General features: G+C 45.9%; 56 protein-coding genes and 1 pseudogene. 48 read left to right on the top strand and 9 right to left on the bottom strand.

The genetic code is table 11. The features are described 5' to 3' along the window. From prfB to ung, 3 genes are all read left to right on the top strand, one after another. A partial coding sequence (gene prfB / locus UXZ23_RS15410) for a peptide chain release factor 2 (RefSeq protein ID WP_320821425.1) occupies positions 1-693 on the top strand: 693 nt, incomplete at its 5' end. A 67-nt stretch (positions 694-760) separates the two neighbouring features. Beyond that, positions 761-2,284: a lysine--tRNA ligase gene (gene lysS, locus UXZ23_RS15405; RefSeq protein WP_320821424.1), complete on the top strand. Its 1,524-nt coding sequence runs from the start codon at positions 761-763 to the stop codon at positions 2,282-2,284. Between the two features lie 388 nt (positions 2,285-2,672). Beyond that, positions 2,673-3,356 carry a uracil-DNA glycosylase gene (ung, locus tag UXZ23_RS15400; protein WP_320821423.1) on the top strand — a complete coding sequence of 228 codons (684 nt, stop codon included), beginning with the start codon at positions 2,673-2,675 and terminating at the stop codon, positions 3,354-3,356. Here ung and UXZ23_RS15395 read toward each other — a convergent pair. Further along, entirely contained in the window at positions 3,341-5,377 is a 2,037-nt protein-coding gene (locus UXZ23_RS15395; protein ID WP_320821422.1) for a methyltransferase domain-containing protein, read from the bottom strand. The genes ung and UXZ23_RS15395 overlap by 16 nt on opposite strands. Before the next feature lie 277 nt (positions 5,378-5,654). Between UXZ23_RS15395 and fliS the strand changes: the two genes are divergently transcribed. The 30 genes and pseudogenes from fliS (at position 5,655) to flhB (ending at position 35,190) form a co-directional block, all read left to right on the top strand. Then, positions 5,655-6,116, top strand: a complete 462-nt coding sequence (gene fliS / locus UXZ23_RS15390; RefSeq protein ID WP_320821421.1) for a flagellar export chaperone FliS — start codon at positions 5,655-5,657, stop codon at positions 6,114-6,116. 250 nt (positions 6,117-6,366) lie between these two features. Beyond that, a pseudogene (locus UXZ23_RS15385) lies at positions 6,367-7,821 on the top strand (sigma-54 dependent transcriptional regulator). Between the two features lie 459 nt (positions 7,822-8,280). Beyond that, positions 8,281-9,492 (top strand): sensor histidine kinase, encoded by a 1,212-nt coding sequence (locus tag UXZ23_RS15380; protein WP_320821420.1) that lies wholly within the window; start codon positions 8,281-8,283, stop codon positions 9,490-9,492. Positions 9,493-9,523: 31 nt separating this feature from the next. Beyond that, complete coding sequence (locus UXZ23_RS15375) at positions 9,524-10,882, top strand: sigma-54 dependent transcriptional regulator (RefSeq protein WP_320821419.1); 1,359 nt, start codon at positions 9,524-9,526, stop codon at positions 10,880-10,882. Between the two features lie 150 nt (positions 10,883-11,032). Continuing rightward, on the top strand, positions 11,033-11,470 hold the full coding sequence (gene fliE, locus UXZ23_RS15370; protein WP_320821418.1) for a flagellar hook-basal body complex protein FliE: 438 nt from the start codon (positions 11,033-11,035) through the stop codon (positions 11,468-11,470). Between the two features lie 11 nt (positions 11,471-11,481). Beyond that, positions 11,482-13,200, top strand: coding sequence for a flagellar basal-body MS-ring/collar protein FliF (gene fliF / locus UXZ23_RS15365; RefSeq protein ID WP_320821417.1), 1,719 nt, complete (start codon positions 11,482-11,484; stop codon positions 13,198-13,200). A gap of 7 nt (positions 13,201-13,207) precedes the next feature. After that, positions 13,208-14,218, top strand: coding sequence for a flagellar motor switch protein FliG (gene fliG, locus UXZ23_RS15360; protein WP_320821427.1), 1,011 nt, complete (start codon positions 13,208-13,210; stop codon positions 14,216-14,218). A 1-nt stretch (position 14,219) separates the two neighbouring features. Continuing rightward, positions 14,220-15,281, top strand: a complete 1,062-nt coding sequence (locus tag UXZ23_RS15355; RefSeq protein WP_320821416.1) for a FliH/SctL family protein — start codon at positions 14,220-14,222, stop codon at positions 15,279-15,281. After that, positions 15,268-16,599, top strand: a complete 1,332-nt coding sequence (fliI, locus tag UXZ23_RS15350; RefSeq protein ID WP_320821415.1) for a flagellar protein export ATPase FliI — start codon at positions 15,268-15,270, stop codon at positions 16,597-16,599. The genes UXZ23_RS15355 and fliI overlap by 14 nt, the downstream gene beginning before the upstream one ends. After that, positions 16,596-17,057 (top strand): flagellar export protein FliJ, encoded by a 462-nt coding sequence (fliJ, locus tag UXZ23_RS15345; protein ID WP_320821414.1) that lies wholly within the window; start codon positions 16,596-16,598, stop codon positions 17,055-17,057. The genes fliI and fliJ overlap by 4 nt, the downstream gene beginning before the upstream one ends. A gap of 84 nt (positions 17,058-17,141) precedes the next feature. Further along, on the top strand, positions 17,142-17,429 hold the full coding sequence (locus UXZ23_RS15340) for an STAS domain-containing protein (RefSeq protein ID WP_320821413.1): 288 nt from the start codon (positions 17,142-17,144) through the stop codon (positions 17,427-17,429). Positions 17,430-17,453: 24 nt separating this feature from the next. Beyond that, complete coding sequence (locus tag UXZ23_RS15335; protein WP_320821412.1) at positions 17,454-17,816, top strand: response regulator; 363 nt, start codon at positions 17,454-17,456, stop codon at positions 17,814-17,816. 6 nt (positions 17,817-17,822) lie between these two features. Further along, positions 17,823-19,907 (top strand): chemotaxis protein CheA, encoded by a 2,085-nt coding sequence (locus UXZ23_RS15330; protein WP_320821411.1) that lies wholly within the window; start codon positions 17,823-17,825, stop codon positions 19,905-19,907. Positions 19,908-19,918: 11 nt separating this feature from the next. Then, a complete protein-coding gene (locus UXZ23_RS15325; RefSeq protein WP_320821410.1) occupies positions 19,919-20,428 on the top strand; it encodes a chemotaxis protein CheW in 510 nt (169 codons plus the stop codon). Positions 20,429-20,521: 93 nt separating this feature from the next. Next, the gene (locus UXZ23_RS15320) at positions 20,522-22,906 is read left to right on the top strand and encodes a methyl-accepting chemotaxis protein (protein ID WP_320821409.1); all 2,385 of its coding nucleotides are present in this window, start codon (positions 20,522-20,524) and stop codon (positions 22,904-22,906) included. 57 nt (positions 22,907-22,963) lie between these two features. Next, positions 22,964-23,761, top strand: coding sequence for a protein-glutamate O-methyltransferase (locus UXZ23_RS15315; protein WP_320821408.1), 798 nt, complete (start codon positions 22,964-22,966; stop codon positions 23,759-23,761). Between the two features lie 8 nt (positions 23,762-23,769). Then, positions 23,770-24,423 (top strand): chemoreceptor glutamine deamidase CheD, encoded by a 654-nt coding sequence (cheD, locus tag UXZ23_RS15310; RefSeq protein WP_320821407.1) that lies wholly within the window; start codon positions 23,770-23,772, stop codon positions 24,421-24,423. A gap of 8 nt (positions 24,424-24,431) precedes the next feature. Then, a complete protein-coding gene (locus UXZ23_RS15305) occupies positions 24,432-25,484 on the top strand; it encodes a chemotaxis response regulator protein-glutamate methylesterase (protein ID WP_320821406.1) in 1,053 nt (350 codons plus the stop codon). A gap of 62 nt (positions 25,485-25,546) precedes the next feature. Next, positions 25,547-25,852, top strand: a complete 306-nt coding sequence (locus tag UXZ23_RS15300) for an STAS domain-containing protein (protein ID WP_320821405.1) — start codon at positions 25,547-25,549, stop codon at positions 25,850-25,852. Positions 25,853-25,864: 12 nt separating this feature from the next. Next, a complete protein-coding gene (locus UXZ23_RS15295; RefSeq protein ID WP_320821404.1) occupies positions 25,865-27,580 on the top strand; it encodes a SpoIIE family protein phosphatase in 1,716 nt (571 codons plus the stop codon). A 25-nt stretch (positions 27,581-27,605) separates the two neighbouring features. Beyond that, positions 27,606-27,941 (top strand): Hpt domain-containing protein, encoded by a 336-nt coding sequence (locus UXZ23_RS15290; protein WP_320821403.1) that lies wholly within the window; start codon positions 27,606-27,608, stop codon positions 27,939-27,941. 65 nt (positions 27,942-28,006) lie between these two features. Further along, on the top strand, positions 28,007-29,359 hold the full coding sequence (locus UXZ23_RS15285) for a flagellar hook-length control protein FliK (RefSeq protein ID WP_320821402.1): 1,353 nt from the start codon (positions 28,007-28,009) through the stop codon (positions 29,357-29,359). Between the two features lie 251 nt (positions 29,360-29,610). Continuing rightward, positions 29,611-30,144, top strand: a complete 534-nt coding sequence (gene fliL / locus UXZ23_RS15280) for a flagellar basal body-associated FliL family protein (protein WP_320821401.1) — start codon at positions 29,611-29,613, stop codon at positions 30,142-30,144. Between the two features lie 8 nt (positions 30,145-30,152). Beyond that, positions 30,153-31,121 (top strand): flagellar motor switch protein FliM, encoded by a 969-nt coding sequence (fliM, locus tag UXZ23_RS15275; RefSeq protein WP_320821400.1) that lies wholly within the window; start codon positions 30,153-30,155, stop codon positions 31,119-31,121. 12 nt (positions 31,122-31,133) lie between these two features. Further along, positions 31,134-31,676, top strand: a complete 543-nt coding sequence (fliN, locus tag UXZ23_RS15270; RefSeq protein ID WP_320821399.1) for a flagellar motor switch protein FliN — start codon at positions 31,134-31,136, stop codon at positions 31,674-31,676. Between the two features lie 22 nt (positions 31,677-31,698). Beyond that, the gene (gene fliO, locus UXZ23_RS15265) at positions 31,699-32,169 is read left to right on the top strand and encodes a flagellar biosynthetic protein FliO (protein ID WP_320821398.1); all 471 of its coding nucleotides are present in this window, start codon (positions 31,699-31,701) and stop codon (positions 32,167-32,169) included. Next, positions 32,166-32,966: a flagellar type III secretion system pore protein FliP gene (fliP, locus tag UXZ23_RS15260; protein WP_320821397.1), complete on the top strand. Its 801-nt coding sequence runs from the start codon at positions 32,166-32,168 to the stop codon at positions 32,964-32,966. The genes fliO and fliP overlap by 4 nt, the downstream gene beginning before the upstream one ends. A gap of 8 nt (positions 32,967-32,974) precedes the next feature. Then, complete coding sequence (gene fliQ / locus UXZ23_RS15255; protein WP_320821396.1) at positions 32,975-33,244, top strand: flagellar biosynthesis protein FliQ; 270 nt, start codon at positions 32,975-32,977, stop codon at positions 33,242-33,244. 13 nt (positions 33,245-33,257) lie between these two features. Continuing rightward, complete coding sequence (fliR, locus tag UXZ23_RS15250) at positions 33,258-34,034, top strand: flagellar biosynthetic protein FliR (protein ID WP_320821395.1); 777 nt, start codon at positions 33,258-33,260, stop codon at positions 34,032-34,034. 10 nt (positions 34,035-34,044) lie between these two features. Next, the gene (gene flhB / locus UXZ23_RS15245) at positions 34,045-35,190 is read left to right on the top strand and encodes a flagellar biosynthesis protein FlhB (RefSeq protein ID WP_320821394.1); all 1,146 of its coding nucleotides are present in this window, start codon (positions 34,045-34,047) and stop codon (positions 35,188-35,190) included. 49 nt (positions 35,191-35,239) lie between these two features. On the opposite strand, the gene UXZ23_RS15240 is transcribed toward flhB, so the two are convergent. Beyond that, on the bottom strand, positions 35,240-35,569 hold the full coding sequence (locus UXZ23_RS15240) for a hypothetical protein (protein WP_320821393.1): 330 nt from the start codon (positions 35,567-35,569) through the stop codon (positions 35,240-35,242). Here UXZ23_RS15240 and flhA point away from each other — a divergent pair. The 14 genes from flhA (at position 35,490) to UXZ23_RS15170 (ending at position 48,881) form a co-directional block, all read left to right on the top strand. Then, positions 35,490-37,694 carry a flagellar biosynthesis protein FlhA gene (flhA, locus tag UXZ23_RS15235; RefSeq protein ID WP_414491480.1) on the top strand — a complete coding sequence of 735 codons (2,205 nt, stop codon included), beginning with the start codon at positions 35,490-35,492 and terminating at the stop codon, positions 37,692-37,694. The two genes, UXZ23_RS15240 and flhA, sit on opposite strands and share 80 nt — an antisense overlap. A 12-nt stretch (positions 37,695-37,706) precedes the next feature. Beyond that, complete coding sequence (gene flhF / locus UXZ23_RS15230) at positions 37,707-39,086, top strand: flagellar biosynthesis protein FlhF (protein ID WP_320821391.1); 1,380 nt, start codon at positions 37,707-37,709, stop codon at positions 39,084-39,086. Positions 39,087-39,092: 6 nt separating this feature from the next. Beyond that, entirely contained in the window at positions 39,093-39,911 is an 819-nt protein-coding gene (locus tag UXZ23_RS15225) for a MinD/ParA family protein (protein WP_320821390.1), read from the top strand. Between the two features lie 3 nt (positions 39,912-39,914). Further along, complete coding sequence (locus UXZ23_RS15220) at positions 39,915-40,649, top strand: RNA polymerase sigma factor FliA (protein WP_320821389.1); 735 nt, start codon at positions 39,915-39,917, stop codon at positions 40,647-40,649. A gap of 106 nt (positions 40,650-40,755) precedes the next feature. After that, positions 40,756-41,142: a chemotaxis response regulator CheY gene (gene cheY, locus UXZ23_RS15215; protein WP_025265072.1), complete on the top strand. Its 387-nt coding sequence runs from the start codon at positions 40,756-40,758 to the stop codon at positions 41,140-41,142. Between the two features lie 16 nt (positions 41,143-41,158). Further along, a complete protein-coding gene (locus tag UXZ23_RS15210) occupies positions 41,159-41,935 on the top strand; it encodes a protein phosphatase CheZ (RefSeq protein ID WP_320821388.1) in 777 nt (258 codons plus the stop codon). A 12-nt stretch (positions 41,936-41,947) separates the two neighbouring features. Further along, positions 41,948-44,194: a chemotaxis protein CheA gene (locus UXZ23_RS15205; RefSeq protein WP_320821387.1), complete on the top strand. Its 2,247-nt coding sequence runs from the start codon at positions 41,948-41,950 to the stop codon at positions 44,192-44,194. Between the two features lie 12 nt (positions 44,195-44,206). Beyond that, entirely contained in the window at positions 44,207-45,226 is a 1,020-nt protein-coding gene (locus tag UXZ23_RS15200; RefSeq protein ID WP_320821386.1) for a chemotaxis response regulator protein-glutamate methylesterase, read from the top strand. A 211-nt stretch (positions 45,227-45,437) separates the two neighbouring features. Next, on the top strand, positions 45,438-46,220 hold the full coding sequence (locus UXZ23_RS15195; RefSeq protein ID WP_320821385.1) for a ParA family protein: 783 nt from the start codon (positions 45,438-45,440) through the stop codon (positions 46,218-46,220). Further along, complete coding sequence (locus tag UXZ23_RS15190) at positions 46,213-46,569, top strand: hypothetical protein (RefSeq protein ID WP_320821384.1); 357 nt, start codon at positions 46,213-46,215, stop codon at positions 46,567-46,569. Before UXZ23_RS15195 ends, UXZ23_RS15190 begins: the two co-directional genes overlap by 8 nt. Further along, a complete protein-coding gene (locus UXZ23_RS15185) occupies positions 46,559-47,419 on the top strand; it encodes a chemotaxis protein CheW (protein ID WP_320821383.1) in 861 nt (286 codons plus the stop codon). The genes UXZ23_RS15190 and UXZ23_RS15185 overlap by 11 nt, the downstream gene beginning before the upstream one ends. A 176-nt stretch (positions 47,420-47,595) precedes the next feature. Continuing rightward, on the top strand, positions 47,596-48,078 hold the full coding sequence (locus tag UXZ23_RS15180; protein ID WP_320821382.1) for a chemotaxis protein CheW: 483 nt from the start codon (positions 47,596-47,598) through the stop codon (positions 48,076-48,078). Between the two features lie 81 nt (positions 48,079-48,159). Continuing rightward, positions 48,160-48,468: a DUF2802 domain-containing protein gene (locus UXZ23_RS15175; protein WP_320821381.1), complete on the top strand. Its 309-nt coding sequence runs from the start codon at positions 48,160-48,162 to the stop codon at positions 48,466-48,468. Between the two features lie 173 nt (positions 48,469-48,641). Next, positions 48,642-48,881, top strand: a complete 240-nt coding sequence (locus UXZ23_RS15170) for a hypothetical protein (protein ID WP_320821380.1) — start codon at positions 48,642-48,644, stop codon at positions 48,879-48,881. Between the two features lie 14 nt (positions 48,882-48,895). Here the strand turns inward: UXZ23_RS15170 and UXZ23_RS15165 are convergent, their stop codons facing one another. The 3 genes from UXZ23_RS15165 to UXZ23_RS15155 form a co-directional block, all read right to left on the bottom strand. After that, positions 48,896-49,270 carry an MAPEG family protein gene (locus tag UXZ23_RS15165; RefSeq protein WP_320821379.1) on the bottom strand — a complete coding sequence of 125 codons (375 nt, stop codon included), beginning with the start codon at positions 49,268-49,270 and terminating at the stop codon, positions 48,896-48,898. Positions 49,271-49,278: 8 nt separating this feature from the next. After that, positions 49,279-49,623, bottom strand: a complete 345-nt coding sequence (locus UXZ23_RS15160; protein ID WP_320821378.1) for a hypothetical protein — start codon at positions 49,621-49,623, stop codon at positions 49,279-49,281. 136 nt (positions 49,624-49,759) lie between these two features. Further along, positions 49,760-50,236 carry a DUF962 domain-containing protein gene (locus UXZ23_RS15155; protein ID WP_320821377.1) on the bottom strand — a complete coding sequence of 159 codons (477 nt, stop codon included), beginning with the start codon at positions 50,234-50,236 and terminating at the stop codon, positions 49,760-49,762. Positions 50,237-50,341: 105 nt separating this feature from the next. Between UXZ23_RS15155 and UXZ23_RS15150 the strand changes: the two genes are divergently transcribed. Beyond that, positions 50,342-51,355 (top strand): AraC family transcriptional regulator, encoded by a 1,014-nt coding sequence (locus tag UXZ23_RS15150; RefSeq protein WP_320821376.1) that lies wholly within the window; start codon positions 50,342-50,344, stop codon positions 51,353-51,355. A gap of 6 nt (positions 51,356-51,361) precedes the next feature. Here the strand turns inward: UXZ23_RS15150 and bcp are convergent, their stop codons facing one another. From bcp to nrdA, 4 genes are all read right to left on the bottom strand, one after another. Beyond that, positions 51,362-51,835 carry a thioredoxin-dependent thiol peroxidase gene (gene bcp / locus UXZ23_RS15145; RefSeq protein ID WP_320821375.1) on the bottom strand — a complete coding sequence of 158 codons (474 nt, stop codon included), beginning with the start codon at positions 51,833-51,835 and terminating at the stop codon, positions 51,362-51,364. An 84-nt stretch (positions 51,836-51,919) separates the two neighbouring features. Continuing rightward, positions 51,920-52,441, bottom strand: coding sequence for a class I ribonucleotide reductase maintenance protein YfaE (gene yfaE / locus UXZ23_RS15650; protein WP_414491479.1), 522 nt, complete (start codon positions 52,439-52,441; stop codon positions 51,920-51,922). Next, positions 52,441-53,571 (bottom strand): class Ia ribonucleoside-diphosphate reductase subunit beta, encoded by a 1,131-nt coding sequence (nrdB, locus tag UXZ23_RS15135; RefSeq protein WP_320821374.1) that lies wholly within the window; start codon positions 53,569-53,571, stop codon positions 52,441-52,443. Before nrdB ends, yfaE begins: the two co-directional genes overlap by 1 nt. A 105-nt stretch (positions 53,572-53,676) precedes the next feature. Continuing rightward, on the bottom strand, positions 53,677-55,113 hold a 1,437-nt coding region (nrdA, locus tag UXZ23_RS15130; protein WP_320821373.1), incomplete at its 5' end, for a class 1a ribonucleoside-diphosphate reductase subunit alpha.

Here is a 55,113-nt window from a genome sequence, read left to right as displayed (position 1 = left end):
TCTGGCGGCACTGAGGCTCAAGATTGGGCCAACATGATGTTGCGTATGTACCTTCGCTGGATTGAAGCTCACGGTTTTAAGGGTGAGTTGATGGAAGTTTCCGAAGGTGAAGTCGCTGGCATTAAAGGCGCAACCATTCGTGTTGAAGGCGAGTATGCTTATGGCTGGTTGCGCACCGAGACTGGCGTACACCGTTTGGTGCGTAAGAGCCCGTTTGACTCAGGTAACCGTCGTCATACATCGTTTTCTTCGGTGTTTGTGTCTCCCGAAGTAGATGACGATATTGATATCGAAATCAATCCGGCGGACTTACGCATCGACGTATATCGTGCATCGGGAGCTGGTGGTCAGCACGTTAACCGTACGGAATCTGCGGTACGTATTACTCACCTTCCGACCAATATTGTGACTCAGTGTCAGAATGATCGCTCGCAGCACAAGAACAAAGATCAAGCGATGAAGCAGTTGAAAGCCAAGCTGTATGAGCATGAGATGCAAAAACGCAATGTTGAAGCCCAAGCGCTTGAAGATAGTAAGTCGGATATTGGCTGGGGCAGTCAAATTCGTTCTTATGTATTGGACGATGCACGTATTAAAGATTTACGTACCGGCGTTGAAACACGCAATACAACAGCGGTATTAGACGGCGATTTAGACCAGTTTATTGAAGCGAGTTTGAAGAAGGGTATTTGATCCTCTCACCTGCGAAAACTGCGTTAAAACCAAATTTCAAGATTTACCCGACAGAGAAGGGTGTAACATGACCGATCAGATTCAAACCGTTCAGGATGAAAACAAACTCATTGCCGAGCGTCGCGCTAAATTAGAAAAGTTGCGTGTAGACAACGCTGCGAATGGTCATCCAAATGATTTTCGTCGTAAAGATTTAGCGGCTGCGTTGAAAGCCGGGCATGGCGAAAAAGATAAAGAAACCCTACAAGGTCTTGGTATTGAAGTTGCTGTTGCTGGCCGTGTCATGCGTCGTGGAGGCCCATTCGTGGGTATTAACGACAGTACAGGTAGCCTGCAAATATACGTGGGTAAGGCTCTGCAAAAAGAAAGCGAAGCATGGCAGCTGCTGGATATGGGCGACATTGTTGGCGCTAAAGGTACGTTGCAATTATCGGGTAAAGGTGAACTTTATTGCGAAGTGACCGAGCTTGAAAACTTCCGTATCCTGACTAAATCACTGCGCCCGTTGCCGGATAAATTCCATGGTCTTGCCGACCAAGAAATGAAATACCGTCAGCGTTATGTTGATTTAATTATTAACGAAGAAACGCGTCGTACCTTCTTAATTCGCTCTAAATTGATCGAAAGTATGCGCTTTTATTTGTCGCAAAAAGGTTTCTTAGAAGTCGAAACCCCAATGCTGCAAACCATTCCGGGTGGTGCTTCGGCGAAGCCATTTGAAACGCATCACAATGCGTTGGATATTGATATGTTCTTGCGTATCGCACCGGAGCTGTATTTAAAGCGTTTGGTTGTTGGTGGCTTTGATAAAGTATTCGAAATTAACCGTAACTTCCGTAACGAAGGTTTGAGCACACGTCACAATCCTGAATTCACTATGATCGAGTTTTATCAGGCTTATGCCGATTATAACGATCTAATGGATTTGACTGAAGACATGCTGCGTTTCTTAGCGCAAACCGTTTTGGGCACGACGATTTTGCCGTATGGCGAAGCGGAATACGATTTTGGTAAGCCATTTACTCGCATCACCATGGTTGATGCCATTATTAAGTACAATCCAAATATGGATCCAGCGGTGCTTAACGATGCAGCCAATAATATGGACACGTTAAAAGAATACGCAAAAAGCGTTGGTGTACCGGTATCTGCCAAGCAATCTGCTTGGGGCCCTGGTAAATACATTTGCGAGATTTTCGAAGCAACGGCTGAAGAAAAACTCGACCAGCCAACCTTTATTACCGAATACCCATGGGAAGTATCACCGCTGGCACGTCGCAACGATGCCAACCCATTTGTGACTGACCGTTTCGAATTCTTTATTGGTGGCCGTGAATTGGCTAACGGCTTCTCAGAATTAAACGATGCTGAAGACCAAGCCGCGCGTTTCCGTAAGCAAGTGGAAGAGAAAGACGCCGGTGATGACGAAGCCATGCATTACGACGATGACTACGTTCGTGCGTTGGAATACGGCTTGCCACCGACGGCTGGCCAAGGTATCGGTATCGACCGTTTGGTTATGTTGTTTACCAATAGCCATACCATTAAAGACGTGATCTTGTTCCCGCATATGAAGCCATTGGCGGAGTAGTTTGATAGCGGCTTAGGCCGCTGTTTTGGTGTCTCTGGCCTAATCGTGGTTATTTATTGCGGCAAGCTTAGAGGCACGAGACGACATGCTTTAAACAGAATGTATCGACGGTGTTGTAGGAGCGATTCAGCGAACGTTTTTTGTTCGTAGTCGCGATGGAGTGTGATTTTCAGACCGCATTCGGCACTGCTCGCTTCGCTCCCTGAGTACCTCCTACAATTTCCAGAGTACCTCCTACAATTTCCTGAGTACCTTCTATTGTTCAAATAGAGATGAATACCTGTAGGAGCGATTCAACGAACGCTTTTTGTTCGTAGTCGCGATGGAGTGTGATTTTCAGACCGTCAGTAATGTTATTATCCCTTTCATTTTTCTTAGGATGCACTTCATGCCTAATTTCCAACAAAGCCCTCTCGATCCATCTTGGCAGCGTGTTTTAGGCGCGGAGTTCGATAAACCTTACATGCAAAAACTAGCGGCGTTTTTGGCGGCTGAAAAATCCGCTGGTAAGGTGATTTTCCCATCTGGGCCACTGATTTTTAATGCCTTTAATCACACGCCATTTGAGCAGGTACGGGTGGTGATTATTGGTCAAGATCCTTATCACGGTGACGGTCAGGCTCATGGTTTGAGCTTTTCTGTTCCTGAGGGTATTAAACCGCCACCATCTTTGCTGAACATTTTCAAAGAAATTGAGAGCGATCTCGGTGTTACTATGTCTGGGGGAGGGGATTTAACGTCGTGGGCAAATCAAGGTGTATTGTTGCTGAACGCCATGTTGACGGTGGAACAGGCTAGCGCGGGGTCACATCAAAAGAAAGGCTGGGAGACCTTTACCGACACTGCTATCGCCGCACTGAATGCCGAGCGTGAGGGTTTAGTATTTTTACTCTGGGGCAGTTACGCGCAGAAGAAGGGCAAGGCGATTGATCAGACCAAACACTTAGTACTGCAATCGGCACATCCATCGCCTTTGTCTGTGTATCGTGGATTTTATGGTAGTAAACCTTTCTCGCAAATTAATCAGTATCTGACCGCCCGCGGTCAGACACCGATTCAATGGCAGTTTTGAGGTTTTCTGACGTAGAACTGATACATACCGGCAAAAATAGCCGGTTCTTTCTGTTCTAATTCGTCCCAGTCTTCAATTGTCATCGTGTCTGGTGTTTTACCCAGATGTTGCTGAGATAAAGCGCGGGCGTTGCTGGGTGGCACAATGCCGACCCATTCGAGCCCTGCGTTTCTTACCAGATCATCTATTTCAGTTAAATTGAATACGTGTTCTTGTTCGTGGAATAGCAAGTCACGGCATGCGCTAAGACTATAGAAATCATCGGATTGCAGAATATTATTCCAATCACCTTCAACATTACCTTGCAGCAGGGCTTCACGTACCAGTCGGATTTCTTCATTGCCGCGCGGTAATTGGTCTTTCAATTGATGACGCAGTGCTGCAATATTTAATCGGGCTGTACGACTGTATAGTGCTATTTTCATCAAGCCGCCGGCCTTCAGCTGGCGTGCTAAAGCGTAAAGTCCTGCTTCGGGATTTTCCATGTGATGTAGGACGCCAGAGCATTCAATAATATCGAATGATTGTCCTAAGCGTTCGCTGACTAAAATATCACCTTGAATAAAATCAATGTCTTTTAAGTTACGCAGATGTGCTTGATATCGGCCATATGATAACGCTGTGCGGCTTAAATCCATCGCGGTTACATTGAGTTTTTCGAAATAGCGCGAAAGACGTAATGCATGACGCCCCGTACCACAGCCCGCAACCAGCACATTGAGTGTTTTATGGATGCTGGGTAGGTCATTTAATTTATACGGAAATAGTGCTTTTAATGATGCATAGTAATTCGCTGGTTGGTTGTAGCCCAACGCTGTCCAACGAGGGTACGGATGCTCATCATACTGGGCTTGTACTCGGGTCGATACCGTGTTGCTGCTAACACCTAAATTAGGAATGGTTAACCCTTGTTGGTGCATGGCAAACGTATCGCTCACGCTGGCTTTTATTAGCGGTTGCATTAAGGCTGGCCATTGCCATTCACGCTCGGCTAAATGTTCAAATGTGCTGGTGTTGGCGGCGGGTTTATACATTAAAATTAGCAGTATAATTGGATAGCAGTCATCAATACCTAAGGTATTTATGGCGAGCATTTTTTCGCTAACGATGCATAGCTGTTTAGTTAAGTTCTCTTCTGTGTGGTTGATGTACCAGACCGACTCATTTAAAAAACATTGATACGCTAATGCACATACTAGTGGCAGATATTCATTACGAATAGCCAATTGACGGCTACAACTAATCAGTAATGTTTGACGCAAAGTCATTAGCAGTCTCTCAATGAGAGGATCGCTGAAATAAAACTTGGTTAAGCAAGTTAATAACAGTGGATCGCGGGCAATTTCGTCGAGTTCTAAAGGACATCCAGCTTCGGATAAACGTAATTTGTGCTTAATTAACGACGTCGCTAGCGGGCGCAAATTGCTGTAGTCGACGTCAGGGAATTCGAGATAGCGTAGCAGATCTTGCTCTAGTTCCGCTGAATAGAAATCGGCAACGATGTTGTTGGCTGCTTCAAATAATTTATTGCGAATTTGTGGGTCGTTAGCCTGAGTTTTGGCCAATTCTCGATATTGTTGAAATGCTTCAAGATAATCTCCTTGAAGCAATTTAACGTGGGCTAAGAAGGTCGCCGATTTAGTATTTACACGAGAAATTCGGCAAGCACGACTAAAAAATTCTTCTGCTTGGTCGAGTTCTCCGCGAGCCAAGGCAATATGACCAGCACTGTAAAGTAAGCTGGTACTTTTAGGTTTTAGGCTTAATCCTAAATGCGCCCAGTGCTCTGCGCGGTCAAGGTGCTGGCGTTGCAATTCAATACGTGCCAGCAAGTTGATACCCGGAAGGTAATTGGGTGCTAGTTGATAAGCTTTTATCGCTAAATCATTAGCTCTTGCCATCATGGTTTCGTTGCCACGACGCACGGCGTCGCTATAACAGCGGCTTGCAGTGTCCATCAGTATCCGGTGGTCTCCCGGAGGGCTGACCGCTGCGCGTGTAGTTCGTTGTGGGTTGGCCATAATCGGCACCTCAATTTCGAGTGTGTATGGCCTATCAGCAGAATTTGTGCCACTTTTTAATCTGTTGATTTATATGGTTTTTTTAACCTAATAATAAAAAGACAGGCAATGCAGCACCGCCTTGCCGGGCAAGGTGTTGCCGCTTTGGTGTAGTCTTGTGGGTCTCGAGAATATGTCGAGAGCGGTTGGGATGTTGAAACTTCCTGACAAAAAAAAGTTAAAGAAATTGATTCGGTGGCCGCAAACATAATCAGGCCCATACGATTCAGGAGACGCCATGATGTATAAGTCAGGTGCCAAGCAATACCAGCAAGTGAATGTGACATCGGAAGTGTTGGATGCGGATCCGCACCGGTTAATTCAATTGCTGATGGAAGCAGCTCTTACCCGCATGGCGCAATCGAAAGGTGCTATTGAGCGCAAGGATATGGAAGAAAAGGCCAAGTTACTTGGTCGGGTTGGAGAAATTATTCAAACTCTACAGTCGAGTTTGGATCATCAAGGCGGCGGTGACATTGCCAGTAATCTTGATCGCCTCTACGACTACATGATTCGCCGCCTACTGGAGGCTACCCGTCATAATAACGTTGATATGATCGATGAGGTGATGGGGCTTATGTTAGAGGTTAAAACCGGCTGGGATGGGATTCGTGAGGAGTATTTGCGCGGTGCTCATGGTCGTCAAACTCCGGTAGATAGTTCCGATTCTGGGCGCCTCGGCAGCACTATTTCAGCCTAATACCTGTACTGTAATTATTATCCCTTTCATACAAATCCCTGATTTATCAGGGATTTTTTCTTGTCATTTGACGACACATTCAGATATAAATGGCGCCTGTGAAGTTTATAGCAGTAATAACAATTATTTAACGTCAGAAGTTTGACTTACTGCGATTTTACTACTTAACTGAAGAATACTAAGTCAATCAAATGACGTTTCAGAGTATGAAATCCATACCTGTCATCATAGGAAGGAAAGGCTGAGCGCCATGTGGAGAGAAATAAAAGTACTGTTGATAGATGACAATGCGCAACGTCGCCATGATCTAAAAGTAATCTTAGATTTTCTTGGCGAAGAAGCCATTGTGGCGCAAACGAATGACTGGCGCCGTGAAGTTGAAGGCCATGTCGAGGATAGTACGGACATCAGTGCTGTCATTTTAGGTGACAGTGCCACAACCCCTATGGCTGATGTGGTGGAAGCGATTCTGTCTTGGGATAAAGGCATGCCGATCTTGTTTATGGGATCAGATTCGCCTGAGTCTATGCCAGAAAATCTGCGTCGTGCTCTGTTAGCAGCCATCGAAATGCCGCCGAGCTATAACAAGCTGCTCGATAGTTTGCACCGCTGTCAGGTCTACCGCGAGCAATACACCCACAATCGCAGTCGTGGCGAACGCCGCGAGGTTCAGTTATTCCGCAGTTTGGTCGGTACCAGCCGTCAGGTTCAGCATGTGCGCGAGCTGATTATGCAGGTTGCTGATAAAGACGTCAGTGTGATGATTCAAGGTGAGTCGGGTACGGGTAAAGAAGTGGTTGCGCGCAATCTGCATTACCATTCGCATCGCCGCAATAAGCCGTTTGTACCCGTTAACTGCGGTGCTATTCCGGCATAATTATTAGAAAGTGAACTGTTCGGGCATGAGAAGGGGGCTTTTACCGGTGCTATTAATAGCCGTCCTGGCCGTTTTGAAATGGCGGAAGGCGGAACGCTTTTTTTAGACGAAATCGGCGATATGCCCCTTAATATGCAGGTTAAGATCCTGCGAGTTCTGCAAGAACATACATTTGAGCGCGTCGGTAGTAACAAAACCATTAATGCTAACGTACGTATCATAGCTGCAACGCATAAAAACCTCGAAACCATGATCGAGGATGGTAGCTTCCGCGAAGATTTGTATTACCGCCTAAACGTATTCCCTATCGACATGCCATCTTTGCGCGAGCGTGTTGAAGATTTACCTTTGCTATTGAATGAGTTGATCTCTCGTCTTGAAAACGAAAAGCGCGGTTCAATTCGTTTTAACTCGGCTGCCATTATGTCGTTATGCCGCCACGATTGGCATGGCAACGTACGCGAACTTGCCAACTTGGTAGAGCGTTTGGCTATTCTGCATCCGTATGGTGTTGTAGGCGTTAATGAATTACCGAAGAAATTCCGTCATGTAGATGACGGTGATGAAAGCCTTGCGTTACCTGTGGTCGCTGATGTGACTCAAAGTGAAGGCTTAGCGGGTGTTGATAGCCCTGCATTGCTGCCGGTGAATGGCTTAGATTTACGTGAATACCTGCAAGATCTGGAGTGTTCGTTAATCCAGCAAGCGTTAGATGACTCCAATGGTGTTGTCGCTCGCGCTGCCGAGAAATTGAATATTCGCCGCACGACCTTGGTCGAGAAAATGCGCAAGTACGATTTGCAGCGTAAAGAAAAAGATACAGCGTAAGAAGCTAGGTACCGCTTAAATAGATAGATACTGCAAAAATAAACGGGGCTTCGGCCCCGTTTTTAGTTCGAAACCATTGGCGCTTCTCGCTACTCGCTTACGCATGTAGGAGCGACTCAACGAACGCTTTTTGTTGGTAGTCGCGAAGGGTGTCGGCACTGCTCGCTTCGCTCCCTGAGTACCTCCTACCGATTCAATTCATCTACCGATTTCAATTCATCTACCGATTTCAATTCATCTGCAGGTTCTAGTTTAGGGTGCCGTCTCGTAGGAGCGACTCAACGAACGCTTTTTGTTCGTAGTCGCGATACCGCTATTGCAGAAACAACGCCATTCCGCCTGCTTTCCGTCTCAATTTTTATATAAAAAAGCCAATTAACTGTCATGCGGGCACGCTAATTGCTCTAACCCTATAAAGTGTGTTTTTGACGTCGGATTACCGGCGCTCTTGAGGGTGTTATGGCAAATGCAGCATTGAGTCATCAGGAGACGAATGTCGTCCCTGTTGCTCCACAAATGGACCCGGCTGAGCTAAAGCGCGCATTTCATATGTTTAATGAGATGTCGCAGCAGCTAACGGATTCCTATGCATTTCTCGAAAATAAGGTTGAGCAACTCAGCGGTGAACTCGCCACAGTGTCAGCTCAGCGGATGCAGGAACTAGCGGAAAAAGAACGCTTAGCTGATCGTCTTGAAAGCCTATTGCAGATGCTGCCTGCGGGTGTTTTGTTGCTCGATGAAAATGGCTTCGTCGTGCAGAGTAATGCTGGTGCAAATGAATTACTACTCGCTGCTTCTGGCGCTGATACTTTGGTTGGGCAGCGCTGGCGCGTGATTATCCAACGTTGTTTTAAACCGCGCCGCGACGATGGCCACGAAATTTCATTGGTGGATGGTCGCCGCGTTAGCTTACGTACAACGGCGATGGTTAACGAACGTGGTCAGTTAATTTTATTAACCGATATGACGGAAACCCGTGCCCTACAAGCCCAGTTGAGCCAGCATGAGCGCTTATCCGCCATGGGTAAAATGGTCGCGTCATTAGCTCATCAAATTCGCACGCCGCTCGCCGCTGCGACCTTGTATGCAGGGCATCTAGCCTCCAACGATTTACCCGCTCCCCATCGCTTAAAGTTCGCAGGCAAGCTGCAAGAGCGTTTGCATCATCTGGAAAGCCAAGTGCGCGATATGTTGATTTTTGCACGGGGTGAAGCGCCATTGAATGATGAGGTGACGTTTGCCGAATTAATGGCGGGCGTTACTGCGGCGATGGAAGTTCCTCTTAGCCAATATCGCGCTGAGTGTATTGTCGATAACCGCATTGAAGGCACATCTTTTATCTGCAACCGCGATGCCTTAATCAGCAGCATGATGAATTTAATTAATAATGCGTTGGAATCTTGTGAACACCCGATTCGCATCCGAATTGTATTAACAGAAGCTCAAGATGGACGCGCTCGTATTCAAATTATGGATAACGGCCCCGGCTTAGAACCGCAGCAAAAAGCCCGCATGATGGAGCCATTTTTCACCACGAAGAGCAATGGTACTGGGTTGGGTTTGGCAGTTGTTCAAGCGGTGGTGCGTGCGCACCACGGTGATTTTTTGTTGGCGGATAGCCCGATGGGCGGTGTTTCAGCAGAACTATTTTTACCGCTAGTGGGTAACTAATTAGCGGTCGATTTTACTGGAGGAAATGATCATGCGTTTACTGGTTGTAGAAGATGATCCGCGCTTGCGCGAAGCGATTGTCGATACCTTAATGTTAAAGGGTTATGAAGTTTTTGAAGCTCCGAATGGCATTGAGGCAATGGCAATTCTACGCAGCCATACATTGGATTTGGTGCTGTCGGATATCAATATGCCAGGGATGGATGGCTTAGAATTGCTGGATCAGATAAAGGCTCAGCATCCTTGGTTGCCGGTATTATTGATGACGGCTTATGGCGATGTTGGTCAGGCGGTTAAGGCAATGCAACGCGGGGCGAACGACTATCTGATGAAGCCGTTTGAATTACGTGAATTGGACGCCTTGTTAAAGCCCTTTACTCAAGATGTGTCGGTTGAAGTCGATGAGTCTGAACCGGTATGCGAAGCCGCGTCTTCGCAGCAATTGTTTCAGATGGCCCAGCGTGTGGCGCAAACCGATTCGACAGTATTGATCAGTGGTGAGAGCGGTACAGGTAAAGAAGTGCTTGCTCGTTATATTCATCAGCAATCGAGTCGTAAGCATCAACCTTTTATTGCTATTAACTGTGCAGCTATTCCAGAAAATATGTTGGAAGCTATGCTATTTGGTTATGAAAAAGGCGCATTTACCGGAGCGTACAATGCTATGCCGGGTAAATTTGAACAGGCTGAAGGTGGCACGTTATTGCTGGATGAAATTACCGAAATGGATTTAAGCCTGCAAGCCAAGTTGCTACGCGTTATTCAAGAGCGGCAGGTCGAACGTTTAGGTGGTAAGAAAACGCTGGATTTGGACGTACGTATTTTAGCGACGACGAACCGAGATTTAGCGGACTACGTGGCGGAAGGCAATTTCCGTGAAGATTTATATTATCGCCTTAGCGTATTCCCATTGAATTGGTTACCGCTGCGTGAGCGTCGTGAAGATATCATTCCTTTAGCTAAACGCTTACTGACTCACCATGCCGGTAAAATGAAGCGTCCAGTGCCAAAAATGTTGCCAGAAGCTGAACAGAAAGTACTCGCACATAGCTGGCCGGGTAACGTTCGTGAATTAGATAATACCATTCAGCGAGCCTTGATTATGCAAACGGGGCCGCAACTACACCCGAACGATTTGATTCTGACTCCGGTGCCGAAAAACCGTCAGCATGAGATGCCTGCCAGCGTCGTTTTACCGGCGGAGGAGGGCGAGTTGGGTAGCGATTTACGTACTCGAGAAGTAGAACTTATTGTCAAGGCACTAAAAGAAGAGCCTAGTCGCAAGGGCGCTGCTGATCGTTTGGGTATTAGCCCAAGAACCCTGCGTTACAAGGTTGCGCGCTTGCGCGATGAAGGTGTTGATGTCGAATCTATGGTGTCTTCTTTTTAAACTTTCCTCCTTTCCCTCCCTTCGCCCTTAATTCTGGCAAGCAAGTTGCAACGTCAGAATAAAGGGCATGAAAACTGCCGAAAAGTGTCAAAAAATAATGATACGCCATCATGAACTCACAGCAGTCAGGGTGGCAACGAGGGGTGCAGTATGATTGATCGTGTCGATGTCAGTTCCGTTTTAATGCAGATGCGTCAGGTAAAAGATACGCTGCGCACGCAGCTCGAACAGTCTATTAATTCAGCACCGGCCAGTCGTGGGGTTGAAGGCCTGCTGCGCTCCGACTCAGTGGCTCGTCCACAAAGTATCGGTGATGTGAATCGCGTTAATGCCGATAGCATGAAAGTCAGTGGCGATAATACGGTTCCTGATTTTCAGACTATGTTTAAAAACGCGATTGATAACGTCAACGAAAATCAAAAAGTCGCTGGAAGCTTGGCCACCCGTTTTGAGCAGGGGGACGCATCCATTGACTTACCAGAAGTCATGATTGCGTTACAAAAATCCAGCGTGTCTTTTCAAGCGATGACCCAGGTTCGTAATAAACTGGTCGAAGCGTATAAAGACGTCATGAATATGCCGGTTTAATGGGTTGATGTATGGATAATGTACCAGCACAAGCGATGGCAGGAGTAGGCGCTGAAAGTACTAGCGGCACGGAAGCAGCGACAACCTCAGCATCTACAGAAACTCGCAGTGATTCTCATCCGCTCATGGCGGGTTTCGGAAAATTAAATATTGTCCGCCAAGCCGCCGTTATCGGTGGTATCGCATTAGTGATTGCCTTGGTGGTGGCTATTTTTATTTGGTCACGCGAACCCACTTTCAAACCGCTTATTCACCGCATGCAAGATCACAATGCTCAAGACATTGTCGAGGTATTGCAGCGCGAAGATATTCCTTTTCAAATTGATCCAGTAACGCAGATATTAATGGTGCAAGCCAGTGATCTGCATGAAGCGCGCATGAAGCTTGCGGCAGCGAGCTTAATTGATGACAAAACAGTTGGACTAGAAGTATTAGAAAAAGATAGTACGTTAGGTACGAGTCAGTTTATTGAAAATGCGCGTTATCGCCGCGGTCTTGAGGGTGAGTTGGCGCGTACAATTGCCAGTGTCAAAAGTGTTCGTAATGCTCGTGTGCATTTAGCACTGCCAAAACAATCTGTTTTCGTGCGCGATCAACGTAAACCGAGAGCATCGGTGTTTTTAGAGTTATATCCGGGTAGTGATTTATCGCGCGATCAGGTTGAAGCCATTATGAATTTGGTGGCGTCGTCGGTAAGTGAAATGGATCGCGCAGACGTCTCTATTGTTGATCAAAAGGGTAATTTACTGTCCAAAGTTGCGCCAGAAGATACCGGTGAGATGATGGCAACCCGACAGCTTGAATATTCAGAGAAGGTTGAAGAAACCCTTACTCAGGCGGTTAATAATATTCTTAAGCCTGTGTTAGGTGAGGCTAATTATAAAGCAGAAGTATCTGCCGATATTGATTTTACTATTCAGGAACAAAGCGAAGAGTTATTTAATCCAGATTTAATTGCGTTACGCAGTGAGCAATTGGTTGATGAATCAAATGGTGGAAAAGATGCTGGCGGAATTCCAGGCGCATTGTCGAATCAACCTCCTGCCGCGGCCACGGCACCAGAGCAAGCATTAGGCACAGGTGCTGGTAATGCAGGCGTAACAGGTAAGCGTCGCTCAGAAGCTACGCGCAATTATGAAGTGGATCGGACGTTGAGCTACAAACAAAGTCAGGTTGGTCGTATTCAGCGTTTAACCGTTGCGGTTGTGGTGAATGATCGAGAAATAATGAATGCAGATGGCGATGTGGTACTTCAGTCATGGACCGATGCGGATCTGCAGCGCTTAGAAGTGTTAGTTAAAGATACGGTAGGCTTTAATGCTGCACGCGGCGATAGTGTTAACGTGATTAATTCGCCATTTATGGGCAAGGGTGAAACATCGCTGGGTGATCCAGATTTTTGGACACAGCCTTGGTTCTGGGAAATCATGAAACAAGTCTTGGCGGGTCTATTTATACTTGTACTGATTTTTGGTGTGATCCGCCCAACGATTAAAAGCATTGCAAGCAGAGGTCGTGACGATGAATCTAGCCTATTGGATGATTTAGAAGATGCCGAAGCGGGATTGGATGATGATCGTGTAACACTGGCTGGTATGGATGAATATTTATTACCAGGCGCATCAGAAAGCTATGAGCGTCAGTTAGATGCACTGAAAGGTCTAATTGCCGAAGATCCTGCGCGTGTTGCTCAAGTGGTTATTGGATGGGTGAACGAAAACAATGGCTGAGAATACGATGCCCGAAAATGCACTAGCGAGTTTAAGCCGTGTTGAGCGCGCTGCTATTTTGCTCATGACATTGGGTGAGAAAGACGCTGCTGAAATTCTGAAACACATGGGGCCGAAAGAGGTGCAACGTGTGGGTACGGCAATGGCGACCTTGAAAAATATTAATCAAGGCCAAGTCGAAGGTGTGGTCTCTGAATTTTTAGATGCGGTGAGCGGCCAAACGGGCATGGGTTTGGGCTCGGATGACTATATTCGCAATATGCTGACACAGGCTCTTGGTAACGATAAAGCCGGTGCATTAATTGATCGTATTTTACTCGGTGGTAATACCACCGGACTTGATTCATTAAAATGGATGGAGTCACGCCAAGTTGCTGATTTAATTCGTCATGAACATCCGCAAATTCAGGCGATTGTAGTTTCGTATTTAGATGCCGATCAATCGGCTGAAATTCTATCGAATTTCGACGAAAAAGTGTGTCTAGATATCATTATGCGGGTAGCAGCATTAGAAGCAGTGCAACCTGCGGCGTTGCAAGAATTGAACGATATTCTAGAACGTCAATTTTCAGGCAAGGCGGGTTCGCAAACAACCAGTATGGGGGGTGTCAAAGTGGCGGCGAGTATCGTCAACTTTGTGGACAGTACCATTGCTGCGGAATTGCTCGAACAAATCAAAGAAGTGGACGAAGATTTGGGTACTCAAATTCAAGATCTTATGTTCGTATTCGACAACTTGGTGGATGTCGACGACCGTGGCATTCAGGCTTTGATGCGCGAAGTATCGACCGATCTTTTGGTTGTGGCGTTGAAAGGTGCGGATCCTCTGGTGCAAGAAAAAATCTTCAAGAACATGTCGAAGCGCGCTGCCGAATTGCTGCGTGATGATTTGGAAGCGAAAGGCCCAGTTAAAGTGAGTGAAGTTGAAGCGTCACAGAAAGAAATTCTTACTATTGCTCGCCGCTTGGCAGACGCAGGTGAGATTGTCTTGGGCGGCGGTGGCGAGGCCATGATGTAATATGACCGACACTAAGCGCGATGCGCCGATTCCGGCTGATAAAGCAGATCATGCTAAGCCGTGGCGCCTACCTTTTTGGACGGAGCCACCGGCTTATGTCGTGGAGCGCGAAAAAAGCGAAGCGGCAGAAGCTGAAGTAGAAGAGAACCTCAAAGCCGAAGCTGAAGCCGGGGAGCGTCATCATTATCCAACGGCTGAAGAAGTCGAACTGATTCGCCGTGAAGCCTACAACGCAGGTCTTGAACAAGGCTTAGTTGAAGGTCGCCAACAGGGTGTGAATCAAGGGTTAGAAGAGGGTCGTGCCGAGGGCTTAGAAAAAGGCCATGCCGAGGGTTTTGTTACTGGTCAAAAAGATGGTTTGCTGGTGGGCGAAAAAGCCGGTCGTGAAGCAGGCCGAGTTGCGGTTGAAGCCGAGGCTGCACGTGTTGCTAAGTTAGTTGGGACATTGCGGGCAGAGGTTACCCTGCGTGATCGGGAATTACCTGATGTACTGGCGGGAATGATAGCAATGATGACTCAACATGTTTTGCAGCATGAATTAAGCATTGGTGCTCAATCGATCCTTAATTATGTGAACACGGCTTTAGCAGCGTTACCGAGTGGTGAAAAAAATGGTCGCGTTGTGGTGTCCACTAAAGATGCCGCTTTATTAAAAACGGCACTTGATAAAATCGGCCGCACGTTAGCATTTGATGTCGATTCCAGCTTAGCTGCTGGCGATTGTCGCGTTGAATCAGAGCACTCGTTGATTGAATACAGCGTAAGTGAACACATGCAGCAGCAATTAATTGATATCACTACTCGTATGTTGACCCATGCGAGTGATTTTCCATCGTATGACGAATCCAATGACTCTATGGTTGCAGAGCCTGATGATGAAATCTTGGCTACTGATATTTCAGAGGATATTAATTCAGCAGATGCGGATTTAGCAGATGCGGATTTAGCAGATTTAGATTCATCGGCAATAGATCCTAGCCAAACAGAAGACACGTCATCGGACGAACTTCAGCCAAATAATCCGCTATCACCATCATCGGAGTTTAACGATGAGCCTAAGTGATCGCTGGAGCAATATTCGCCCTGAAGCTCTTTATCATCCGCGCACTGCCGGACGCTTAATTCGCATGGTGGGTTTAACCCTAGAAGCCGTTGGCTTAGATGTTCGTGTGGGTGACCGTTGTCGGGTCGAGCGACAACAGGGTGGTGATATTGAAGCTGAGGTTGTCGGCTTTGACGATCAGCGCGTATTCCTAATGCCCATCGAACAAGTGGATGGTCTTCGTCCTGGCACTAAAGTTTGGCCGCTTAATGGCGCTGCGGACGTACCGGTCGGGTTTTCCTTGTTGGGGCGAGTTCTAGATGGGGCTGGACGCCCGTTGGATAGTAAAGGTCCGCTGGTTGATATTGAACACGGACATTTACAAGGTCGCCCAATTAATCCACTGCATCGGGCACCTATTCGAGAACCTTTGGACGTTGGTATTCGCGCCATTAATTCGTTGTTAACCGTAGGGCGTGGACAGCGCATTGGTTTATTCGCCGGCAGTGGTGTGGGTAAAAGTGTGCTGTTGGGTATGATGACACGCTTTACAACGGCTGATGTCATTGTTGTTGGTTTGATCGGTGAGCGTGGTCGCGAAGTAAAAGAATTTATTGATGAAATTCTCGGACCTGAAGGTCTCACTCGCGCGGTTGTTGTCGCATCTCCCGCTGACGACTCACCCTTAATGCGTTTACGGGCAGCGGCTTATTGTACTTCTATTGCCGAGTTTTTTCGCGATCAAGGCCAAAACGTATTACTTCTAATGGATTCTCTCACTCGCTATGCCCAAGCTCAGCGTGAAATTGCCTTAGCGGTTGGTGAGCCTCCCGCCACTAAAGGTTATCCGCCATCGGTATTTAATAAATTGCCTAAATTAGTAGAACGAACCGGTAACGGCCAAGAAGGTGGCGGTTCTATTACGGCATTTTATACGGTGTTAAGTGAAGGCGATGATATGCAAGATCCGATTGCTGACGCTAGCCGGGCAATTCTTGATGGTCATATTGTTTTGTCACGTCGATTAGCTGAGGAGGGGCATTACCCGGCGATTGATGTTGAGGCATCCGTGAGTCGAGTAATGCCGCAAATCGTCGATGATACTTGGCTGCAAAAAGCGCAATTGTGTAAACGATTAATGTCGCATCATCGCCAAAATCAGGATCTTATTAGCGTTGGTGCTTATCAACCTGGTTCTGACCAAGTGCTCGATGTGGCTATTGAGCGTTTACCGCGCATTAAAGCCATGTTGCGTCAGGGCCTAAAAGAAGGCTCCAGTATTAAAGAAAGTATGGCTGCACTTAATGAATTATTCCCTAGTCCGGATAAACGCGGGTGAGTTACCGGCATCCTCGCGCACGTCGCTTGGCTGTTGTTCTCGAACTCGCGGAAAAGGACGAGAAAGAAGCGCTGCGCCGCTGGGGCGATAGCCAACAGAAGTTGGGCCTTGAAGAGGAACGACAGCAGCAGTTAACCGTATATGCAGCGGATTATCAAAAGCAGATTGCCACCCCCAGCGGAGGCCAAATTAGTGCGGGTATGATCCACAATACGCTTGGTTTTATCAGTCAGATAGAAACGGCCCTGAATCAGCAGCAAGAGCAAATCAAACGTTTACGTGCTCAAACTGAACGAGCACGCGACGCCTATCTCAAATCCCACGGCAAAGTACAAGCGATGCAGCAACTGCTGCAGCGCTTAGAGCAAGAGTTTGATCACGAGCAGGATCGCCAGCAGCAGCGCGAAGCCGATGAATGGGCTACTCGTAATGCGGCTATACGCCCCACGTCACGTTAATCCCACATTTTTTCTTGCGTTTATCTAGCACCTTTGACTTTCCGGTCTAGTCTTAGTTTTAGGACTGAATTGAGAGTACCTCAGATGACGACAACAACCTCCATTGAATGCGGAGAACGCCTAAGTATCGATACAGTTGAAAAATTATATGCAGCTATGGAAAGGGCGTTACTGGAGGGCTCTGATGTCGAGTTACGAGCAGCAGACATACAGTATTGCGATACTGCAGGCCTACAGCTCGTGTTGTCACTACGACAGACTTTAGCGACTACAGATAATGACATTCACTGGCATGAAGCTAATGATGTGTTGCTATCAACCGCTAAGCACTTAGGCCTTGTAGCGGCACTGAATCTTTCTTCAGTTCAGTAATTTCGGTAAATCGGGAGTTTTAATATGGCGAGTATTCTAGCGGTTGATGATTCTGCATCAATGCGTCAGATGGTGGCCTTCACCCTAAAAGGTGCTGGTTATCAGGTAAAAGAAGCATCAGATGGCGTAGAAGCTTTGGCAATTGCAAAAAAAGAGAAATTCGATTTAGTTCTGACTGACGTCAATATGCCAAATATGAATGGTATTGAACTTGTGCAGCAATTACGCCAGCTGGACGACTTTAAGTTCACACCCATGTTGATGTTAACAACAGAATCTGCCGGCGACATGAAAATGCAGGGTAAGCAGGCGGGAGCTACTGGCTGGATTGTGAAACCGTTCAACCCTGAACAGCTTCTAAGCACCATCAAACGCGTTTTGGGGTAAGTTCAAATGAGTGTTGATTTATCGCAATTCCACCAAGTTTTTTTTGAAGAAAGCTTTGAAGGGCTCGATATCATGGAAAGCCAATTGGTGGACATGAGCCCGGAGACGGTGGATGACGAGATCGTCAACACAATCTTTCGTGCGGCTCACTCCATTAAGGGTGGGGCTGGCACGTTCGGCTTTATGCCGGTATCAGAATTTACCCATGTGGTTGAAACTCTATTAGATGAAATTCGCGCAGGCAAGCGCGCAATGGAATCAGAATACATTGATCTATTTTTACAGTCAGTCGATTGTTTAAGAGAAATGCTCGGCGCAATGCAGGCTGGCAATGCGCCTGAAACTGCACGTCCTGCCGAAATTAAAGTGGCCTTTGAAGCAATATTGAATGCAGGAACCCCCACGTCTAAAAGCGAAGAGATTGCTACTGACGGAGTTAATGCGGAATCAGAACTTATCGGATGGCGTATTGAAATGCGCCCGCATACTGATATGTTGCGCACGGGGAATGAGCCATTTCGTATGTTTCGCGAGTTGCGAGAAGTGGTTGGCGAAGAGTATTTGAATGTTGAAGCGCATTTAGAAAATCTTCCAGAATTTACCAGTATTAATCCCGAAGAGTGCTATATCTACTGGACACTGCACATTAATACCCCAGCCAATATAGACTATATTCGCGCGGTATTTGAGTGGGTGGAAGACGACTGTCATATCGAGTATCACGAAATCATTAGCGAGCAATCTTCGTCGGCAGTACTAGAGGAAATATCGGCCCAAAAATCCAAACCCTCTCCTATTGTTTTGGATCCCATTGTCGCCGCGGATAGTGAACCTGTTGCGAGTGATACCGCTAAGCCTGCATCTCCGAAAGCAACACAGAAAAATGCCGAAAGCTCTTCTATTCGCGTTTCTATCGATAAAGTAGATAGCCTAATTAATATGGTCGGCGAGCTTGTTATTACCCAATCCATGTTGGGCCAGCTTGGTCAAGATTTTGATATGAGTCGCCTCGCTAAGCTACAAGAAGGTCTATCGCAACTCGAACAAAATACCCGTGAATTACAAGAAAGCGTGATGAAAATACGTATGATGCCGATCAGCTTTGCATTTAGTCGGTTCCCGCGCTTGGTGCGCGATTTAGGTAATCAGCTAAGCAAAAAAGTTAACTTAGTTACCTTGGGTGAAAATACCGAGCTAGATAAAACTGTCATGGAAAAAATAGGTGATCCATTAGTTCATCTAGTGCGTAACTCTCTCGATCATGGCTTAGAAACTACTGAGCAACGCATCGCAAATGGTAAGTCTGAAGAAGGCACCATTACGCTCAATGCATTTCATCAAGGTGGCAATATCGTTATCGAAGTTGCCGATGATGGTGCGGGTTTAAATGAACAACGAATTCTTGATAAAGCTAAGCAAAAAGGTTTGGTGCTCGAAAGTCAGGTGTTAACGCCAGAAGAAATACACCAACTCATATTTTTACCAGGTTTTTCCACGGCTGATGTTGTTAGTGATATTTCTGGTCGTGGTGTTGGTATGGATGTTGTGCGTCGCAACATATCAGCTCTGAATGGCACTATTGAGGTACGTTCACAGCGTGGTATAGGTTCTACATTTATTATTCGTTTACCACTTACATTAGCTATTCTTGATGGTCAGTTGGTTAAGGTTTGCGATGAAACCTACATATTTCCTTTGGTATCTATCGTTGAATCTATTCAAGTCAATCGTCGCTCGTTAAGCCATATTACTGGCAGCCAGTATGTTATGCAGTTGCGCGACGAATATATTCCGATACTTCGCTTAGATGGAATTTTCGGTTTACGCAAAGATGAACCAGAACCAGAAGAATTAATGTTGGTCGTCGTTGAAGGTGACAACGAAAAAATCGGTGTTGTTGTTGATGATTTAATGGGTCAGCAGCAGGTGGTGATTAAGAGTCTTGAACAAAATTACGAAAAAGTATTGGGCGTATCCGGTGCTACTATTTTAGGTGATGGTACGGTGGCTCTAATCATCGATATTTCTGGTTTAGGAAAGACGCTAGACCAAATGAAAAAACGCAACCGCAAATCTGAGCGGGCAGCCTGAGGGATAGCATAATGGAAGCAGTTGCAGAAAAAAATCAACGTGACTTGGTTGGTCAGCACGAGCAACAGTATTTAACCTTCATTATGTCGGGGGAAGAATACGGTGTTGATATTTTGGCCGTGCAAGAAATACGCGGCTGGGAGGAGTCAACCACTATTCCCAATGCTCCGCCATATATCCGCGGGGTTATTAACCTGCGTGGAACCATTGTACCTATCATGGATTTACGTGCGCGTTTCGGGCTGCCAGAAGTTGATTATAGTCCTGTGACTGTAGTGATTATTTTGAAGTTTGAAGGTTCTAGCGGTAATCGAGTAATGGGCATTGTGGTTGATGCAGTATCGGATGTTTATACCATCGCAGACTCTGATACGCGTAAGCCACCAGAGCTAACAGAAGACCAAAACTCAGATTTTATTAAAGGTTTGGTCAATGTGAACGACAAAATGGTTATCTTGCTCGATGTTGATATTTTGCTGAACATAAAAGTGAAAAAATCAATTCAAGATATTGTTGAGTAGTAAAGAACATAACTTAAAATCCATTGCCGGTGTTGCTTACTACTGATTCTAAACAAAGCCGGATTGAACGAAGATAATGAAAGGGCTGTTATTATGAGTTTTTTAAAGAACCTATTTTCCGCTGATAATAATAACGGAACGCAGGAAGCGATGCGCGAGTTAGAAGCTAAAGTCAACGCGTTGAACAAAAGTCAGGCCATGATTGAGTTCGATATGAATGGTAATGTTTTGACGGCAAATGATAACTTCCTCAATGTGATGGGGTATCGTCTTGATGAAGTTCAAGGCAAACATCATAGTATTTTTGTTAGTGCCGACTATAAAGCAAGTAACGAATATCGCCAATTCTGGGATAATTTAAATCGTGGCGAATTCGATAGTAATGAATATCTTCGTATCGGTAAAGGCGGCAACAATATTTGGATTCAAGCAAGCTATAATCCTATTCTCGATTTGACGGGAAAACCGTATAAGGTTGTTAAGTTTGCAACGGACATTACTAAGCAAAAAAATCAAGCCCGAGAGAATGAAAAAAACGCCAATATTGCTAACGCTCTTAAGCTGTGCCAAGCGAGTGTAATGCTGGCTGATAACGATTTGAACATTGTTTATATGAATGATCGCGTCGGTGAAGTTTTAAATGGGCGCGAAAAAGATATTCAGAAAGAATTACCGAACTTCCATGTGAACAAGCTTATTGGAAGCTCGGTTGATCAGTTTCATAAAAAGCCCAGTCATCAGCGTCAGATGATGAGTGAATTAAAAGAGTCTTACGAAACGGATTTAAAAGTATCTGGCCTCACATTTTCGCTCACAGCAACGCCTTGGATTGGCACCGATGGAACCCGCATAGGCACTGTGGTTGAGTGGGTTGATATGACTGACGAATTGGCCCGTCAAAAACTTGAGCAACAAACGGCAGACGAGAACGCTCGGGTGAAGCAAGCATTGGATGTGGTAACGACGAATGCCATGATTGCCGATGGCGATCTCAATATCGTGTACATGAATAATGCTGTTAAAGATATGATGAGTAATGCGCAGAGTGATTTACGCCAAGATATCCCTGGTTTCGATGCCAGTCGTTTAATGGGCGCGAATATCGATACCTTCCATAAAAAACCTGCGCATCAGCGCGGTATGCTCGCGGCATTGAAGTCTACTTATTCAACCGAAATTAAAGTGGGTGGCCGCACCTTCGGATTAATTGCTAATCCGATTTTGAACGATAGAAGTGAACGTATCGGTACCATTGTGGAATGGAAAGATCGCACTGCTGAAGTATCGGCTGAGCAAGAAGTTGATAATATTGTCGAAGCTGCTGCCTCGGGGGATTTATCTCGTAGGCTTGAAATAGCTGGAAAAGAAGGCTTCTTCTTGAATCTTGCCCAGGGCTTAAATCGTTTATTGGGTATTTCGGAAAATGTGGTTAACGATACTATTCGCGTATTTGATGCACTCGCCCACGGTAATTTAACGCGTAAAGTTGAATCCAATTACGAAGGCACATTTGGTAAATTGAAGCAGGATGCTAACTCAACCGTAGATCGTCTAACTGAGATTATCACCCGCATTCGTGAAGCTGCAGGAACGGTTGCAACGGGTGCGAGTGAAATAGCCCAAGGCAATGCTGATTTAAGTAAGCGTACTGAATCTCAGGCGTCGAGCTTGGAAGAAACCGCTTCCAGTATGGAAGAAATGACCAGTGCGGTTAAACAAACCAGTGAGAACTCTGTTCACGCGAATGAGTTGGCGTCGTCAGCCCGTCAAAAAGCGCAAGAGGGTGGTCAAGTCGTTAGTAAAGCAGTGACCGCCATGGAAGAAATTAACCACGCCAGCAAGAAAATCGCCGATATTATTGGGGTGATTGATGAAATTGCCTTCCAGACTAACTTATTAGCCTTGAACGCAGCAGTAGAGGCTGCAAGGGCGGGCGAGCAAGGTCGTGGTTTTGCGGTTGTTGCTGTCGAAGTTCGTAACCTTGCGCAGCGTTCAGCTGCGGCAGCGAAGGAAATTAAGGATCTTATTCGCGATAGTGTGGACAAGGTCGATGCCGGTACATCACTGGTTAATGAATCGGGTAAGACATTAGCTGAAATTATCGATTCGGTTGATCGCGTTTCTCTTATGATTCAAGAGATTAGTACAGCTGCTACGGAGCAATCCTCAGGTATTGATCAAGTCAACAGTGCCATTGCGCAAATGGACGAAATGACCCAGCAAAACGCCGCCTTGGTTGAAGAAGCAACCGCTGCTGGCGAGGCTATGTCGGAACAAGCGCAGAGCATGACGCAAATGATGGGCTTCTTTACACTTGATGCAGCGGCCGGTATGGGCCAAGTTGGCTCTATGAACTCGATGCCGGCAATGAACAACAGCCCTGCTGCGCGAGTATCGGCTGCAGCGCCTAAGTCGAAAGCGTCAGGACAGGGTGGTTTATCGGTTAAAAGCAGTGCTGACGAATGGGAAGAGTTCTAAGTCATTATGGCTACAGCTGAAAATATCGTGAATATAGGGGGTGATCAGGAATTCCTGATGACCCAAAAAGATTTTGACGAGATTGCCGAGCTGGCACTTACCCATACTGGAATTGTTTTAGGGAACCATAAAGTCAATATGGTCTATGCCCGAATTGCACGCAGGCTACGTGTATTGGGCATCACGACTTTTAAAAGTTATCTAACGTATTTACGTAGCAATTTTCAGTCGGAGTCGACAGAGTTTGTTAATGCTCTCACGACCAATTTGACGTCTTTCTTTCGCGAAAATCATCACTTTGACTATTTGCGTCATGAAGCTTTCCCAAAACTGAAACAGCAAGGCCGTAAGCGCGTACGTATTTGGTCTTCGGGGTGTTCGATTGGTCAAGAGGCATACTCTATCGCCATTACGCTCAAGCAAAGCTCATTTCCTAGTGATTGGGATATTAAGATTCTGGCAACAGATCTCGATTCTAATGTGGTTGAAAAGGGCCGTCAGGGTATTTATCCCGCTGATAGTATTTCGTCATTACCTGACAATATAAAGCAAAGCTACTTTAAACATAGCCATGACGGCAAGATTATTCGAGTTAAGGATGCGTTGCGAGAAAAGGTGTGTTTTAAGCGATTAAATTTGTTGGAAGATTGGCCGGTAAAAGGTCCATTCGACATTATATTTTGCCGCAATGTTGTGATCTATTTTAATAGAGAAACACAGCGTACCTTATTTGACCGCTACGCTAATCTCCTACCTGTTGGTGGTTACTTATTTATCGGTCATTCGGAGTCATTAAATGGTATTTCTACTCGGTTCGAGTCTATTGGCAATACTATCTATAAAAAGATCCGGTGACGGTGTCTATGGCCATTCAGCTCAAGGTAAAACAACCTAAAGCATTACCAGGTTTTGAACACGTTAATCGTTATTGGGATAATGTGCATCAAGTATGGAGTGCGAAAATACTTCCGGGAGAATTTTATGTTTCAACTCATGGAGAAATGATTGTCACAGTGCTTGGCTCGTGTATTTCTGCATGTATACGTGATCGAGTACTGGGCATCGGTGGCATGAATCATTTCATGTTGCCCATTCAGAATGACCATTCTACCGAAAATTGGGGGAGCAACCCAGTTACGCAAGAGTCTCGTTATGGTAATTGGGCCATGGAATTTCTGATTAATGAAATATTAAAACGCGGTGGTCGTCGTGAAAATTTAGAAGTTAAATTGTTTGGTGGTGGCCAAATGATTGCCTCTCTTACCGACATCGGCCAACGCAATATTCTTTTTGTATATAATTACTTAGCCAACGAAGGCTTGAAAGTAGCAGTGGCCGATGTTGGTGACGTGTATGCCCGAAAAATACTCTATTTTCCGGATACGGGTGCAGTGAAGATGCGTCGGATCACGCAGATTAAAAACGATACTTTGTTGCAGCGTGAGAACGAATATCGGAAATCGGTGGCAGAATCGAGTGCAGTTAATTCTGGCGCCGGTAGTATCGATCTATTCTGAGAGGATTTATGAGTAAATCTATTCGAGTATTGATTGTTGATGATTCAGCATTAATTCGACAGATGTTAAAAGAAATATTTGATGGAACCCCGGATATTGAAGTCGTAGGGGTTGCTCATGATCCCTTTATCGCTAGAGATAAAATTAAGCAATTAAATCCTGATGTGCTCACTCTGGACGTGGAAATGCCCAAAATGGATGGGCTACAGTTTCTTCGCAATATCATGCGTTTGCGGCCTATGCCAGTTGTTATGGTGTCGACACTAACAGCTGCAGGTGCACCGGAAACCCTCGCAGCATTGGAGGTTGGTGCAGTTGACTATATCGCCAAGCCGCAGGCACGTAATGCGGAGGAATTCACCCAGTTTGCCCAGCTGTTGGTTGAAAAAATTCGTGTTGCGGCCGAAGCACGGGTGCAACCGAAAGACGTACGGCGTGAGTTGCCACCGCGTGTTTTGACACCGATTAGCTCCAATTCTGCCGTGTATAAGCGCATCGTAGCAATTGGTTCATCTACGGGTGGTACTGAAGCTATCAATACCTTGATTGAAGGTTTGCCCGGTAATTGTCCAGCCATGGTGATAACGCAACATATTCCCGCTGTCTTTAGTGCATCCTTGTGTACTCGACTTAATAATCGGTATCCAATGGAAATATTAGAAGCAAGTGAAGGGCTCGAAGTTAAACCGAGCCGGATCATTATTGCTCAAGGGGGTAGGCATCTGCGTTTTCGCAAGCAGGGTGAACGACTCTTTTGTATTATTGACGACAGCCCTAATGTAAACCTGCATAAACCTTCAGTGGAAGTAATGTTCGACTCATTACGGGAACTAATAGGTGGACGTAAATTAGTGGTGGCAATGCTGACCGGTATGGGTGCCGATGGCGCGGCAGCAATGAAGCGTTTACATGACGATGGTGCAATTACCGTAGCCCAAGATGAAGCCTCATGTGTCGTGTGGGGAATGCCAAAAGTAGCGGTCGAGTTAGGCGCGGTAGATACTATTCTGCCACTGTCAAAAATTGCGGATCACCTGCTAAACAAGATAGTGAAAGCATGACAAATGGAATCTTTGTGCTAAACCTAAGTTAGTAAAGATAAGAAACTTTTGGAGTAAATATAATGACAGTGAGTGCCTCTCTTGCCAGCAATGGTCGTGAGCTGACGATAAAGGTTCACGGGCGTTTTGACTTTAGTGTCCACCAAGAATTTCGCGATGCATACGAGCATGGTGATTCGAATGTAAACAGCTACATTGTCGATTTGTCAGGTACTTCGTATCTGGATAGCTCAGCATTAGGTATGTTGTTGTTGTTACGCGACCATGCTGGCGGTGATCAAGCGGATATTAGCCTAACTAACTGCAATGACGATGTACGTAAAATTCTGACAATTTCCAACTTCGAGCAATTATTCACCATTCAATAAGAAGTCTCTGACATGGACGCCATTAAAGTACTGATTGCTGATGATAACGACATTGACCGAATGGTTTTATCACGAGTTATCCGCAATCAAGGAAATACAGTGCTGGAGGCTAAAAATGGTGCTGAAGCTGTTAGCGTCTATCTAGAGCATAAACCAGACATTATTTTGATGGATGTGTTGATGCCTGGTATAAACGGCAAAGAGGCAACGCTCCAAATAAAGGAAATAGCAGGAGAGGACTTTGTTCCTGTTATTTTCTTAACTTCTCTGACTGATGCTCAAAGCTTAGCGGATTGCTTGGAGTGCGGAGGCGACGATTTTCTTAGCAAGCCATACAATCACATAATTCTTCAAGCCAAAATTAATTCTTTTTATCGTATGTGCGATATGCACCGAACGGTACGTAATCAGCGCGACACCATTGCCAAAAGTAACGAACATATGCTGCAAGAACAGCATGTAGCCAAAGCAGTTTATGACAATGTGGCTCATGCTGGTTGTCTAAGTGCGCAGAATATTCGTTATATGCTATCTCCTTTAGCGGTATTTAATGGCGATGTTGTTCTTGCCGCTCGTAAGCCTGATGGCGGTATGCATGTATTACTCGGTGATTTTACTGGACACGGTTTACCTGCGGCCATTGGTGCTATGCCGTTAGCTGAAATATTTTACGGTATGACGGCGAAGGGTTTCGGTTTAGCCGATGTTATGCGTGAAATCAATTTGAAGTTGAAAGGTATTTTACCGGTCGGTTTTTTTTGTTGCGCTGCGGGTGTTGATTTAGCCGTCGATCGTCAGTCTGTAAGTGTGTGGATGGGAGGCGTTCCGGATTGTTATTTGTTGCGCGCTGACGGTAAAATTGTAGAAACATTTTCATCGACTCATTTACCGTTAGGCGTACTTAGTAACGAAAAATTTAGCGATAGCATGACACGTTTACCCATGACTGATGGTGATCGTTTATTTCTGTGGTCGGACGGTATCATTGAGGCCCGCAATCCTGCGGGCGAATTATTTGGTCAAGATGCCTTGCGCGCTATATTTGACGATGTAGATCAGCCGCAGGATGTGTTTGATGAAATTCTATCTCGGGTTACTGCTTACGTCGGCGAGGCGGAAAGAGATGACGATACTACCTTGCTGGAATTACGTATGGTGGATTACACGTTACCAAGTGAGGTGGAAGTCGCACAAAGTGCAGGGCCGGTTGCAGGGCCTATTGATTGGCAGATGATCTATGAATTAGGTCCGCAAAGTTTACGGTATTTCAATCCAGTGCCCTTGATGAATCATGTGATGATGGAGGTACCTGGGCTGCGTGCTATGGGGGGGCAATTGTATACCGTGATGGCGGAATTATTTTCAAATGCCTTCGAACACGGTGTATTAGGGTTAAGTTCAAAATTGAAAGGTTCCGCTGACGGTTTTATGGAGTACTACCGGTTACGCGAGCAGCGCTTGAATGAGTTAGATGATGGTAGTATTCGTGTTGAAATGGAACACACAGGTAATGGTCGTTCCGGGACATTAACCTTACGGCTGATTGATAGCGGTGCTGGGTTTGACTATCGTGCAATTAATTCTGAGTTATCGGATAGTCAATCGGGAACTTATAGCGGTCGTGGAATTCCTTTGCTAGGAAAAATTTGTGAATCGCTGCAATTTCAGGGTTCGGGCAATATAGTTGAGGCCGTCATTCAGTGGCCTCAAAATAAATCTGGATCTTAACGCTGCAGGTAAAGGAGAAGAGAATATGGATGCCCTAGATATTGAAGCGATTAAAACCCTGCAAGACATCATGGAAGATGAATTCGATGATTTAATTGATATTTATATCCGTGATGCCGACGAGCGCATCATGGCGATACGGGCACTTTATGAAAGCCAAGATGCCGTAGCATTGCGCATGGCGACTCATAGCTTTAAAGGCGCGAGTAGCAATGTCTGTGCGCTGGGTTTGGCAACGATAGCTCAAATAATCGAAAATGCCGCCCACACCGGTCAGCTGGAAGGGCTGCAAGCCTCTATTGAATTACTTGAAAATACTTACAAAGAAGTCCGTCACGACCTTCTCGCCTTACATTCTTAATCTCGATCTAATATTGGCCCGTCCCTTGCGTTAGTAGGAATATCCTCGACACACTGGAGACCGGGATGAACCCAACCGCACCTTCAAATCCACTAGCCAGTTTGCTGATGTCACTAGGTGGTGGCCTGCAGCCTCAAGGGCTACAAGGCGCATCATTATTGACAGACGGCGAAGGTGACTTTGCCTCATTGATGTCGCAGTTAAGCGGCAACGGCTTAACTAATGGATTATTAGCTGATGGCACAAGTCCATTATTTAGCGGCAAAAATCCGTTGCCAACGGCATTAACCGACGGCCAGAATTTGCCGTTAACAATTGATACTGACATGAATCTCGATACTGATGGTTTGGCTTTAGGGGTAACGGGCGATGCCGAATTGTTAATGATGCAAATCGAGACGCCGCCGCCCATTCGCTATGTACCTAGTTCTTTCAATGACACGGCTTTTTCTGATGATGGAGTATTAGACGATTCATTGGATAATGAGTTAAGTGACGAGAAGCTAACGGACGGTAGAGTCGGTGCTGCATTATTTTTTGCGGGACCAGCATTACCAACGGCCACCGTTATTGAGCAGGCTCCGGCCAATTTATCAGCCGACCCTTTAGCGGCCATGCGTCAAACTGCGTTAAAAGAACGGTTGCAAGGTCGTAATGCCGACGCACAGTCGATTGCAGTAGATCAAGCTGCTGTGGATGCAGAATCTATTAATGATGACGGCTATTCGCCACCAACCTTATTAGAAGAGGATCGCCGTTTACGGGAGTACTTAAGTGCTGGGACCTCGTCGATGTCATCCTTGGTGTCGCCGCAACCCCCCGTCGCTATCAATACACAACAGAGCGCTCTTGCCGCGGCGATAAATGATGCTCAGTTACCCGCAGCTGTGTTAGACGGCGAAGTAGCATCAGATGCTACCTCTGACGTTGAGTTATCAGCCGACGTTGAGTTGAAATCAATGAGTGAGCGTTTGCAAACACAACTGCGAGAACGCTTGGAGTTTGGCCAGGATCGTCGCGAATGGGGCGGAGCACTTGGTGCTCGTATTGCCACTATGGTGGCTGACAATATTCAGCATGCTCGAATCCAGCTGGATCCGCCGGAGCTCGGTAGTTTAGAAATTAAATTACAAGTGATGCACGATCAGGCAAGCGTTCAAGTGCATGCTCAGAATCATCAGGTCAGAGAAGTCTTGGAAGCAAACTCCCATAGATTACGCGATGCCTTGCAGGGGCAGGGTCTAACACTCGCTCAGTTTGATGTTAGTGAGCAAGCATCGGGTGGAAATGCTGGAGGTCAGTCTGACGGTAACGGCCCATCAGGTAATGAAGCTGAATGGTTAGCGACCGAAGACAGCGAAGACCTGAATAGCCCTGTTGTTAGAGAAACTAATAACCTACTCGATACATTTGCGTAAATCGATTTACCACTTAGGGCTGGATGCTCTTGCTTAGTCTTATGACGTCTACCCGAGCTCAAGGATGAATGTTCGGGTTTTTTTAGGATGAGATTTTGTCGTTCCTATCTAAGTCGATTATCCCCATTCCCAGCAGTTAACCCAGAACCTTCTAAACTAACAGTAGCGGGCAATCGTTCGTGACGTATTTTTGACGAAAATACATGGCACAACCTTTGCTATTTTGACTATAGGACAGGAGATTAGGTGATATGGCAGCGGAACAGGATTTAAAACTCGAAGGTGGTGCAGCGCCAGAAGAGCCTCCAAAGAGTGGTAAGAAAAAGCTGATTCTTATCATAGTATTAGTGCTGGTTATTTTAGGTGCCGGTGGTGGCGCTGCAGCGTTCTTCTTGTTTGGGGGGGAAGATGAAGCCGCAGCTGACGGAGAGGCAGTCGCTGAAGTAGTTGAAGAGGCGCCTGCGGAACCCGCACAGTATGTGATTTTGAAGCCAGAGTTTGTCATTAGTTTTCAAGTAGGTACTCGCCAGCGGTTTTTACAGGTGAGCATCGAAATTATGACGCGTCATCAATCCGTCGCGGATGCCTTGACGTTGCACGAACCTATGATTCGCAATGAAGTGATTCGAATTATTAGTGCTCAACCGTTTGATGAACTGCGTACGGCTCCCGGACGTTTAGCGTTACAAGAAACGCTAAAAACTGAACTCGCACAGATTATGTTGCGTGAAGCAGAATCCGATGATGTGGAAGCCGTATTGTTTACTAATTTTGTGATGCAGTAGGAAGAGTCGTGCAAGATTTACTGTCGCAAGACGAAATTGATGCGTTATTGCATGGTGTCGATGATGGCGATATAGGGCCGGAAGACGACATTGATGCAGCGGGTGTTAAATCTTACGATTTGACCAGTAACGACCGTATTGTCCGTGGTCGTATGCCAACGCTAGAAATGATTAATGAGCGTTTTGCGCGGTATACCCGCATTAGCATGTTTAACTTTTTACGTCGCAGTGCCGATGTTGCATCGGGTGGCGTACAAATCATGAAGTTTGGCGAGTACGTGCACACGCTCTACGTACCAACCAGTCTAAATCTAGTGAAAATGCGCCCATTGCGTGGTACTGCGCTATTTATTATGGATGCCAAATTAGTTTTTAAATTGGTTGATAACTTTTTTGGTGGCGATGGTCGCCACGCCAAAATTGAAGGGCGTGAATTTACGCCGACAGAAGTACGCGTTGTGCAGTTGGTTTTAAGCCAAATATTTAACGACATGATGGAAGCTTGGGCGCCCATTATGAAATTAGAGTTTGAATATGTGGGTTCTGAAGTTAACCCATCGATGGCGAATATTGTAAGCCCGAGTGAAGTGGTGGTAGTTAGCACTTTTCATATTGAATTGGATGGTGGTGGTGGCGATCTGCATTTAACTATTCCGTACTCAATGATAGAGCCAATACGCGAAGTGCTAGACGCTGGTGTGCAGAGTGATATCGATGATGTCGATGAACGCTGGCTGCACTCACTGCGTGAAGATATTTTAGAAGCGCGAGTTCCGATTCATGGAACGTTAGTTGAGCGTCAAATTAGTTTACGTGAAGTTGCAAAATTGAAAGCTGGGGATGTTATCCCGATTGATATGCCTGAGGATTTTATTTTGCAAGCGAATGGTGTTCCTGTGTTCCGCGGAAAAATGGGTATATCGAATGAAAATCTGGCCGTGAAAATCATTGACCAGTTAAAGCCGAGAAAACGCTGATAGGAGATCCCGATGAGCGACGATAAAGATCAAGATAAAGCCCCAGAAGAAGCCAAAGAGCTTGATCCCCAAGCGTTAGCAGACTCAGTTGCTGAAGGCGTCAGCGAGGCTGAGGGTGATGATCAAGCCTTGGCGGATGAGTGGGCGGCCGCAATGGAAGAGTCCGGCGATGATGTTAGTAGTGAAGATCCTGATGAAATTATGGCGGCGGCAACGACGCCTAAAAAGAATGTACGTCAAGTGGAACTCGATGAATTGGAAGATGAAAGCGTGCCCAAAATCCAGTCGGAAGGTGGCCCGGAGTTGGACGTTATTCTCGATATTCCTGTCCGTATCTCAATGGAAGTGGGATCGACGCAAATTCCAATTCGCAATTTATTGCAATTAAACCAAGGCTCTGTGGTTGAACTCGACCGCTTGGCCGGTGAACCGTTAGATGTATTAGTTAATGGTACTCTGATTGCGCATGGTGAAGTTGTGATGGTTAACGATAAATTTGGTATCCGCCTGACGGATGTGGTGAGTCAGAGTGAACGTATTCAGCGCTTGCGCTAAAACCTTAATAATAGCCTTTTTTATGCTTCTAACTATTGGAGTTAACGCAGAAGAAAGTACAGCTATCGTCGATGCAAATATTGCTGAACCGGCTCCTACCGTCGGTAACACTGAGCAATTGGCGACTAAGAAACCGGCTGACACAGTAAAGACTCAGCCAATGCTCGCGGTTAATCCAATGGCTAGTGCCGGAAAAGTAGCGTTGTTTTTGGTGGTGATCGTTGGGTTGATTCTCCTTCTTGCATGGTTGGTGAATAAAACCAAGGCTGGTCAATTTTCCCAGAGTAACTCACAGATTCGCTTGCTGGCGACGCTTCCTCTGGGTTTAAAAGAAAAGATCGCAGTCATTGAGGTCGGAGATCAGCAGATTGTGGTGGGTATTACACCGCAGCAAATTACAACGCTGGCAACATTAACCGAAAAGATCGACACAACAACGACTAACAGCAGCAAAAACTTTGCGGATGTTTTGAAAATGGCCATACGTAAATGACAATAAGAAAAACATTAGATTGGTTGTTGCCTGTATTTTTACTGGTTATGCCAACGTTTGGTTGGGCCGCTGATGCCGCTAGTATTATTGGCGGATCCGCTGGTGGTACCGGTGGAATGTTAGGTATTCCTGCGGTTGTTTATAAAACTACCGATACTGGTGGGGAATACACGGTTACGATTCAAATCTTAGCCATTATGACCTTGCTGTCGGTATTGCCATCGCTATTAATTATGATGACGTCGTTTACTCGTATTATCGTTGTGATGGCGATACTCCGTCAGGCGATGGGGTTGCAGCAAACGCCATCGAACCAAGTATTACTAGGCTTATCATTATTTTTAACTCTGTTTATTATGATGCCGGTTTTTCGCGTGATAAATGTTGAAGCAGTTCAGCCTTATATTGCCGAAGAAATAACGCCGAAAGTAGCATTAGAGCGAGCTATTGTACCTGTGCATGAGTTTATGTTGGCACAGACACGCGAGACCGACTTACAGTTGTTTATGCGCATTAGTGGTCGTCAAGATATTGCGACGCCAGAAGAAACACCGATCCATATTTTGATTCCAGCTTTTATTACTAGCGAATTGAAAACTGCTTTTCAGATTGGTTTTCTTATTTTTATCCCATTTTTGATCATAGATTTAGTGGTTGCTAGTATCCTTATGGCGATGGGTATGATGATGTTATCCCCCATTATTATTTCGTTACCATTTAAGATTATGCTGTTTGTTTTAATCGATGGTTGGGCCCTCATTATGGGAACACTCGCGAATAGTTTCGGTACGGTATAGGAGGGGCTATGACAGAAGCAGTAATTGGCGACATCTTTACCAATGCCCTCTATTTGGTATTGGCGATTGTTATGGTGGTCATCGTTCCGAGTTTGGTCGTTGGTTTAGTGGTCAGTACTTTTCAGGCAGCTACGCAGATTAACGAGCAAACTTTGAGTTTTTTACCGCGTTTGGTTGTTACCTTATTAGCGATTATTGCTTTTGGCCCATGGGCCGTGAATGCAGTATTAGATTACACCCGAGATATTTATCTCAATATTCCATTTCTGATAGGCTAATGGCGCGTATTTTATGTTTGAAATAGCCGCTCTAGATGTTAGCCATTGGGTGGCGCGCTATATTTATCCCTTCGCCCGCATCGCCGGTTTACTAATGGTAATGCCCTTGATAGGTACGCGCATGGTGTCGCAGCGTATTCGCTTGTTGCTGGCTATCACTATTACCTTCGTTGTTGTACCTGTGCTGCCACCATTTATTAAGGTCGATGCGCTATCTCTTGCATCTATCATTATTATTGGTCAACAAATATTGATCGGAATTGCGCTAGGTTTCGCAGTGGAATTGCTGACCCAAGTGTTTGTTATTGCCGGGCAATTAATCGCAATGCAAACTGGTTTGGGTATCGCAACGACTGTAGATCCGAGTCAAGGAGCATCAGTTGTAGTAGTTTCACAGTGGTTTTTATTCATGGTGAGTTTGGTGTTTTTAGCACTTAATGGACATTTGGTACTGATTGAAATATTGATTGATAGTTTTCGTACTATACCGATAGGTTTTGATGGATTTTCGGTAGAACAATGGGGGTTGTTGATAACCTGGAGTGGCTGGATGTTTGCGGCTGCAACTGTGATTTCGTTGCCAGCTATCTCGGCGTTATTGATTGTCAACTTAGCGTTTGGTGTGATGACGCGTGCAGCACCTCAGCTCAATATTTTTGCACTGGGTTTTCCGGTTACTATGATTGTGGGTATTTTTATTATCTGGATTAATATCGGTGAAATGGCTGTTGGCTTCCATTTATATATGGATACCTTATTCGAATTTATTAAAAAACTGACGGTAATGTAGCGGAGCTATTGTGGCTGAAGAGACAAGTCAGGAAAAAACAGAAGAACCCACCGCCAGAAAACTCGAGAAATCGAGAGAAGAAGGTCAGGTTCCGCGATCAAAAGAATTAAGTACAACCATGGTATTGGTTGCGGGTGCTGCTGGGCTGCTTGCCCTCGGGCCGTGGATATCCGAACGTGCAATCCGCATTGCGAAAATGGGATTCTCGTTCGAGCGTGACGCCATTTACGACATAGGCAGTATGTCGGCTCATCTTAACGCTGCAACACTAGAAGCCGCCGGAGCATTAGCGCCTTGGCTGTTGATCGTTGTTGTTGCTGCTTTTGCGGGTCCTCTTAGTGTCGGAGGTTGGCTATTTTCAACCAAAGCACTTGCTCCAAAAATGAATCGACTGAATCCCTTTAGTGGATTGAAGCGCATGTTCTCGGCTAACTCCTTGGTCGAACTGATTAAAGCATGGGCTAAAGTGGGCGTGGTTGGTACGGTTGCCTGGCTAGTCTTTACATTTTATTTTGATGCTGCGATGAGTTTGCAGCATCAAGCGCTGCGTCCAGCGATTGGCGGTACGCTGGAAATTATTTTATGGAGTGTTTTCTATCTGTGTTTATCCACTGCCATTATCGCTGTCGCTGATGTGCCTTGGCAGAATTACAGTCATACCAAAAAACTACGTATGACCATGCAAGAAATTAAAGACGAGTATAAAGAATCCGAAGGTAAGCCTGAAGTTAAAAGCAAAATACGACAATTACAGCGTGAAATGGCCAATCGCCGCATGATGGCTGACGTGCCTGAAGCTGACGTTGTTATTACCAACCCAACTCACTTTGCTGTGGCATTAAAATATCAAGCCGATAGCATGGGCGCACCTTTGCTTGTGGCCAAAGGTAGTGATGAAGTAGCCATGCGCATTCGTGAAGTCGCCAAAGAAAATAACATTCCACAAATGCAAGCACCACCACTGGCGCGTGCTTTGTTTACGCACGGTAAAATCGGCGAAGAGATCCCTGAAGGTTTATACGTTGCCGTCGCGCAGGTACTGGCGTACATCTATCAAATGGATATGTTTATTAAAGGCAAAGGGCAAAAACCTAAGAAGAAACCAGATATGCCGATACCGCGAAATTTGCGAGTTGATCCCGAGCCGAAGGGGTAGTTTATGTGGCGTCCTGTGGGATGCATTCGAATGGGGTTGTAGGAGGGAGTCAACGAACGTTTTTCGTTCGTAGTCCCGATAATGGCTTGGCATCGTATTCGGCACTGCTCGCTGGCGCTCCCTGAGTACCTCCTACAGCGTCACCTTCTATACAAATCCAGAGAAACACATACCTTTTGTTTTTATCCTGCGTCACCGCATAAACCAACACCAAAAACAAAATATTCCCGCCAAAATCCAAAACAGGAAAGCTTCTTGCAATAGCTCTAACCAGTGATAGTTTTTTGACGGAATTAATAATGGCAATAGCCTCTAGAGCAGCAGTATTAGGGCAGTTTAAAAGTGCCGGTTCGATCTTAGCCAGCGGTAACTTGGGCATCCCTGCTATGGTTCTCATCCTGCTGGGTATGATGACTTTGCCGTTGCCGCCATTCCTATTAGATACCTTTTTTACCTTTAACATCGCGCTTTCTATCGTGGTGTTGTTGGTTAGTGTGTATGCGCGTCGTCCGCTCGATTTCGCCATTTTCCCGACGATTTTGCTGATAGCGACATTACTCCGTCTTGCCTTGAACGTGGCATCTACTCGTGTGGTGTTGTTGTATGGTCATGAAGGTGGGGATTCTGCCGGTAAAGTAATCGAGGCGTTTGGTGAGGTACTGATCGGTGGCAACTATGCGGTTGGTTTGGTGGTGTTCGCGATTTTAATGATTATTAACTTCGTGGTGGTCACCAAAGGTGCTGGTCGTGTTTCGGAAGTAACTGCGCGTTTTACCTTGGATGCAATGCCCGGTAAGCAAATGGCGATTGATGCGGATTTAAACGCTGGGCTTATTGATGCTGATCAGGCGAAGACTCGCCGCGCGGATGTGGCGGCAGAGGCAGATTTTTATGGTGCGATGGATGGTGCCAGTAAGTTCGTAAAAGGCGATGCCGTTGCCGGTATTTTGATTTTGATTATTAACGTTGTTGGTGGCTTCGCTATCGGTATGGCGCAGCACAATCTTACATTTAATGATGCTGTTGCGGCCTATACCTTGTTGGCTATTGGTGATGGTTTAGTTGCACAAATTCCGTCGCTTTTGTTGTCGGTCGCGACAGCGATCATGGTGACCCGCAATGGTGGCGATGAAGACATGGGGCAGCAGGTATTTGGCCAAATGTTTGCCTCTTCTCGTGCCTTGGGCGTGTCGGCAGGTGTGGTTTTATTGATGGGCTTAGTACCGGGTATGCCGCACACGGTGTTTTTAAGCGCTGCGGCTATATCAGCTGCCATAGCGTATTACATTTATTGGAAGAAAGAAGGCGGCAAGCTTGGTGATGAAATTGTTAAACGCATTCGTGGCAAGGCGGCGTCAGCGGAAGCAGAAATTGCTGCCAATACCAAAAATGCTCTGGCTGCACCAAAAGAAAAAGCAGAAGCTGCCATTAAGCAATTGGAAGTCAAAGAGCTGGGTTGGGACGACGTTGAACCAGTGGATCGTGTTGGCTTAGAGGTCGGTTATCGTTTAATTCCTCTAGTCGATAAGAATCAAGGCGGTCAGTTGCTGAACCGTATTAAAGGTGTTCGCCGTAAGCTATCACAAGAAATGGGTTTCTTAATGCCGTCGGTCCATATTCGTGACAACCTTGATTTAACCCCTAATCAATACCGCATCACCTTAATGGGGGTGACATTAGCGGAAGCTGAAATTCATCCAGAGCGCGAGCTAGCGATTAACCCTGGACAGGTGTTCGGCAAAATTGATGGCATTCCAACAGTTGATCCAGCCTTTGGTTTGGATGCCTTTTGGATTGATCCAAGTCTAAAAGATCGAGCGCAAACCCTAGGCTATACCGTGGTCGATGCCAGTACGGTAGTGGCGACGCATTTGAATCAAAAATTGAGTAATCATTCGCACGAGTTGTTGGGTCATGAGGATGTGCAGCACTTGGTCGATATGCTGGCTAAGCAGTCGCCAAAGTTAGCGGAAGAGTTGGTGCCGAATACGGTGAGTATCAGTCAGTTGCTGGCTGTGCTGCAAAACTTGCTGCGTGAGCAAGTGCCTATTCGTGATTTACGCTCTATCGCCGAGTCCTTGGCGAATTATCAGGGGCAGAGTCAAGATACCGCCGCTATGACCACGGCTGCGCGTTTGTCGCTAGCACGTCTAATCACCCAGAACATCTTTGGCCATGCGGATGAGCTGCCGGTAATGACGTTGGATCCAAGCCTGGAACAGTTATTGCTTAAAACCTTACAACAGAGTGCTCAACAGGGCAGTCAGTATGGTTTGGTGCTTGAACCTACCATGGCAGATACATTGCAAAGATCATTGGCTGAAGCAGTACAAGGGCAAGAAGCGGCGGGACGCGCCGCGGTGTTGTTGGTAACAACGCAACTTCGCTCGAGCATGGCTCAGTTTGTTCGCAACAGTATTCCGCAGCTGCATGTTCTGGCTTATCAGGAAATACCGGATAACAAGAGTATTACCATTGTCGCCTCGGTTGGCGGTAAATCGTAGTGAGTACGTAACATGAATGTAAAACGTTTCGTCGCGGCAAATATGCAACAGGCTCTGCGTTTGGTGTCTCAAGAATTGGGACCGGATGCAGTGATTATGTCGAGCAAGAAAATCGCCGAAGGGTTTGAGGTTGTGGCGGCATTGGATTACCAGAGCGGCCAAGAGGCTTCGAGTAATCCTGAGGTTGAGCGTCAGTTGCGCTTGCAGCGTGAGCTAGAAGCGGCCAAGTCGGCAACTCGTCAGGCGGAGTTGCAGCGTCAGCGTACCGCCGATCGCGTTGCTTTTGCAGAGCAGAGCGACCTAACCAGCCGTGATGGCATTCGTGAAGCCCTGGCTGGCTTGCGCCCTGGTGCGCAACCTGCTGGTCAAACGGCAGCCGAAAAAGAGATGGCTGTGCAGGTGGCAACGGCTAAGCCTACGTTGGCAAAGAATGATGATGGTTCTCATGTTTATAACAGTCGCCTGCAAGAGATGCAGGGCGAATTGCGTGAATTAAAGGACTGGATGGTGAGCCATCAAGGCAGTGCTTGGGATACTCGCCGTCCGTTAACTTGGCAGCAATCGCAATTGTGGCAGCGCTGTCAGGATATGGGTATTGAACCGGCATGGGCCGATCGCATTGCTAGTAATTGTGCCGCTGATGTGGCGATGGACGATGCTTGGAAAGCGGCATTAAAACAGATAGCGGGTGATTTACCCATTACCCCAGCTGGACTGCTTGAACGTGGAGGGCGTATTGCCCTTGTTGGTCCTACCGGTGCTGGTAAAACCACTACGATCGGCAAAATAGCCGCACAGTTTGTGATGCGCCATGGCGCTAAGTCGGTGGCCTTCGTGACTCTCGATAATTACCGCGTGGCTGCTCATGACCAGTTAAAAGCCTTCTCGCGTATTTTAGGCGTGGAGATGCGCGTAGTTATTCAAGGCGGTGATCTCGCTAAAACACTGCATGCACTGCGTGATAAGAAATTAGTTTTAGTCGATAGCGCTGGTTTAGGCAGTCAAGATCCACATTTTTCTTTGCAGTTGTCTATGCTTAAACAGGCTGGGGCAGGTTTAAGTAAATTGTTAGTACTGCCTTTAACGAGTCAAGGCCGCTGCCTACAAGAGAATTTTGAACACTTTAAAGCTGCCGGTTTAAGTGGCTGCATTTTTACTAAGTTAGATGAATGTTTTTCGCTAGGGCCGGGCATGAGTATCGCTGCATTAGGGCACTTACCGGTCACGCTCGTTACGGATGGCCCGCATATTCCGGATGATTTGCATTATCCAGATGCAATGCGATTGGTGAACTTAGCTGAGCAAATGGCCCGCATGGCCAGAACTCGTTGGCAGGCAGCCGAAGCCATGAATATGGCGACGCAGCAAACCAGCTTTCAACACGGAGTATAAAACACGATGGCAAGGCACCCGGTTCAAGTGATCGCCGTTACAGGTGGTAAGGGCGGTGTGGGTAAAAGCAACGTCTCCGTTAACCTCGCAATTGCGTTGGCCGAAATGGGGCGACGCGTTGTTGTACTCGACGCCGATTTAGGTTTAGCGAATATCGATATTTTATTGGGTATTTCTTCCAATAAAACTATTGAAAATGTGTTGCAAGGTGAATGCGATTTACGTGAAGTGATGGTTAGAGGTCCGGCAGGAATTCGCATTGTCCCCGCTTCCTCTGGCACACAAAAGTTATCGCAATTAAATGCGATGGAGCATGCCGGATTAATTCAAGCATTTAGTGATATTGGCGATGATATCGACGTATTAATCGTTGATACCGCTGCGGGTATTTCTGATTCTGTGATGAGTTTTGTGCGCGCAGCGCAAGAAGTACTGGTCGTGGTAACCGATGAACCTACTTCTATTACCGATGCTTATGCACAAATTAAATTATTAAATCGTGACTACGGTGTATTTCGCTTCCGTATGGTGGCAAATATGGTGCGCACGCCGCAAGAAGGGCAAGCGCTATTCCAAAAACTTACCAAAGTGACTGATCGTTTTTTAGAAGTTGCCATGCAGTACGTCGGTGCTATCCCTATGGATGATGCCGTGCGTCGTGCCGTGCAACGGCAAAAGGCGGTTGTGGATGTATATCCTCGCTCTAAAGCGTCAACGGCATTTAGAGCTCTAGCCAAAAAAGTCGATGCTTGGCCGCTGCCGTCTTCGCCGCGTGGGCATTTAGAGTTTTTTGTAGACCGGCTGCTTCAGGAAGTTGAGGCCTAATCAATGTCTGCGGGTAGTTGTCTGGTGTACTCTGACGTTCAAAAAAACAATTTCGATCAATTGGTTCGCGAACACGCAGGGCTGGTAAAACGTATTGCCCATCACATGATGGGGCGTTTACCCGACAGCGTGCAGGTGGACGATCTTATTCAAGCCGGCATGATAGGTTTGTTGGAAGCATCGCGTAAGTATGATGGTGGCAAAGGTGCGAGTTTCGAAACTTATGCCGGTATCCGTATTCGCGGCGCTATGTTGGATGAAATACGCCGTGGCGACTGGGCTCCGCGTTCTGTGCATCGTAATGCTCGGCGCATTACTCATGCGATCAAACAGATTGAGGGTGAGAAAGGTCGCGATGCAGATGACAGTGAAGTCGCTGCATTTCTCGGTATTAGCCAAGATGAATATCACGGTATTCTGCGCGATAGTGCTGGCTGCCGGCTATTTAGTTACGAAGAAGTTGCTGAAAAAAGTGAGAACGGCTTCGAAGTTTTTAACGAAACGGCACCCAATCCATTTGCAGGTATCGAACGAGATGCCTTCCAGACTCAGCTCGCTGAAGCCATCAAAGGGCTCCCTGAACGCGAACAGCTGATTCTAGCCCTCTACTACGACGAAGAGCTTAACCTGAAGGAAATAGGCGCTGTATTGGGTGTCAGCGAGTCTCGCGTCAGTCAATTACACAGCCAAGCGACCCATCGTTTGCGTTCACGCCTAGGCGATTGGCTTACTCGCTAATAAATATTGCATTCCGTATGTCGTGTTTCTGGATAAAGCGGTAACTAGGTCTACACTAAGTTTTAGGAACGACTGGGAATATAAAAGTCGATTATTGGAGGTCGTTTTGGACAAAAATATGAAAATTCTTATCGTTGATGACTTCTCTACGATGAGACGTATCGTGAAAAATCTTCTACGCGATTTGGGCTTTACCAACACGCAAGAAGCTGACGATGGTACGACAGCGCTACCCATGTTACAGAATGGCGATTTTGATTTTCTGGTAACTGACTGGAATATGCCGGGCATGACGGGTCTCGATCTGTTGAAGCATGTGCGTGCAGACGACCGTCTTAAGAGCCTACCGGTTCTTATGGTTACCGCAGAAGCGAAACGCGATCAGATTGTTGCAGCTGCTCAGGCAGGGGTAAATGGCTATGTAGTTAAGCCTTTTACTGCGGCGGTTCTGAAGGAGAAAATCGATAAGATTTTCGAACGAGTCGAAGGCTAAATAAGAAGGTTGGTCAATGGGTGACATAAGCCTAGAAGCTGCTAACAGTAAAGTCGGCTCTGAAATCAGAATGCTTGCTGAGAACATGTTGCTGCAATTAGAGCAAGGTGATATCGGCAAAGCCGTTGCGCTAGTGAACGACCTTAACGAGGTTCGGGATCGCACTCTGTATAACGAGATCGGCCGCCTGACGCGAGCACTACATGATGCCATTAAAAATCTGAATGTAGACTCCGTCGGCGCTGGCTCTGACATTGATAATACAACCGATAAACTCGCGTATGTATTGGAAATGACGGATAAATCAGCAAATCGCACCATGGATTTGGTTGATGCAGGTATGCCTTTAGCGTCGGGTCTTCATGACCGCGCAAAAATATTGTCGGTACAATGGCAACGTTTTTTGAATAAAGAGTTAACGCCTGCAGAATTCCGACTTTTAAGTAAAGATGTAAATGAATTCTTGGGCGAAAGCGTTAATAAATCTCAGAAGATTCAAGGGCAGTTTTCTGAAATTGTTTTAGCTCAAGATTTCCAGGATCTCACTGGACAAGTCATACATAAAGTGACGGCCCTTATAAAGGATGTGGAATCTCGGTTAGTAACTTTAGTATTAATGGCCGGGCAAGTGGATGAGATCACAGGTATTAAACACGATCTCGATACGGTAACTGAAACTTCCGACGAAGGTGCCAATATCCGAGCGGAAGGACCTCAAATTAATAAATCCAGTGACGACGTAGTTAACAGCCAGGATGATGTTGATGACCTATTGTCCAGTCTTGGTTTTTAAAGGAGCAAACGGATGAGTTTCGATGCAGATGAAGAAATCCTTCAGGATTTTCTCGTTGAGGCGGGTGAGATTCTAGAATTGCTCTCAGAACAACTCGTCGACCTCGAACAACGCCCAGATGATAAAGATCTTCTGAATGCTATTTTCAGGGGTTTCCATACGGTTAAAGGCGGCGCAGGTTTTCTACAGTTAAACCCGCTGGTTGACTGCTGCCATGCAGCGGAAAACGTGTTCGACACGTTACGTAATGGTCATCGTCGCGTTAATCCTGATTTAATGGATGTCGTGCTGCAAGCACTCGACTCCGTTAATGAAATGTTTGAAAGCGTACGTTCTGGTGCTGCACCAGCGGATGCTGATCCTGGTATTATTGAACGTCTCCATCATTTAGCTAAACCGGCGTCTCAAGATGAAGTTCTTGCCGAAGTTGAAGAGTCGGTTGCGGAAGATGTTGAGATTGCGGCGGATAATGCCGTCAAAGTTGAAGCCGTTGCTACTGATAATGGCGATATTACCGATGATGAATTTGAACGCTTGCTAGATGCGCTAGATGAAGAGCGCAGTCAGGCCGAGACACCAGTAACAACGACACCGTCGCCAGCAGTAGCAGACGATGATGACTTGTTCGATATGGGTGGGCCTGTTGTTACTTCTTCGTCAGATGATGAAATTACAGAAGATGAATTTGAGGCCTTACTCGATCAAATTCATGGTAAAGGTGCAGCGGCGGCTGGAGATGTCAAGCCTAGTGCATCCTCCCAAGTGACAATTGCTGCTGATTCTTCGTCAGCAGATACATCGGTAACTGGTGCTGGTGGCGATGAATTAATCAGTGATTCGGAGTTTGAGGAATTACTCGATAGATTACATGGTAAGGGCAAGCATGCATTCGCACCTGAAGGCGGGGCCGATACCAAAGCAGAAAAACCTAAAGAACCAGTGAAGTCAGCCGCAGCGGTAAAAGCGCCTGCTCCTGCCGAGCCAGTCAAAGCTCCCGTTGCAAAAGTAGAGCCCGCTAAGGTTGAAGCGATTGCTAAAACTGAAGCTAAGAAAGTCGAAAATAAAGAGGCAATGCAAGCCGAAGCTACCGTTCGCGTTGATACTAAACGTCTTGACGATATTATGAATATGGTTGGTGAGTTAGTGTTAGTACGTAATCGTTTAGTGCGCTTAGGATTAAAGAGCACCGATGAATCAATGGCCAAAGCAGTTGCAAATTTGGATGTGGTTACTGGTGATTTACAAGCATCGGTAATGAAAACTCGAATGCAGCCAATCAAAAAGGTTTTTGGCCGTTTCCCGCGAGTCGTGCGTGATTTAGCTCGACAGCTGAAAAAAGAAATTAATTTAGAATTACGCGGCGAAGAAACTGATTTAGATAAAAACTTAGTGGAAGCATTGGCTGATCCATTAGTCCACTTAGTGCGCAATGCCGTGGATCATGGGGTAGAAATGCCAGATGATCGCGAGAAGTCCGGTAAGAATCGCGTCGGTACAGTGGTATTATCGGCTGAGCAAGAAGGCGATCATATTCTGCTGGTGATTCAAGACGACGGCGGCGGTATGGACGCTGATGTATTACGCCGGAAAGCCGTTGAAAAAGGTGTGATGGATCAAGATGCCGCCGATCGCTTAACTGAAAATGAATGTTTTAACTTGATTTTTGCTCCTGGTTTCTCTACCAAAGATGTGATCTCTGATGTGTCAGGGCGTGGCGTTGGTATGGACGTGGTTAAAACGAAAATTAACCAGTTAAACGGTACTATAAATATTACGTCACGAATGGGTGAAGGCACCAGCATTCGTATCAAGGTGCCATTAACATTGGCCATTATGCCGACCTTGATGGTGATGCTAAAAGATCAGGCTTTTGCCTTTCCCTTGGTCAATGTTAATGAAATCTTCCACTTAGATTTAACTCAGACCAATATCGTTGATGGACAAGAAGTGGTGGTGGTAAGAGAAAAACCGATCCCGCTATTTTATTTAAAGCGTTGGCTAGTAAAAGGCGATCATTCCAAGCAGGTTGATGATACCGCACACGTTGTTGTTGTTTCTGTTGGTAATCGCCGCGTTGGTTTCGTTGTTGACCAACTTGTTGGGCAAGAGGAGGTAGTGATAAAACCATTAGGCAAAATGTTACATGGTACCGCGGGAATGGCGGGTGCTACGATTACCGGTGATGGCCGTATTGCTTTGATTTTAGATATTCCGAGCATGTTGAATCGCTACGCGACACGTCAATCCAGTGCAGCATAATTAAGGCTTACTATGACGATTCGGGTATTAGTAGTCGATGATTCGGGTTTTTTTCGGCGACGGGTGTCCGACATCATTAATAGTGATGGCCGTATGGAGGTGGCTGGTGTAGCCAGTAATGGGCGCGAGGCGATAGAGCAAAATGAATTGCTTAAGCCGGATGTCATTACTATGGATTATGAAATGCCAGTTATGGATGGTATTACTGCTGTTAAGAACATTATGCTGCAGCGGCCAGTGCCTGTTTTGATGTTCTCCTCTCTGACCTTTGAGGGAGCAAGGGTGACTCTAGACGCTTTAGATGCAGGTGCTCTGGATTTTTTACCTAAAAATTTCGAAGATATCGCCAGTGATTCTGCGCAAATTAAGCGTTTATTGACCGATAAAATCGCTGGTGTTGCACGTAATCAAACACGTGTTAGTAAGCCGATTTCGATTAAATCGACTACTAATGCGGATTTATCGAAAACAGAACTTATCGTTATTGGTACCTCCACCGGTGGACCCGCGGCCTTGCAAGTCTTGTTTAAGGCACTGCCCGCTACGTTCAAAACTCCCATTATTATTGTGCAACATATGCCGGGATCGTTTACGCCTGCTTTTGCTGAACGGTTGAATAACCTTAGTCCGCTGGCAATAAAAGAGGCCGTCAATGGAGATGTTATTCAACCAGGGCATGTATACGTTGCTCCGGGGGGGATGCAGTTAATGGTTGATCGTCGCAATGGTGGATCGATTCATATTCGAGAAAGTGATCCACGTGTTAATTATCGTCCGAGTGTCGATATTGCCTTTGCGTCAGCGGCTAAACATTATGGTGCCCATGTTCTTGGTATTGTTTTAACTGGGATGGGGGCTGATGGTCGTGAAGGAGCGCGCTTATTAAAAGAAGCTAAGTCTCATATCTGGGCGCAAGATGAAGAAAGCTCCGTTATATTTGGCATGCCAATGGCCGTTATCAAAGAAGGGCTCAGCGATGAGGTACTTGCGTTAACGAATATTGCAGGTCGTTTAGCGTCTGATGTCGGTTAATATCGATAGGCAATAATTCGCCGTGTACGGAATGGTTATACCGCTGACTATTCGATTCTGACGATTTTTGTCCTGTCTTTATGGTATTTACTATCGAAATTGCTTTTTTTTTACAAATTTATGCAGTCTGACATGGATTTTGCTTAGGTTGTTGTAATAACAGCAGGCAACCGGAAAGCCGAGTTTGCCAGAATTCTACAGGATGGTCGTCGTGCGAATTTGGTCAATTTCAAATCAAAAAGGCGGGGTCGGTAAAACGACTAGTGTAGTGACATTGGGTGGACTGCTAGCGGCCCAAGGTAAACGTGTATTATTGGTTGACCTTGACCCTCACGGTTCCTTAACCAGTTATTTTCGTCAAGATCCAGACAGTTTAGATCGCAGTATTTATCATTTGTTTTTTGAACAGCGCTATAAAGATAAACATTATATCGAGTCTGTTTTAAAGCCGACATCAATGGGAAATGTGTCTTTGCTACCAGCAACCACGTCCCTTGCCACTCTCGAACGCCAAGTGAGTGGGCAAGATGGAATGGGGTTGGTGGTTGCGCGTACTTTGGCGCAATTATGGGATGATTACGATTATGCCTTGATTGATACACCGCCTATTTTAGGGGTTCTATTAGTTAATGCATTAGCTGCGTGTCAACGATTGGTGGTACCGACACAAACAGAGCACTTAGCCATGAAGGGCTTGGAGCGTATGGTGCACACGCTTAAAATGGTGATGCGCTCGCAAAATAGACAATTGCCTTACTTGATTGTGCCTACGTTATTTGATCGTCGTACATCGGCATCGGTAACTACGTTAAAAGAAATGCGGCGCACCTATGTAGACTCACTTTGGGATGAAGCTATTCCTGTTGATACACGCTTGCGAGACGCTAGCCATGAAGGGATATTTCCTCATCAAATGGATCCCGATACTCGCGGCGTTAGGGCGTATCGCCATCTTCTGAATATTTTAGATATGTCGGAGGATGCCCATGCCTGATGTCACTTCACCGTTGATGGATTATTTCGATAGTCTATTGGGTACAGCTTCTCCTGATGTTGACACTGTTACGCTTCATAAGCGCCGTCAACTCGATGATTTATTGGCGCAAGCCGTAGCGCCTTTCTATGATTCTTCCGCGAAAGTGGTAACGCAGGTTGTAGAAACCGTTGCGGCAGGCTATGCCTTAATACCTTTGTGGCTGCCGGGATCTCGACCAAGTAAAGCGCAGGCATTAACGAATATGTTTGAACTATTGGATTTGGCCCGACAATTACCTATGGGGCGTTTACATTCTGCATTGCTTGCAGCATGTAAAGTGCCGGAGCCAGTAGATAATGAGTGCTAATAAGTCTGGCACCGTCACAGGGAATCAAGTGGATGGTGTAATTCAGGACTATTTAGATCAGTTATTAGTGATTGCGACAGAGGTGGCGACAGAGCATGCCCTTTCTGAAGTGCAGCGCGAAGTAAACTCGCATGTTCAAGCCTCCAGTGCACAACAGTTGCCGAGCGTAAATGTAGTGGCTAGTTCTCAAGCTCAAGTCTCTAATTTTGTCGAAACGATTAATCCTGAGCGCTCATGGCCCACTGAAACTCTGGCTGAGCCAATGTTGGCATCTGTGCTTACTACGGCGACTCTAGAGCGAGCAACGGACGTTCCTGAGCTGCAAGATTGGGATGAAAGTGCAATAGCCGTTGGTTCGGTTAACGAGCCTGAGCCTGCAGCGCAAAAAAATGAAATGGCTAAACTCAATTGGGCATCCAGCCAAGGTATTGAATGTCTGATATTCAAAGTGGCAGGTTTAAAGTTAGCGATACCACTGCCGTTATTGGGTGGTGTGTTTAATGTTAACGATAAAGTGACACCACTTTTCGGCCAAGCTAAATGGTCGCTGGGGGTGTGGCAGAGCGACGAGCAGAAGTTAACGGTGGTCGATAGTGCGCAACTGATCATGCCTGAGCGTGGAAAATCGCTTGTCGCTGAAGGTTACAGCTACCTGATTCAGTTAGATCGTGCCCCTTGGGCACTTGCTTGCCAAGAGATTATGGACACCGTTACTTTGGTAGAGCAGTCAATTAAATGGCGTGGCGAAGGCAGTAAGCGTCCATGGTTAGCAGGAACGGTTATTGCGGAAATGTGTGCGTTGATTGATGTTCCCGGATTACTCTCTTTACTTGAAGAAAATAGGCGCTGAAGTACGCGGTTCGCCGGCTTTTTGGCTTTATTTTCTCTATTCTTTCGCTATTTCTTGGCGACAATAAAAAAATTGCAATTCGGCTGGTACAGTTTGTGCTCTGATCTATAGTTAAGGAAGGTCCGTTATGTTTTTTGACACAGTCGGACAACGGCCTTTCTTAGCGAGGATGTTTTATGTCAGCGATTGCCGGAAATAAAAGTGTGGAAGATCCGGTTCTGCAATGGGTTACCTTTCGCCTTGAGAACGAATCTTACGGGATTAATGTGATGCAGGTGCAAGAGGTACTTCGATACAGCGAGATAGCGCCTGTACCCGGAGCCCCCCCATATGTACTCGGTATCATCAACCTACGTGGTAACGTAGTGACGGTGATCGATACTCGATTACGATTTGGCTTGCCAACGTCTGACACCACCGACCAGACCCGTATCGTGATTATCGAAGCGGAGAATCAAGTGGTAGGTATTCTTGTGGACGCAGTGGCTGAGGTGGTTTATCTACGTCAGTCGGAAATTGAAACCACTCCGAATGTCGGCAACGAAGAGAGCTCAAAATTTATTCAGGGCGTCTGTCATAAAAATGACGAACTGTTGATTCTTGTAGATCTTGAGAAAATGATGTCAGACGAGGAGTGGACCGAACTTCAAGGCTTATAGGGGTCTGTTATGGTCACGCTTTCGTTAGTGCACTGGTTATTGTTGGGCAATATAGCAATGTTGTTAGCTGTGGGAGGTTTTATGTGGTCTCTCCGTCGACAACAGCAGTTGGATACACAGCGATTTGAACAACACATTTCCGTTCTTGAGCAATCAAGCGGCGCTATGAGTAAAAGTACGATCGGTATTGGCAGACGCGTTAAGCAATTGGAAACTCGGCTACAACAAGCAGAGCGACATGCTGTGATGCCAGGCGCGGAAGATGCTCGGTTTGAGCAAGCCTCGCGTCTGGTTGGAATGGGTGCGACAGCCAATGATTTGGTTGATAACTGTGGTGTTGCCCGTGGCGAGGCTGAGCTATTAGTGTCGCTTCGTCGGCAAGTGCAGTAGTCACAATTAGATAGAACTCGCAGACTCTAAAAGCCAGCTCTGTTAGCACGCTTTATTCGTTGCTAATCGGTTGGCTTTTTTATGTGAACAGAGTAACGATTTATAACAAATCAGCGACGTCTTTTCTGAATCACTACCTATACTAATAGTACGGGATGAGCAGAGGGCACATCATGAAACTGTTAATGTTAATGGTTTTTGCCGCTGTAATAGCGACAGCAGCTGGGCAACCACAGGCGCGTGAGCGCAGTGAATATACAGCGCAATTGATTCGCAATGCGACGTTCATGGAGCGAACGCCAGAATTCACCGATCTTTATATCATCCATACCCATGATAAAGGTCGACAAATTGTGATTTATTGCAATGCATCTTATTGTTACAAGCAGATTGGTCACACCGTTATGGTGTGACACAATAACAAGATTTAAACACCAGCGATAAATAACGCTATATTACAGCCCAGTGCTGCCGTCCATACTAGCGTTCGCATAGTAGCAAAATTTCCAAGATACAAGACGCCGTAAACTACTCGAAGTCCAATAAAGGTCATCGCCAAAGTATCAATCCAGCCTTGTTCTCCACCCGTAAGGTGCGCGATGATGACTGCCGCTGCAAACGCTGGAAAAGCTTCAAAACTGTTCATTTGTGCCCAGTTTGCGCGTTTGCGAAAGCCTTCTTGTTTCTCTAAAAATTCACGCGGTGAGTAATTGTTGTAACGTCCACCAGTAAATTTTGCAATGAAGGTGAAGATGTACGGCATCATCGCCGCTATCAATACGCACCAGTAAGCATTAGTCATGTGTATTCCTATTCTAGAGTTAGTTCTTGGCACAGCCCAAGATGAGCAAGTGCATCATTACGCGCGAAACAGTAGCGGCCCAACGGTGATTGAACAAGGTCATTTTCAGCAGTAAAGCCCGAGAATTCGGTCGTATGAGTGACCTTGTGAGCTTCCCCTTTGGCTAATTTATAGGTGCGCCACACTGCGTTTTGATAGCGTTCAGTTTGCAGCGCATAGTTGGCAACCTGATAGTCGGCGTTATCTAGTATTTCTGGTAGGTAAGATAGGCCCGTGCCTGTCAGTGCAGCGCTTAATGATAAGCCTAAAGTAAATTGCAGTGTGCTAAAGCCTTTGCAGTTGTGCCTTTGCATAGTATGCCGGTCCTTGGTGTTCGCCGCTGATTATATTGGCCGATGCTATGTATTGTTGACCAAGGACGATACCCTAGTGGCGTTAAATAACCAATGGGCAAGTACGACATACTATTACGCTATTCGGGTCATGCTATTAATGGTAGGGAATATTAAGCTTGCGGTAGATAAAGCCCATTAGCCAAGCAGGTCCAATCAATAAAAACTGGATATCTTTAAAGAAGGAGGGCTTAGCACCTTCGAGATAGTGTCCAATAAACTGAAGTATCCATAAAACGACAAAGCCAATTAACGATATTTGCCATAAGGGAATAGCTAGCGCGTGGTCGGCAGCCGAAATAATCCAACAGCATGCTAAGGCAAATAATGTTAATCCGACAGAAAGTGATAGTGACAAACGTACATAAAAAATAATAGAAATTAATACGCTGAGTGTTCCCCAATTTAAGTACGGAATTTTCTGCATTACACCGGGTGTTGGGATCGACCAAAGTAAGCCGACGATGACTAAATAGATTAGGGGTACACAAACCCAGTGAATCAGTTTGTTGATGGGGTTTTTGTGGCTAGAACCGTATTCAGAAAACCATTGATCTGCACTCTTGGCCATCATTATTTCAACCTTTATCGTTTTCCTATAATGAATGCTAGTGTACCTTACTAAGTCCGCCAGGCCTTGGCCTTAACGGCCACAGTATTGACCTAGGAAGCTGAATTGATGACTGTCGAGAAAGACGAATCGACGATGACGGTATCCAGCCAATGGATACGTGCATTGTTACAAGCCGCTGCAGTAATGGGATTGGATCGAGAGCTGCTAAGGCGAAAAGCTGACGTTGCCGAAGATACATTAAATAATCCAGTATGTCGTATATCAATGACGAATACGTTGCGATTATGGCGCAGTCTTGAAGAGCTATGTCCTCTCGATTTAGGGGTGCAGTTGGGGCAGCATCTTAGCCCTGCGCATTTCCCGCTGTTATCGATGAATTTAATGCATTGCGAAACATTAATGGAAGTTCTCGCGGTCGCTAGTCGTTATTCGCCTTTAGTAAGCGAAGGTGCCGGATTTCAGGTGCGCGGTGCAATCAATGAAATTCATATTTGCTATACACCAAGACTACCAGATTTTAGTCGTCATCAAATAGATACTGTGCTGATTTTATTATTGCGGTTTGGTACTTGGCTTAGTTGTAAACCCGTATTGCCGATACGTGTGGAATTAACAGTAGCTAAACCCGAATGTCACAAAGTATATGAAAAAGCTTATGGTCTTATTCCTATATTTAATTCAGCAGAAAATGTTTTGGTGTTTAGTACTGATTGGTTATCGGAAAGATTGCCAGGTGGCGATCCAACTTTAGCAGAAATTCATCGACAAATGATTGATGAGCAATTGAAGAATTTACAACTTCCAGATACCGTCGTATTAATGCGGCAATGGCTGCAAGAGGCACCAGATTTGACTCTAGATCGTAATGTTTTTGCGCAACGGTTGCATATAAGTGGACGCACTCTGCAGCGTAAACTACAAGAAGTTAATACTAGTTTTCAACAGTTATTGGATGAAGAACGAGAGCGCCGAGCAGTCCTGTTGTTAAGCACAAGTAAGAAGTCAATAACTGAAATTAGTGCTGAATTAGGCTTCGCAGAAAGTAGTACATTTTCACGCGCATTTCGTCGCTGGCGAGGCGCATCGCCGCAGGAGTTTCGCCAGCAACAAAATCGCTAGGATTGGTTACAGCGAATTAACAATCGCCATAACATCATCATGATGAGACTTAGTTTTTACCTTTTCCATTATGTGTCTTAGCACACCATTTGCATCAATAATAAAGGTGATGCGGTGAATGCCTTCGAATTCTTTTCCCATAAATTTTTTCATTGCCCAAACACCGAATTGATCAGCAATCTGGTGTTCTGGATCAGACAATAAATCAAAGTTTAGATTTTCTTTTTCGATAAATTTTTGCAATCGAGCAGGGGCATCGGGACTAATACCTAGTACAACAGTGTTAGCTGCTGAGAAGGTGTCTTTACTATCACGAATGCCGCATGCCTGCACGGTGCAGCCAGGGGTCATGGCTTTTGGATAAAAATACAAGACAATATTTTTGCCTTTTAAGTCGCTCAAACTAACCAATTCACCATTTTGGTTTAGCGCAGTGAAAGCGGGTGCAGCTTTGCCAACGGCAGGTAAATTCAGACTCATGTAATGCCTCTGTATAGGTGATGTATAAGTTTAATGGTCAAGGCTACCGCAGCGTCGAAATAAATCAACCTTAATCCGTTAGGATTATTGCAGCTTGATGCGCAGGGCGCTTTTCGGGATACAGCAACATGGAAGAATTTCATCGTCGTCGATCCAAGCCATCGGCTCTTCGAGATAATGAACATCGCCTTCCAGTAATTGCGTACGGCAGCTCCCACAATAGCCCTCACGACATTGATAGTGAACTTCGATATCTTGAGACTCTAAAGACTCTAACAAGGTGTGCGCGTGCTGGAAACGCGCTTGACGGCCATCTTCTAGTATTATGTCGAAGATGGGTTTCTGCATACCCTCAAATTCAATTTGCGGGGTCGGCTCAGGTGTTTCACCTTGGAATTCAGGTAGTAATAATTCTCCCTGTATGGGCGCAGGTTCATCAGCGCTCCTTTTGACAAGGATCGGGGGAAGTAGCAGATCTAATTCGATTTGGCTGGATGATCCTTGACCTTCAGGAAGATCCAACTCAGTTTGTGCTGTGGAGTGGAAGGTTTTCGCTTTACCCCAACGACGGCGCCCCAAACGGGGCGCTTTACGCGGACTGGGCATTAGAGATCAAAATCACCGAAGTCGTTGGTATCTACTTCGCTATCAATTGCTCCAACTAGGTACGAGCTGATCTCCGCTTCTTGTGGAGCTACTTGTACGTTATCGCTATTTAACCAAGCATTAATCCAAGGTAGAGGATTATTTTTGGTTGCAAAAATAGGATCGAAACCTAACGCTCCGATGCGTTGGTTTGTGATGAATTCAACGTACTGGCAAAGAATGTCTTTATTTAAGCCGATCATTGAACCGTCTTTAAATAAATACGCAGCCCATTCTTTTTCTTGCTCTGCTGCTTCGGTGAAAATATCAATGACATCTTGGCGGCATTCTTGGGCAATGATTGCAAATTCTGGATCATCTTTACCACGCGCCATAATTTGTAATATGTGCTGTGTACCTGTCAGATGCAGTGCTTCATCGCGTGCGATCATTTTAATGATTTTTGCGTTGCCTTCCATTTTTGCGCGTTCTGCAAATGCGAATGAGCAGGCGAAGCTTACATAAAAACGAATGGCTTCAAGTACGTTAACCGACACCATCATGACGTACATGCGACGCTTTAATTCGTGTAAGGAGACTTCAATCGTTTCGCCGTTGACCGTGTGTGTCCCTTCCCCTAGTTGAATGTAATAATTACATAGGAAAATAAAACTATCGTAATACTTAGTTACTGATTCAGCGCGACGGGTGATGTATTCATTTTTAGTGATGTCATCAAAGATAGCCGCTGGATTAGGTACGATATTACGCACGATATGTGTGTAGGAACGACTGTGAATGGTTTCACTAAATGACCAAGTTTCAATCCAAGTTTCTAGTTCTGGTAGAGACACAACGGGTAGTAAGGCCACGTTGGGTGAACGCCCTTGAACTGAGTCGAGTAGTGTTTGGTATTTAAAATTGCTGATGAAAATATGCTTTTCGTGGTCTGGCAGATCGACAAAGTCTTTACGGTCGCTGGTTAGATCGACTTCTTCCGGACGCCAAAAGAACGACAATTGCTTCTCGATCAGACTCTCAAAAATTTTGTGTTTCTGCTGATCGTAGCGAGCAACGTTGACGTGTTCTCCGAAAAACATCGGCTGAGCGAACGTATCAAATTCGTTGCGATTAAAGGTGGTGTAAGCCATACCCAGTATCAGTCTCTTAATGTCGGGCCCAGAAAAGGGCCGTTTAAACATAGTTTTTACACTCTGCTCGGCAAACACAGAGTGTGATGCCGAGCAGAACGTAAATTAAATTTTACACGCGCCACCGGCGCAATCATCGTCTTCTGCAATCGCGTCTTGCTGAGGATCTTCCATACCGTCACGGGTGTTGTGATAGTACAAAGTCTTTAAGCCGTTGCGATAAGCGGTGAGTAAATCTTTCAACAATTGCTGCATCGGTACTTTGCCACCGAAGCGAGTGGGATCGTAGTTAGTGTTTGCAGAAATCGCTTGATCAACGAATTTTTGCATAATACCAACGAGCTCTAGGTAGCCTTGGTTGTTCGGAATTTTCCACAACAATTCGTATTCGCCTCTGAGGCGTTCGAACTCAGGAACAACCTGCTTTAGGATACCATCTTTGCTCTGCTTCACGCTGATATATCCGCGCGGTGGTTCAATACCATTGGTCGCATTACTGATCTGCGATGATGTTTCTGAAGGCATCAACGCCGTTAGAGTTGAGTTCCGTAAACCGTATTTCTGAATATCGGAACGCAAGGCTTCCCAGTCGTAGTGCAATGGCTCTGCACAGAACTTATCAACGTCTTTCTTGTAGGTGTCGATAGGTAGCAAGCCTTGAGCATAGGTTGTGTCGTCAAAGGCTTCACAAGCGCCTTGCTCTTGTGCCAACTTGTTGGAAGCGCGTAGCAGCCAATATTGTATGGCTTCGAAAGCTCGATGGGTAATGCCGTTGGCGCTACCATCCGAGTACTTAACGCCATTTTTCGCCAAGTAATAGGCGTAGTTAATAACACCAACACCCAAGGTGCGGCGAGATAAACTGGCGCGTTTTGCTGCTGCAACTGGATAATCTTGGTACGTCAGTAGGCTGTCTAGAGCGCGGACAACAAGATCGGATAAGTCTTCTAACTCATCCAAATTAGCTAAAGTGCCCAAGTTGAATGCGGCAAGTGTACAAAGCGCAATTTCACCACTTTCATCGTTGATATCATTCAATGGCTTCGTCGGTAATGCGATTTCTAAACACAGGTTAGATTGACGCACCGGTGCTTTCTTCGGATTGAACGGGCTGTGAGTATTGCAGTGATCGACGTTTTGAATATAAATTCGGCCCGTGCTAGCACGTTCTTGCATCATGCTTGAGAACAAGTCGACGGCTTTCATCGTTTGCTTACGAATGTTGGCGTCGGCTTCGTATTTTGTATACAGCTGTTCGAACAAGGCTTGGTCTTCAAAGAATGCGTCGTATAGCCCTGGCACATCGGAAGGCGAGAACAGGGTGATATTGCCGTTTTTAATTAAGCGTTCATACATCAGTTTGTTAAGTTGTACGCCGTAATCAAGATGGCGTACGCGGTTTTCTTCAACACCGCGGTTGTTTTTCAACACTAGAAGGTTTTCAATTTCATAGTGCCACATTGGGTAGAACAGCGTTGCGGCACCACCACGAACACCACCTTGCGAGCACGATTTAACCGCCGTTTGGAAGTGCTTATAAAA

It is taken from the genome of Thalassolituus sp. (assembly GCF_034111725.1).
Lineage (GTDB): Bacteria > Pseudomonadota > Gammaproteobacteria > Pseudomonadales > Oceanobacteraceae > Thalassolituus.
This window is presented reverse-complemented; position numbering and strand designations above follow the sequence as displayed.

Coding starts and splice junctions, on each gene's coding strand:
- UXZ23_RS15285 (WP_320821402.1), top strand. CDS start 28,007: ATGAACCCAACCGCACCTTCAAATCCACTAGCCAGTTTGCTGATGTCA.
- UXZ23_RS15190 (WP_320821384.1), top strand. CDS start 46,213: ATGCCTGATGTCACTTCACCGTTGATGGATTATTTCGATAGTCTATTG.
- UXZ23_RS15160 (WP_320821378.1), bottom strand. CDS start 49,623: ATGCAAAGGCACAACTGCAAAGGCTTTAGCACACTGCAATTTACTTTA.
- fliE (WP_320821418.1), top strand. CDS start 11,033: ATGATTGATCGTGTCGATGTCAGTTCCGTTTTAATGCAGATGCGTCAG.
- UXZ23_RS15175 (WP_320821381.1), top strand. CDS start 48,160: ATGTGGTCTCTCCGTCGACAACAGCAGTTGGATACACAGCGATTTGAA.
- UXZ23_RS15205 (WP_320821387.1), top strand. CDS start 41,948: ATGAGTTTCGATGCAGATGAAGAAATCCTTCAGGATTTTCTCGTTGAG.
- UXZ23_RS15150 (WP_320821376.1), top strand. CDS start 50,342: ATGACTGTCGAGAAAGACGAATCGACGATGACGGTATCCAGCCAATGG.
- UXZ23_RS15325 (WP_320821410.1), top strand. CDS start 19,919: ATGGAAGCAGTTGCAGAAAAAAATCAACGTGACTTGGTTGGTCAGCAC.
- UXZ23_RS15340 (WP_320821413.1), top strand. CDS start 17,142: ATGACGACAACAACCTCCATTGAATGCGGAGAACGCCTAAGTATCGAT.
- fliI (WP_320821415.1), top strand. CDS start 15,268: ATGAGCCTAAGTGATCGCTGGAGCAATATTCGCCCTGAAGCTCTTTAT.
- UXZ23_RS15240 (WP_320821393.1), bottom strand. CDS start 35,569: ATGCCCAAGTTACCGCTGGCTAAGATCGAACCGGCACTTTTAAACTGC.
- UXZ23_RS15320 (WP_320821409.1), top strand. CDS start 20,522: ATGAGTTTTTTAAAGAACCTATTTTCCGCTGATAATAATAACGGAACG.
- fliF (WP_320821417.1), top strand. CDS start 11,482: ATGGATAATGTACCAGCACAAGCGATGGCAGGAGTAGGCGCTGAAAGT.
- UXZ23_RS15290 (WP_320821403.1), top strand. CDS start 27,606: ATGGATGCCCTAGATATTGAAGCGATTAAAACCCTGCAAGACATCATG.
- fliP (WP_320821397.1), top strand. CDS start 32,166: ATGACAATAAGAAAAACATTAGATTGGTTGTTGCCTGTATTTTTACTG.
- bcp (WP_320821375.1), bottom strand. CDS start 51,835: ATGAGTCTGAATTTACCTGCCGTTGGCAAAGCTGCACCCGCTTTCACT.
- fliQ (WP_320821396.1), top strand. CDS start 32,975: ATGACAGAAGCAGTAATTGGCGACATCTTTACCAATGCCCTCTATTTG.
- ung (WP_320821423.1), top strand. CDS start 2,673: ATGCCTAATTTCCAACAAAGCCCTCTCGATCCATCTTGGCAGCGTGTT.
- UXZ23_RS15220 (WP_320821389.1), top strand. CDS start 39,915: ATGTCTGCGGGTAGTTGTCTGGTGTACTCTGACGTTCAAAAAAACAAT.
- UXZ23_RS15180 (WP_320821382.1), top strand. CDS start 47,596: ATGTCAGCGATTGCCGGAAATAAAAGTGTGGAAGATCCGGTTCTGCAA.
- lysS (WP_320821424.1), top strand. CDS start 761: ATGACCGATCAGATTCAAACCGTTCAGGATGAAAACAAACTCATTGCC.
- fliL (WP_320821401.1), top strand. CDS start 29,611: ATGGCAGCGGAACAGGATTTAAAACTCGAAGGTGGTGCAGCGCCAGAA.
- UXZ23_RS15355 (WP_320821416.1), top strand. CDS start 14,220: ATGACCGACACTAAGCGCGATGCGCCGATTCCGGCTGATAAAGCAGAT.
- UXZ23_RS15335 (WP_320821412.1), top strand. CDS start 17,454: ATGGCGAGTATTCTAGCGGTTGATGATTCTGCATCAATGCGTCAGATG.
- fliS (WP_320821421.1), top strand. CDS start 5,655: ATGATGTATAAGTCAGGTGCCAAGCAATACCAGCAAGTGAATGTGACA.
- UXZ23_RS15375 (WP_320821419.1), top strand. CDS start 9,524: ATGCGTTTACTGGTTGTAGAAGATGATCCGCGCTTGCGCGAAGCGATT.
- UXZ23_RS15395 (WP_320821422.1), bottom strand. CDS start 5,377: ATGGCCAACCCACAACGAACTACACGCGCAGCGGTCAGCCCTCCGGGA.
- fliO (WP_320821398.1), top strand. CDS start 31,699: ATGCTTCTAACTATTGGAGTTAACGCAGAAGAAAGTACAGCTATCGTC.
- UXZ23_RS15380 (WP_320821420.1), top strand. CDS start 8,281: ATGGCAAATGCAGCATTGAGTCATCAGGAGACGAATGTCGTCCCTGTT.
- fliN (WP_320821399.1), top strand. CDS start 31,134: ATGAGCGACGATAAAGATCAAGATAAAGCCCCAGAAGAAGCCAAAGAG.
- UXZ23_RS15315 (WP_320821408.1), top strand. CDS start 22,964: ATGACCCAAAAAGATTTTGACGAGATTGCCGAGCTGGCACTTACCCAT.
- UXZ23_RS15305 (WP_320821406.1), top strand. CDS start 24,432: ATGAGTAAATCTATTCGAGTATTGATTGTTGATGATTCAGCATTAATT.
- UXZ23_RS15170 (WP_320821380.1), top strand. CDS start 48,642: ATGAAACTGTTAATGTTAATGGTTTTTGCCGCTGTAATAGCGACAGCA.
- UXZ23_RS15295 (WP_320821404.1), top strand. CDS start 25,865: ATGGACGCCATTAAAGTACTGATTGCTGATGATAACGACATTGACCGA.
- UXZ23_RS15185 (WP_320821383.1), top strand. CDS start 46,559: ATGAGTGCTAATAAGTCTGGCACCGTCACAGGGAATCAAGTGGATGGT.
- UXZ23_RS15200 (WP_320821386.1), top strand. CDS start 44,207: ATGACGATTCGGGTATTAGTAGTCGATGATTCGGGTTTTTTTCGGCGA.
- flhF (WP_320821391.1), top strand. CDS start 37,707: ATGAATGTAAAACGTTTCGTCGCGGCAAATATGCAACAGGCTCTGCGT.
- flhA (WP_414491480.1), top strand. CDS start 35,490: ATGGCAATAGCCTCTAGAGCAGCAGTATTAGGGCAGTTTAAAAGTGCC.
- fliG (WP_320821427.1), top strand. CDS start 13,208: ATGCCCGAAAATGCACTAGCGAGTTTAAGCCGTGTTGAGCGCGCTGCT.
- UXZ23_RS15225 (WP_320821390.1), top strand. CDS start 39,093: ATGGCAAGGCACCCGGTTCAAGTGATCGCCGTTACAGGTGGTAAGGGC.
- UXZ23_RS15210 (WP_320821388.1), top strand. CDS start 41,159: ATGGGTGACATAAGCCTAGAAGCTGCTAACAGTAAAGTCGGCTCTGAA.
- cheD (WP_320821407.1), top strand. CDS start 23,770: ATGGCCATTCAGCTCAAGGTAAAACAACCTAAAGCATTACCAGGTTTT.
- UXZ23_RS15330 (WP_320821411.1), top strand. CDS start 17,823: ATGAGTGTTGATTTATCGCAATTCCACCAAGTTTTTTTTGAAGAAAGC.
- nrdB (WP_320821374.1), bottom strand. CDS start 53,571: ATGGCTTACACCACCTTTAATCGCAACGAATTTGATACGTTCGCTCAG.
- UXZ23_RS15155 (WP_320821377.1), bottom strand. CDS start 50,236: ATGATGGCCAAGAGTGCAGATCAATGGTTTTCTGAATACGGTTCTAGC.
- fliR (WP_320821395.1), top strand. CDS start 33,258: ATGTTTGAAATAGCCGCTCTAGATGTTAGCCATTGGGTGGCGCGCTAT.
- UXZ23_RS15300 (WP_320821405.1), top strand. CDS start 25,547: ATGACAGTGAGTGCCTCTCTTGCCAGCAATGGTCGTGAGCTGACGATA.
- UXZ23_RS15165 (WP_320821379.1), bottom strand. CDS start 49,270: ATGACTAATGCTTACTGGTGCGTATTGATAGCGGCGATGATGCCGTAC.
- yfaE (WP_414491479.1), bottom strand. CDS start 52,441: ATGCCCAGTCCGCGTAAAGCGCCCCGTTTGGGGCGCCGTCGTTGGGGT.